At 71.0% G+C, this 57,671-nt stretch carries 50 protein-coding genes, 1 tRNA gene and 2 pseudogenes (2 of these 53 running past the window's edge); 33 read left to right on the plus strand and 20 right to left on the minus strand.

Translation table 11 applies throughout. The features are described 5' to 3' along the window. Both FEF34_RS31310 and FEF34_RS31315 read left to right on the plus strand, forming a co-directional pair. On the plus strand, positions 1-502 hold the 3' portion of the coding sequence (locus FEF34_RS31310) for a molybdopterin-dependent oxidoreductase (protein ID WP_407698366.1). It extends 347 nt beyond the left edge of the window; only the last 502 of its 849 coding nucleotides appear in the window; its start codon lies beyond the left edge, outside the window; its stop codon occupies positions 500-502. Further along, the gene (locus tag FEF34_RS31315; protein WP_138056163.1) at positions 444-1,109 is read left to right on the plus strand and encodes a cytochrome b/b6 domain-containing protein; all 666 of its coding nucleotides are present in this window, start codon (positions 444-446) and stop codon (positions 1,107-1,109) included. Before FEF34_RS31310 ends, FEF34_RS31315 begins: the two co-directional genes overlap by 59 nt. Positions 1,110-1,115: 6 nt before the next feature. On the opposite strand, the pseudogene FEF34_RS31320 reads toward FEF34_RS31315, so the two are convergent. Together FEF34_RS31320 and FEF34_RS31325 are read right to left on the minus strand one after the other, a co-directional pair. Further along, positions 1,116-1,223, minus strand: a pseudogene (locus FEF34_RS31320) (GntT/GntP/DsdX family permease); the annotation flags it as partial. 126 nt (positions 1,224-1,349) lie between these two features. Further along, entirely contained in the window at positions 1,350-1,859 is a 510-nt protein-coding gene (locus tag FEF34_RS31325) for a gluconokinase (protein WP_138056164.1), read from the minus strand. Positions 1,860-1,932: 73 nt separating this feature from the next. Between FEF34_RS31325 and FEF34_RS31330 the strand changes: the two genes are divergently transcribed. From FEF34_RS31330 to FEF34_RS31345, 4 genes are all read left to right on the plus strand, one after another. After that, positions 1,933-2,091: a hypothetical protein gene (locus tag FEF34_RS31330; protein WP_407698376.1), complete on the plus strand. Its 159-nt coding sequence runs from the start codon at positions 1,933-1,935 to the stop codon at positions 2,089-2,091. Between the two features lie 245 nt (positions 2,092-2,336). Beyond that, on the plus strand, positions 2,337-3,800 hold the full coding sequence (locus FEF34_RS31335) for an amino acid permease (RefSeq protein WP_138056165.1): 1,464 nt from the start codon (positions 2,337-2,339) through the stop codon (positions 3,798-3,800). A gap of 260 nt (positions 3,801-4,060) precedes the next feature. Then, entirely contained in the window at positions 4,061-5,146 is a 1,086-nt protein-coding gene (locus tag FEF34_RS31340) for an S-(hydroxymethyl)mycothiol dehydrogenase (RefSeq protein WP_138056166.1), read from the plus strand. Beyond that, entirely contained in the window at positions 5,143-5,772 is a 630-nt protein-coding gene (locus FEF34_RS31345) for an MBL fold metallo-hydrolase (RefSeq protein WP_138056167.1), read from the plus strand. The genes FEF34_RS31340 and FEF34_RS31345 overlap by 4 nt, the downstream gene beginning before the upstream one ends. Here FEF34_RS31345 and FEF34_RS31350 read toward each other — a convergent pair. Together FEF34_RS31350 and FEF34_RS31355 are read right to left on the minus strand one after the other, a co-directional pair. Beyond that, positions 5,745-6,692 (minus strand): pseudouridine synthase, encoded by a 948-nt coding sequence (locus FEF34_RS31350; protein WP_138056168.1) that lies wholly within the window; start codon positions 6,690-6,692, stop codon positions 5,745-5,747. The two genes, FEF34_RS31345 and FEF34_RS31350, sit on opposite strands and share 28 nt — an antisense overlap. An 81-nt stretch (positions 6,693-6,773) precedes the next feature. Next, positions 6,774-6,861 (minus strand) — tRNA-Leu (locus tag FEF34_RS31355). A 208-nt stretch (positions 6,862-7,069) separates the two neighbouring features. Here FEF34_RS31355 and FEF34_RS31360 point away from each other — a divergent pair. From FEF34_RS31360 to FEF34_RS44000, 3 genes are all read left to right on the plus strand, one after another. Then, positions 7,070-8,395, plus strand: coding sequence for a M20/M25/M40 family metallo-hydrolase (locus FEF34_RS31360; RefSeq protein WP_138056169.1), 1,326 nt, complete (start codon positions 7,070-7,072; stop codon positions 8,393-8,395). Positions 8,396-8,638: 243 nt separating this feature from the next. Next, positions 8,639-8,872, plus strand: a complete 234-nt coding sequence (gene chpH, locus FEF34_RS31365) for a chaplin ChpH (protein ID WP_138056170.1) — start codon at positions 8,639-8,641, stop codon at positions 8,870-8,872. A 137-nt stretch (positions 8,873-9,009) separates the two neighbouring features. After that, complete coding sequence (locus FEF34_RS44000) at positions 9,010-9,816, plus strand: chaplin (RefSeq protein WP_199800704.1); 807 nt, start codon at positions 9,010-9,012, stop codon at positions 9,814-9,816. Between the two features lie 67 nt (positions 9,817-9,883). On the opposite strand, the gene FEF34_RS31375 is transcribed toward FEF34_RS44000, so the two are convergent. Continuing rightward, positions 9,884-10,072 carry a DUF5703 family protein gene (locus FEF34_RS31375; protein WP_093657245.1) on the minus strand — a complete coding sequence of 63 codons (189 nt, stop codon included), beginning with the start codon at positions 10,070-10,072 and terminating at the stop codon, positions 9,884-9,886. Between the two features lie 47 nt (positions 10,073-10,119). Here FEF34_RS31375 and FEF34_RS31380 point away from each other — a divergent pair, with 47 nt between their 5' ends. Further along, positions 10,120-10,773 (plus strand): hypothetical protein, encoded by a 654-nt coding sequence (locus FEF34_RS31380; protein ID WP_138056172.1) that lies wholly within the window; start codon positions 10,120-10,122, stop codon positions 10,771-10,773. A gap of 462 nt (positions 10,774-11,235) precedes the next feature. On the opposite strand, the gene FEF34_RS31385 is transcribed toward FEF34_RS31380, so the two are convergent. Next, positions 11,236-13,533: a helix-hairpin-helix domain-containing protein gene (locus FEF34_RS31385; RefSeq protein WP_138056173.1), complete on the minus strand. Its 2,298-nt coding sequence runs from the start codon at positions 13,531-13,533 to the stop codon at positions 11,236-11,238. Continuing rightward, on the minus strand, positions 13,530-14,513 hold the full coding sequence (locus FEF34_RS31390; protein WP_138056174.1) for an aldo/keto reductase: 984 nt from the start codon (positions 14,511-14,513) through the stop codon (positions 13,530-13,532). The genes FEF34_RS31385 and FEF34_RS31390 overlap by 4 nt, the downstream gene beginning before the upstream one ends. A 179-nt stretch (positions 14,514-14,692) precedes the next feature. Here FEF34_RS31390 and FEF34_RS31395 point away from each other — a divergent pair, with 179 nt between their 5' ends. Both FEF34_RS31395 and FEF34_RS31400 read left to right on the plus strand, forming a co-directional pair. Next, on the plus strand, positions 14,693-15,742 hold the full coding sequence (locus FEF34_RS31395; protein ID WP_138056175.1) for an LLM class F420-dependent oxidoreductase: 1,050 nt from the start codon (positions 14,693-14,695) through the stop codon (positions 15,740-15,742). Positions 15,743-16,182: 440 nt separating this feature from the next. After that, complete coding sequence (locus tag FEF34_RS31400) at positions 16,183-16,968, plus strand: ferritin-like domain-containing protein (protein WP_138056176.1); 786 nt, start codon at positions 16,183-16,185, stop codon at positions 16,966-16,968. A 143-nt stretch (positions 16,969-17,111) separates the two neighbouring features. Here the strand turns inward: FEF34_RS31400 and corA are convergent, their stop codons facing one another. Continuing rightward, positions 17,112-18,101, minus strand: a complete 990-nt coding sequence (corA, locus tag FEF34_RS31405) for a magnesium/cobalt transporter CorA (RefSeq protein ID WP_138056177.1) — start codon at positions 18,099-18,101, stop codon at positions 17,112-17,114. Between the two features lie 318 nt (positions 18,102-18,419). Here corA and FEF34_RS31410 point away from each other — a divergent pair, with 318 nt between their 5' ends. From FEF34_RS31410 to mshC, 4 genes are all read left to right on the plus strand, one after another. Further along, positions 18,420-19,127: a histidine phosphatase family protein gene (locus tag FEF34_RS31410; protein WP_138056178.1), complete on the plus strand. Its 708-nt coding sequence runs from the start codon at positions 18,420-18,422 to the stop codon at positions 19,125-19,127. 85 nt (positions 19,128-19,212) lie between these two features. Beyond that, entirely contained in the window at positions 19,213-19,803 is a 591-nt protein-coding gene (locus FEF34_RS31415; protein WP_138056179.1) for a DUF3090 domain-containing protein, read from the plus strand. Continuing rightward, on the plus strand, positions 19,767-20,597 hold the full coding sequence (locus FEF34_RS31420) for an SCO1664 family protein (RefSeq protein WP_171053170.1): 831 nt from the start codon (positions 19,767-19,769) through the stop codon (positions 20,595-20,597). The genes FEF34_RS31415 and FEF34_RS31420 overlap by 37 nt, the downstream gene beginning before the upstream one ends. A 316-nt stretch (positions 20,598-20,913) precedes the next feature. Further along, the gene (gene mshC, locus FEF34_RS31425; RefSeq protein WP_138056181.1) at positions 20,914-22,143 is read left to right on the plus strand and encodes a cysteine--1-D-myo-inosityl 2-amino-2-deoxy-alpha-D-glucopyranoside ligase; all 1,230 of its coding nucleotides are present in this window, start codon (positions 20,914-20,916) and stop codon (positions 22,141-22,143) included. 377 nt (positions 22,144-22,520) lie between these two features. On the opposite strand, the gene FEF34_RS31435 is transcribed toward mshC, so the two are convergent. Then, positions 22,521-23,468 (minus strand): alpha/beta fold hydrolase, encoded by a 948-nt coding sequence (locus tag FEF34_RS31435; protein WP_138056182.1) that lies wholly within the window; start codon positions 23,466-23,468, stop codon positions 22,521-22,523. Positions 23,469-23,650: 182 nt separating this feature from the next. Here FEF34_RS31435 and FEF34_RS31440 point away from each other — a divergent pair, with 182 nt between their 5' ends. Then, on the plus strand, positions 23,651-24,598 hold the full coding sequence (locus tag FEF34_RS31440; RefSeq protein ID WP_138056183.1) for a helix-turn-helix transcriptional regulator: 948 nt from the start codon (positions 23,651-23,653) through the stop codon (positions 24,596-24,598). 61 nt (positions 24,599-24,659) lie between these two features. On the opposite strand, the gene FEF34_RS31445 is transcribed toward FEF34_RS31440, so the two are convergent. From FEF34_RS31445 to FEF34_RS31480, 7 genes and pseudogenes are all read right to left on the minus strand, one after another. Then, positions 24,660-24,893, minus strand: coding sequence for a hypothetical protein (locus FEF34_RS31445; protein WP_138056184.1), 234 nt, complete (start codon positions 24,891-24,893; stop codon positions 24,660-24,662). A gap of 191 nt (positions 24,894-25,084) precedes the next feature. Next, the gene (locus FEF34_RS31450) at positions 25,085-26,164 is read right to left on the minus strand and encodes a PAC2 family protein (protein WP_138056185.1); all 1,080 of its coding nucleotides are present in this window, start codon (positions 26,162-26,164) and stop codon (positions 25,085-25,087) included. A gap of 613 nt (positions 26,165-26,777) precedes the next feature. After that, positions 26,778-27,534, minus strand: a pseudogene (locus tag FEF34_RS44350) (FadR/GntR family transcriptional regulator); the annotation flags it as partial. A 107-nt stretch (positions 27,535-27,641) separates the two neighbouring features. Next, positions 27,642-29,252: a glycerol-3-phosphate dehydrogenase/oxidase gene (locus FEF34_RS31465; protein ID WP_138056186.1), complete on the minus strand. Its 1,611-nt coding sequence runs from the start codon at positions 29,250-29,252 to the stop codon at positions 27,642-27,644. Positions 29,253-29,268: 16 nt separating this feature from the next. Beyond that, a complete protein-coding gene (gene glpK, locus FEF34_RS31470; RefSeq protein WP_138056187.1) occupies positions 29,269-30,798 on the minus strand; it encodes a glycerol kinase GlpK in 1,530 nt (509 codons plus the stop codon). Positions 30,799-30,835: 37 nt separating this feature from the next. Further along, positions 30,836-31,621 carry an MIP/aquaporin family protein gene (locus tag FEF34_RS31475; protein ID WP_138056188.1) on the minus strand — a complete coding sequence of 262 codons (786 nt, stop codon included), beginning with the start codon at positions 31,619-31,621 and terminating at the stop codon, positions 30,836-30,838. Positions 31,622-32,251: 630 nt separating this feature from the next. Next, positions 32,252-33,019: an IclR family transcriptional regulator gene (locus FEF34_RS31480; RefSeq protein ID WP_138056189.1), complete on the minus strand. Its 768-nt coding sequence runs from the start codon at positions 33,017-33,019 to the stop codon at positions 32,252-32,254. 241 nt (positions 33,020-33,260) lie between these two features. On the opposite strand from FEF34_RS31480, the gene metH reads away from it, so the two are divergent. The 4 genes from metH (at position 33,261) to FEF34_RS31500 (ending at position 40,914) form a co-directional block, all read left to right on the plus strand. Next, positions 33,261-36,812: a methionine synthase gene (metH, locus tag FEF34_RS31485; RefSeq protein ID WP_138056190.1), complete on the plus strand. Its 3,552-nt coding sequence runs from the start codon at positions 33,261-33,263 to the stop codon at positions 36,810-36,812. Between the two features lie 104 nt (positions 36,813-36,916). Further along, entirely contained in the window at positions 36,917-37,618 is a 702-nt protein-coding gene (locus FEF34_RS31490; protein WP_138056191.1) for an HAD family hydrolase, read from the plus strand. Positions 37,619-38,089: 471 nt separating this feature from the next. Continuing rightward, entirely contained in the window at positions 38,090-39,268 is a 1,179-nt protein-coding gene (locus tag FEF34_RS31495; RefSeq protein WP_138056192.1) for an ABC transporter substrate-binding protein, read from the plus strand. Positions 39,269-39,327: 59 nt separating this feature from the next. Beyond that, positions 39,328-40,914 carry an ABC transporter substrate-binding protein gene (locus tag FEF34_RS31500; RefSeq protein ID WP_138056193.1) on the plus strand — a complete coding sequence of 529 codons (1,587 nt, stop codon included), beginning with the start codon at positions 39,328-39,330 and terminating at the stop codon, positions 40,912-40,914. A gap of 232 nt (positions 40,915-41,146) precedes the next feature. Here FEF34_RS31500 and FEF34_RS31505 read toward each other — a convergent pair whose 3' ends face one another. Both FEF34_RS31505 and FEF34_RS31510 read right to left on the minus strand, forming a co-directional pair. Next, positions 41,147-41,818 carry a response regulator gene (locus tag FEF34_RS31505; RefSeq protein ID WP_093657207.1) on the minus strand — a complete coding sequence of 224 codons (672 nt, stop codon included), beginning with the start codon at positions 41,816-41,818 and terminating at the stop codon, positions 41,147-41,149. 100 nt (positions 41,819-41,918) lie between these two features. Beyond that, positions 41,919-42,722: a RecB family exonuclease gene (locus FEF34_RS31510; RefSeq protein WP_138056194.1), complete on the minus strand. Its 804-nt coding sequence runs from the start codon at positions 42,720-42,722 to the stop codon at positions 41,919-41,921. A 314-nt stretch (positions 42,723-43,036) separates the two neighbouring features. Here FEF34_RS31510 and FEF34_RS31520 point away from each other — a divergent pair, with 314 nt between their 5' ends. The 3 genes from FEF34_RS31520 to FEF34_RS31530 all read left to right on the plus strand — a co-directional run bounded on the left by FEF34_RS31520 (position 43,037) and on the right by FEF34_RS31530 (position 46,051). Beyond that, positions 43,037-44,281 carry a site-2 protease family protein gene (locus FEF34_RS31520; RefSeq protein ID WP_138056196.1) on the plus strand — a complete coding sequence of 415 codons (1,245 nt, stop codon included), beginning with the start codon at positions 43,037-43,039 and terminating at the stop codon, positions 44,279-44,281. Between the two features lie 44 nt (positions 44,282-44,325). Then, positions 44,326-45,213, plus strand: coding sequence for a tRNA (adenine-N1)-methyltransferase (locus FEF34_RS31525; protein ID WP_138056197.1), 888 nt, complete (start codon positions 44,326-44,328; stop codon positions 45,211-45,213). A gap of 253 nt (positions 45,214-45,466) precedes the next feature. Further along, positions 45,467-46,051, plus strand: a complete 585-nt coding sequence (locus tag FEF34_RS31530; protein ID WP_138056198.1) for a hypothetical protein — start codon at positions 45,467-45,469, stop codon at positions 46,049-46,051. Positions 46,052-46,081: 30 nt separating this feature from the next. On the opposite strand, the gene FEF34_RS31535 is transcribed toward FEF34_RS31530, so the two are convergent. Continuing rightward, on the minus strand, positions 46,082-46,360 hold the full coding sequence (locus FEF34_RS31535) for a ferredoxin (protein ID WP_138056199.1): 279 nt from the start codon (positions 46,358-46,360) through the stop codon (positions 46,082-46,084). A gap of 258 nt (positions 46,361-46,618) precedes the next feature. Here FEF34_RS31535 and arc point away from each other — a divergent pair, with 258 nt between their 5' ends. The 6 genes from arc (at position 46,619) to prcA (ending at position 52,737) form a co-directional block, all read left to right on the plus strand. Beyond that, positions 46,619-48,385 (plus strand): proteasome ATPase, encoded by a 1,767-nt coding sequence (arc, locus tag FEF34_RS31540; protein ID WP_138056200.1) that lies wholly within the window; start codon positions 46,619-46,621, stop codon positions 48,383-48,385. Positions 48,386-48,655: 270 nt separating this feature from the next. Further along, positions 48,656-50,167, plus strand: coding sequence for a depupylase/deamidase Dop (dop, locus tag FEF34_RS31545; RefSeq protein ID WP_407698318.1), 1,512 nt, complete (start codon positions 48,656-48,658; stop codon positions 50,165-50,167). A gap of 132 nt (positions 50,168-50,299) precedes the next feature. After that, positions 50,300-50,518 carry a ubiquitin-like protein Pup gene (locus FEF34_RS31550; protein WP_138056201.1) on the plus strand — a complete coding sequence of 73 codons (219 nt, stop codon included), beginning with the start codon at positions 50,300-50,302 and terminating at the stop codon, positions 50,516-50,518. Between the two features lie 4 nt (positions 50,519-50,522). Beyond that, entirely contained in the window at positions 50,523-51,116 is a 594-nt protein-coding gene (locus tag FEF34_RS31555) for an endonuclease VII domain-containing protein (RefSeq protein ID WP_138056202.1), read from the plus strand. After that, positions 51,068-51,913: a proteasome subunit beta gene (gene prcB / locus FEF34_RS31560; protein WP_138056203.1), complete on the plus strand. Its 846-nt coding sequence runs from the start codon at positions 51,068-51,070 to the stop codon at positions 51,911-51,913. Before FEF34_RS31555 ends, prcB begins: the two co-directional genes overlap by 49 nt. Before the next feature lie 62 nt (positions 51,914-51,975). Continuing rightward, the gene (prcA, locus tag FEF34_RS31565) at positions 51,976-52,737 is read left to right on the plus strand and encodes a proteasome subunit alpha (protein WP_138056204.1); all 762 of its coding nucleotides are present in this window, start codon (positions 51,976-51,978) and stop codon (positions 52,735-52,737) included. Positions 52,738-52,897: 160 nt separating this feature from the next. On the opposite strand, the gene FEF34_RS31570 is transcribed toward prcA, so the two are convergent. Then, complete coding sequence (locus FEF34_RS31570) at positions 52,898-53,929, minus strand: LacI family DNA-binding transcriptional regulator (protein WP_138056205.1); 1,032 nt, start codon at positions 53,927-53,929, stop codon at positions 52,898-52,900. 142 nt (positions 53,930-54,071) lie between these two features. Between FEF34_RS31570 and FEF34_RS31575 the strand changes: the two genes are divergently transcribed. From FEF34_RS31575 to FEF34_RS31585, 3 genes are all read left to right on the plus strand, one after another. Further along, a complete protein-coding gene (locus FEF34_RS31575; protein ID WP_138056206.1) occupies positions 54,072-55,343 on the plus strand; it encodes an MFS transporter in 1,272 nt (423 codons plus the stop codon). A gap of 9 nt (positions 55,344-55,352) precedes the next feature. Next, the gene (pafA, locus tag FEF34_RS31580) at positions 55,353-56,714 is read left to right on the plus strand and encodes a Pup--protein ligase (protein ID WP_138056207.1); all 1,362 of its coding nucleotides are present in this window, start codon (positions 55,353-55,355) and stop codon (positions 56,712-56,714) included. A 136-nt stretch (positions 56,715-56,850) separates the two neighbouring features. After that, positions 56,851-57,671, plus strand: partial view of an FKBP-type peptidyl-prolyl cis-trans isomerase gene (locus FEF34_RS31585; protein ID WP_138056208.1) — the 5' portion only. Its footprint extends 112 nt past the window's final position; the window shows 821 of its 933 coding nt (coding positions 1-821); it begins with the start codon at positions 56,851-56,853; its stop codon lies off the right edge, out of view.

Consider the following 57,671-nt stretch of genomic DNA (forward strand, 5'->3'; position numbering starts at 1 on the left):
CAGGACCGCCGCCGACTACCGGCTCACCGTCGGCGGACTGGTCGAGCGCCCCGCCGGGTTCACCCTCGCCGCCCTGCGCAGACTGCCGCAGACCCGCCTCGTGCGCGACGTCCAGTGCGTGACGGGCTGGCGCGTCCCCGACACCCCGTTCGAGGGCGTCCGGCTGTCGGAGCTGCTGGACGCCGTCGGAGTGCGGCCGGAGGCCCGGGCGGTCCGGTTCACCTGCTTCGACGGCGCGTACAGCGAGAGCCTGACCCTCGACCAGGCCCGCCGCTCCGACGTCCTCGTCTGCCTGCGGATGCAGGACGAACCGCTCTCCCACGCGCACGGCGGCCCGGTACGGCTGTACGTCGCGCCCATGTACTTCTACAAGTCCGCGAAATGGCTCTCCGGGATCTCCCTGACCCGTGACGTGCGCCCCGGGTACTGGGAGGAGCGAGGCTATGACATCGACGCCTGGGTCGGCCGGTCGAACGGCCGAGACGACGCCCCCACCGCCTGAACCCTCTGCCCGCGTCGGGAGGTTCGGCGCCGCCGAGCGCCTGGTGCACCGTGCCACGGCTGCGCTGATGCTGCTGTGCGTCGCCACGGCCGCCTGTCTCTACGTGCCCGCACTCGCCGAACTCGTCGGCAGGCGCGCACTCGTGGTGACCCTGCACGAGTGGTCCGGGCTGCTGCTACCGGTGCCGTTCCTGCTGGGCCTGGCCTCCCGCGCGTTCCGGAAGGACCTGCGGCGGCTGAACCGCTTCGGGCCGCACGACCGCACCTGGCTGCGGGCCGCGCTCCGCCGCCGGCGCGGTCCCGGGGAGCGCCCTGCCGGGAAGTTCAACGCAGGGCAGAAGCTGTACGCGGCGTGGATCGCGGGCGCGGTGCTGGTGATGCTCGGCACGGGGCTGCTGATGTGGTTCACGCATCTCGCCCCGCTGGTCTGGCGCAACGGCGCGACGTTCGTCCACGACTGGCTGGCGCTCACCATCGGAGTCGTACTGATCGGGCACATCAGGATGGCGTTCGCCGACCCGGAGGCGCGCCGTGGCATGCGTTCCGGTTCGGTCGAGCGCCGGTGGGCCCGCCGGGAGCACCCGCTGTGGGATCCCGACCGGGACTGACCGCGGCTACCGCACGAGGGACGGCAGCAGCACGAGGACGGTGCCGACGACCGAGACGACGGTCTCCATCACCGACCAGGTCTTCAGCGTCTGGCCGACGTTCGTCCCGAAGTAGCACGGCGATGACGGCGATGACGGCGAGTACCGCCATGCCGAGCTGTGCGTCGCCCGCCGCGGATACCCTGTTCGGCGGCGTCCGCTTGCCGGCATCTCGACGCTGAGACGGGTCACGGTGGTTCCTCAGTCCTCGAGCCGGCGCAGCGCGGCGACGGCCCGCTCGGTGATTTCCTGGGGGGAGCCGGAGACGTCGACGGCGACGCCGGCCTCGTCGCCCCGCAGGGGCTGCAGGGTGGCGAACTGCGAGTCGAGCAGCGCGGTGGGCATGAAGTGGCCCGTGCGCTCGGCCATCCGGCGTTCGATCAGCGCGCGGTCGCCGGTCAGATGGAGGAACTCGACGTCCGGTGCCGCGGCCCGCAGCCGGTCCCGGTAGTTCCGCTTGAGCGCGGAGCAACTGACGACACCGCCGAGCCCGGCCCTGCCGTGCGCCCAGCGGCCGATGGCGTCCAGCCAGGGCCCGCGGTCGGCGTCGTCCAGCGCGACGCCGGCGGACATCTTGGCGATGTTGCCCGCGGGAAGGAAGTCGTCGCCCTCGGCGTAGGGAACGCCCAGTGCCTCGGCGAGCAGGGGACCGATGGTGGTCTTGCCGGTCCCTGCCACGCCCATCACCACAACGACGTGGGGGGTGCTCATAGGTGCCTCGCTGTCCTCGTCGGCATCGGCCCGGACGTCGGTCGGACGCCGGGCCGTGCGCTACTGAAACCTCTTGGGTACGACGTTGGCCGCCGTCACCCTCCATGTCCATGTCCATGTCCATGTCCAGGTCGCCGAAGCCGTTCGCGAAGGCGACGCCGAGCGTGCCGAGGGGCTGACTCGGCAGATCGTCGCCGGGGCCCTCCAGGAGCTGGACGTACTCGCTCCGTGAGGCGGTCCGCCACGCCTCGATGAGACGGCGCGCTCTTGCTTTTCCTTGCCGAAACCTCTGAAATTCCTCAGATTTGTGCCTGAGTGAGGTTCGCCACTACCAAGATCCCAAGGTTTCCATGATCATGTGGTGTCGGGCCGTCTGCGCCCGCCCTGTCTTGCCGCGGTGAGCCACCTCCGCACCGCGGCAAGGCCGCCGGAGTAGTTCCGGTACCGCACACCCCCCTCACGAAGGCGAACACCTATATGAGTGACCGCACCATGACTGCGGCCGATACGCCTGTCGCCGGCCCCCCGGCCACCGCCGCCCCCCACGTGGACGCCGGAGACGCCGGGTACCGCAAGGACCTCAAGTCGCGACACATCAACATGATCGCCATCGGCGGTGCCATCGGTACGGGCCTCTTCCTCGGTGCGGGTGGCCGGATGGCCAGCGCCGGCCCGTCGCTCTTCATCGCGTACGCACTCTGCGGCGTCTTCGCGTTCTTCGTCGTCCGCGCGCTCGGCGAGCTGGTCCTCTACCGGCCCTCTTCCGGGGCCTTCGTCTCCTACGCCCGTGAGTTCATGGGCGAGAAGGGCGCCTACACCGCCGGCTGGCTGTACTTCCTCAACTGGTCGACCACCGCCATAGCGGACATCACCGCGGCCGCGGTGTTCGCCCACTACTGGTCGGCGTTCAGCGACGTCCCGCAGTGGGTGCTCGCGCTGATCGCCCTCGCCGTCGTCCTCACCGCCAACCTGATCTCGGTGAAGTACTTCGGCGAGATGGAGTTCTGGTTCGCGATCATCAAGGTCGGCGCACTGGTGCTCTTCATGCTCATCGGCATCTTCCTCGTCGTCACCCAGCACGACGTCGGCGGCCACACCCCTGGCCTGTCCACCATCACGGACAACGGCGGCGTCTTCCCGAGCGGCGTCATGCCCATGCTCCTGCTCATCCAGGGCGTCGTCTTCGCCTACGCCTCCGTCGAGCTGTGCGGCGTCGCCGCCGGTGAGACCGAGAACCCCGAGAAGATCATGCCGAAGGCGATCAACTCGATCATGTGGCGCGTCGCCCTGTTCTACGTCGGCTCCGTGGTGCTGCTCTCCCTGCTGCTGCCGTACACGGCTTTCACCGGCGACCAGAGCCCCTTCGTCACGGTCTTCAACAAGCTCGGCATCCCGGGCGCCGCGAGCATCATGAACCTCGTCGTGCTCACCGCCGCGCTGTCCAGCCTGAACTCCGGCCTCTACTCCACCGGCCGGATCCTCCGTTCGATGTCGATCTCGGGTTCCGCGCCGAGGTTCACCGGCGTGATGAACAAGGGCGGCGTCCCCTACGGCGGCATCCTGCTCACCGCGGGCTTCGGCATCCTCGGCGTCTTCCTGAACTACGTGATGCCGGGCGACGCCTTCGAACTGGTGCTGAACTTCGCCTCGATCGGCATCATCGGCACCTGGGGCATGATCATGGTCTGTTCGCTGCTGTTCGTGAACCGCTCCAGGGAAGGCCGGCTCACCCGCCCGGCATACCGGCTGCCCTGGGCCCCCTGGACCCAGATCGTCACGCTGGTCTTCCTCGCCTCCGTCCTGGTCCTGATGTGGATGGACGGCGGGATCAGCCGCACCACCGTCAACTGCCTGCCGCTGATCGCGCTCGCCCTCGTCGGCGGCTGGTTCACGGTCCGCGACCGGGTCCGGCGCATCGCCGCCGAGCGCCGGTCCGACTGAGCCCCCCGGCCGCCGCGCCGCACCACCAGGACGAGGTCCCCCGCCCGAACCGGCGGGGGACCTCGCCGTCGCCCGGGAGCGCGCCGGTGGCGGTCCGGGTCCCCGGGTCTCTCCCCCCCCGCCGGCCGGACCGCCCCGAGTGCCGGTCACCCGCGTTCCTCACGAGCAGGTGCCTTTCGACGCCCGGCGCGCACGGACCAACCCCTGCGCACGCCATAGTGGGTGGTGACGTCAGTGCGCGACGAAGGGCAGGTCCAGCAATGCCGCAGCAGGTGCAAGGTGTGGTCGCACCCGGGAAGAACGAACCGGTGCGGGTCGAGGCGATCGTCGTCCCCGACCCGGGACCCGGGGAAGCCGTGGTGAAGGTGCAGGCCTGCGGGGTCTGCCACACCGATCTGCACTACAAGCAGGGCGGGATCAACGACGACTTCCCGTTCCTCCTCGGCCACGAGGCGGCCGGCGTCGTCGAGTCGGTCGGCGACGGCGTGACCGAGGTCGAACCGGGCGACTACGTGATCCTCAACTGGCGGGCCGTGTGCGGCCACTGCCGCGCCTGTCGGCGAGGACGCCCCTGGTACTGCTTCGACACCCACAACGCCCGGCAGAGGGTGACCCTCACGGACGGCACTGAACTGTCGCCCGCCCTGGGTATCGGCGCGTTCGCCGAGAAGACCCTCGTCGCCGCCGGCCAGTGCACCAAGGTGGACCCGGCGATCTCCCCGGCCGCCGCGGGCCTGCTCGGCTGCGGCGTGATGGCCGGCATCGGCGCCGCCGTCAACACCGGCCAGGTGGGCCGGGGGGACTCCGTGGCGGTCATCGGTTGCGGCGGTGTCGGCGACGGGGCCGTCGTGGGCGCACGACTGGCCGGGGCGACCCGGATCATCGCCGTCGACGTCGACGACCGGAAGCTGGAGACCGCCAGGACGATGGGCGCCACCCACACCGTCAACTCCCGTGGCGGGGACCCCGTGGAGGCCATCCGCGAGCTGACGGACGGCTTCGGCGCGGACGTCGTGATCGACGCAGTCGGCCGGCCCGAGACGTACCGGCAGGCGTTCTACGCCCGCGACCTCGCCGGCACCGTGGTCCTCGTCGGCGTCCCCACTCCCGACATGAAGCTGGAACTGCCGCTCCTCGACGTCTTCGGCCGGGGCGGCGCGCTCAAGTCCTCCTGGTACGGGGACTGTCTGCCCTCCCGCGACTTCCCCACGCTCGTCGACCTGCACCTCCAGGGCCGGATCGACCTCGACGCGTTCGTCACCGAGACCATCGGACTCGGCGACGTGGAGAAGGCCTTCGCCCGGATGCACGCGGGCGACGTGCTGCGCTCGGTGGTGGTCCTGTGACCGCCCGCATCGACCACCTGGTCACCTCCGGCACCTTCTCCCTCGACGGCGGCACCTGGGAGGTCGACAACAACGTCTGGATCGTCGGCGACGACGAGGAGGCGATCGTCGTCGACGCGGCCCACGACGCCGACGCGATCCTCGCCGCCCTCGGCGGCCGGACGCTGCGCGCCGTCGTCTGCACCCACGCGCACAACGACCACATCGACGCGGCTCCGGCGCTCGCCGAGGCCACCGGCGCGCCGGTCCTGCTGCACCCGGACGACCTTCCCCTGTGGAAGCAGACCCATCCCGGCCGGGCTCCCGACGGCGAACTCGCCGACGGGCAGACCCTGACCGTCGCCGGCACCGCACTGACCGTCCTGCACACCCCCGGCCACGCGCCCGGCGCGATCTGCCTCCACGCTCCCGAACTGGCCACCGTCCTCACCGGCGACACCCTGTTCCAGGGCGGCCCGGGAGCGACGGGCCGGTCGTTCTCCGACTTCCCGACGATCATCGACTCGGTCCGGGACCGGCTCCTCACGCTTCCACCGGAGACACTGGTCCGCCCCGGCCACGGAGAGACGACCACGATCGGCGTCGAGGCGCCGCACCTTCAGGAGTGGATCGACCGCGGCCACTGAGCGAGCCGCCGGCGGCTGGTGAACCGGCGCGGCTCCCCGGTGATGGGGTCGGTGAACTCCAGTGTCCGTGCGAGCAGTTGCAGCGGACGCGAGAAGTCCTCCGGCGCCTCGGCCGGGAGCGCCGCGGGATACAGCGGGTCGTTCAGGATCGGCAGCCCCAGACCGCTCATGTGCACCCGCAGCTGATGGGTGCGGCCGGTGGCCGGCAGCAGCCGGTACCGGCCCAGCCCGCCCCTCCGCTCCAGCAGCTCGATCCGGCTCTCGCTGTCGGGCTCGCCCGGCACCTCCCGCGCCGCGGGCACCCCGCGTTCCTTCTCGATGCGGCTCCGTACGGTCACGGGCAGTGCCACCGCCGGGTCGTACGGAGCCACCGCCTCGTACTCCTTGCGCACCCGGCGGTCGCGGAAGAGCGTCTGGTAGGCGCCGCGGTCACCGGGCCGCACGACGAACAGCACGAGCCCCGCGGTGAGCCGGTCCAGCCGGTGCGCAGGCTGGAGCCCGGGCAGCCCCAGATCGCGCCGCAGCCGAGCCAGCGCGGTCTCCGTGACGTGGCTGCCACGCGGTGTCGTCGCCAGGAAGTGCGGCTTGTCGGCGATCACCATCCGTTCGTCGCGGTGGGCGATCCCGATCTCGAACGGCACCGGCGTCTCGGGCGCGAAGTCGCGGTGGAACCACACGTACCGCCCGGCGGTGTACGGCTCGTCCGTGGCGACGGGACCGTCCGTGCCGACGAAGCGTCCGTCCCGCAGCATCGCGTCCACCCGCCCGGCGCCGACCGCCCCGGCGAACCGGTGGACGAGATGGTCCCGCACCGTGGGCCAGGCGCCGTCCGGGTCCTCGGGAAGCCGCAGCCGCACCGGGTCGATCCCGTCCCGCTGCGGCAGCGGGGCCGCCGGAGCCGCCCGCCGTCCGCGTCCCACAGCTCCTCACCTCATCCCCGCACCGACCGGTGCGCCAGCCCGGCACAAACAAAGAACCCCAGCTCAGCTGGGGTTCTCTGGTGGTGTCCGAGGGGGGACTTGAACCCCCACGCCCGATAAAGGGCACTAGCACCTCAAGCTAGCGCGTCTGCCATTCCGCCACCCGGACAAGGTGTCTGTCTCCCGGCCCTGGGCCGTTCCGACGTGGAAAACCATAGCAAACATTCGGGGGTGCTCGATCACGCGCCCGTCCCCGGCACCCGGGGCCGGCCCGCCGCCGGCGACGGGCGTGTGTCGGCGGGCGGCCGCCCTTGGGGTGCGGCCCCGGGAGGGGGAGGATGTGGGGGACCACCAGAGCGACAGCGGGAGGAATCAGCGTGAGCGAGACGGACACCGCCCGGAAGGTCTCCGGCGAGGACGAGGTCGTCGACCTCTGTCGCGATCTGATCCGGATCGACACCAGCAACTACGGCGACCACTCGGGCCCGGGCGAGCGGGCGGCCGCCGAGTACGTGGCGGAGAAGCTCGCCGAGGTCGGTCTGGAACCCAGGATCATCGAGTCGCACCCGGGCAGGGCCTCCACAGTGGCTCGGATCGAGGGCGAGGACCCCTCCCGCCCGGCACTGCTCATCCACGGCCACACCGACGTCGTTCCGGCCAGCGCCGACGACTGGACCCACCACCCCTTCTCCGGGGAGATCGCCGACGGCTGCGTCTGGGGCCGGGGTGCGGTGGACATGAAGGACATGGACGCGATGACCCTCGCCGTCGTGCGCGACCGGCTGCGCAGCGGCCGCCGGCCTCCGCGCGACGTGGTGCTGGCGTTCCTCGCGGACGAGGAGGCGGGCGGTACGTACGGCGCCCGGCACCTCGTCGACCGCCACCCCGATCTCTTCGAGGGGGTCACCGAGGCGATCGGCGAGGTCGGCGGCTTCTCCTTCACCGTCAACGAGAACCTGCGGCTCTACCTCGTCGAGACGGCCCAGAAGGGCATGCACTGGATGCGGCTCACGGTCGAGGGCACCGCCGGGCACGGCTCCATGACGAACCACGACAACGCCATCACCGAGCTCTGCGAGGCCGTCGGCCGGCTCGGCCGCCACACCTGGCCGGTGCGGGTGACCAAGACCGTGCGGTCCTTCCTGGACGAACTGTCGGACGCGCTCGGCACCCCGCTCGACCCGGAGGACATGGAGGCGACCCTCGCCAAGCTCGGCGGCATCGCCAAGATGATCGGGGCCACGCTCCGCAACTCCGCCGCGCCCACCATGCTGGGCGCCGGCTACAAGGTGAACGTCATCCCGGGGCAGGCGACCGCTCACGTGGACGGACGCTTCCTGCCCGGCTACGAGGAGGAGTTCCTCGCCGACCTCGACCGGCTCCTCGGCCCCCGGGTCCGCCGCGAGGACGTCCACGCCGACAAGGCGCTGGAGACGAGCTTCGACGGCGACCTCGTGGACGCCATGCAGTCGGCGCTGCGCGCCGAGGACCCGATCGCCCGGGCCGTGCCGTACATGCTCTCCGGCGGCACCGACGCCAAGTCCTTCGACGACCTCGGCATCCGCTGCTTCGGTTTCGCGCCGCTGAAGCTGCCGCCGGAGCTGGACTTCGCCGGGATGTTCCACGGGGTGGACGAGCGCGTGCCGGTGGACGGCCTGAAGTTCGGCGTACGGGTGCTGGACCGCTTCCTCGACGAGAGCTGAGCCGGCCGGGAGCAGCCCCCCGAGGACGGAGGCCAGGGGCCCCGCGGCAATCGGAGCCGCGGGGCGTCCCTCGCTGCGGGCGGGGTGGTCCCGTCGGGCGGAGGCGGAGCGGCAACATTCGTCCGCGCGTGCGCATTTGACTGAGAAGGGTGAATGGGCTCATACGCTAGTAGCCCCATTAGCCCCTCCTCGTTACAGGTGTGCGGTCCGCAGTTGGGATCGCATTGCCAACTAGGAGGAATAATGATCAAGAAGGTCGTCGCCGCTGCGGCTGCCACTGGTGGTCTGGTTCTCGCGGGTGCGGGCATGGCCGTCGCCGACTCGGGTGCCCAGGGTGCCGCCGTGAACTCCCCCGGCGTGCTTTCGGGCAACGTCGTGCAGGCGCCCGTCCACGTGCCGGTGAACGTCTGTGGCAACACGATCTCCGTGATCGGTCTGCTGAACCCGGCCTTCGGCAACGTCTGCGTCAACGACTGACGTTGCGTCTCGCTCCTGTGAGGGATTGACCCGGCGGCCCCGGAGTGCACGCCGTGCACTCCGGGGCCGCCCGCATTCACCCCGCTCCCGGGCACGGTGCCCGGGGCAGTCCGGACGTCAGAAGGCAGGAACCAGCTATGCGACAGGTCACGCGCAAGGGCCTGATCACCGTGGCGGCCGCGGGCGGCGTGCTCGTCCTCGGCAGCGGCTACGCACACGCGCACGGCGGCGCGGGGGCCCACGGCGGCGCCTCCGACTCCCCGGGCGTGCTCTCCGGGAACACGGTCCAGGTGCCGGTCCACGTCCCGGTCAACGTCTGCGGCAACACCGTCAACATCATCGGCGCGCTGAACCCCGCGTTCGGCAACGGCTGCGCCAACACCTCGGCGGACGGCGGCGAGGGCGGCGCCCACGCCGAGGGCGTCTCGTCGAACTCTCCCGGCGTCGGCTCCGGCAACGTCGTGCAGGCGCCCGTCCATGTGCCCGTGAACGCCTGCGGCAACAGCGTGACGATCGGCGGGCTCGGCAACGGCGCGCTCGGCAACGACTGCGGCAACGCCGACGGCGGGAACCCCGGTGAGCCCGGTGAGCCGGGGGAGCCGAACGAGCCGAACGAGCCGAACGAGCCCGGTGAGCCCGGTGAGCCCGGTGAGCCCGGTGAGCCCGGTGAGCCGGGGGAGCCGGGGGAGCCGGGGGAGCCGAACGAGCCCGGTGAGCCGGGGGAGCCGAACGAGCCCGGGACGCCCGTCCAGCCCGGCGTGCCGGGTACGCCGGTCGAGCCCACCACGCCGAACACGCCGGGGGCCAACACCGTCACACCGCCCGAGGCCACCGAGGAGCTCGCCCGGACCGGCGCCGGCTCGCTCGGCCTGGGGGCATCCTCGGCCGCCGGCCTGCTGCTCGGCGGAGCGCTCCTCTACCGCAAGGCCCGTGCCTCCGTGTGATGGTGCGATGACACAACGGAGCGGGTCCGCAACCGCGGGCCCGCTCCGTCCTTCGTGCAGCAGACGCTCACCAAGTGGCGCGCACCTGACGGATGATGCGACGGCGGAGCCGTACGCGGCGGCTGCCGTCACGGAGGAGAGTCAGCCTGTCCAACTCCCAGTGTCCGTATTCGGCATGGTCGGTCAGCAGACGGGTGGCCTCCTTGCGGGAGACCCCGCGAGGCACGTACACGTCGACAAATTCGTATTCCGGCATCGCATCTATTGTGCGGGCACGGGCCGACTACGGATAGCGTCTGCACTATGTCTGATGCATCCGCTCCTGCGCAGCCCACGGCTGCCGAGGTCCGCGCCGCCGCCGAGGCGGTCAAAGCAGCGCTGGACCGCCACCTCGAAGCGGTCGAACGCCGCACGGGAGAGGACGACCCGGCGGTGTACGCGGCCTTCAACGCCCTTGCCGCCGCGGCCGAGGCGTACGACGAGCGGCTGTACGACCGCTATGACGAGGTCACCCCCTTCGAGATCCCCGGCGCGGACGACTCGATGCCGCCGTACACGGGACCGGACGAACCGAACGCGCTGAGTGTTCTCATCCGACGCGACTACGCCGTCGTGGAGCCTCAGCGTCTGCTCGCACAGGCCCAGCGGGTCGCGGATCTCGACCGGGACGAGAACGCGGACGACACCTCCGCGGCGGTCGTGGGGGCGAGTGTGCACGCCGCGCTGGGGGTGCTGTTCGGCGAGTTCGAGCCGGACGAGATCGCGTCCCGGCACAAGGAGTTCGGCCTGGAGGAGGGCGACTCCACCCTGTGGGTCGCCGCCGCCGATGAACTCCCCGAGCCTGGCGAATGGCTCAGCACCCCCTTCGACCAGGCGGACCCGGAGCGTGTCGTCTGCCGCTTCGACGTCAGCTCCGTCTTCGACGAGGAGGACCTGGACGACCTCCACTCCGCGTGAGCGGAACCGCTTGGTGCGTCGCGCGAGACCCCCGCGGCGACCGCCCGTCTCCACGCCGGGCCTCGCCGCGCCGTGCCGCGTGGGCGGAAGCCGGCCCGGCGGCCCGCCCGTCCGCGTCCGCAGCAACGGGCGGCCACGCCCACCCTCGGACCTGGGCGCCGCGTCCCCTTACGGCTTCCCGGGCGAGGCCGTGCACGGCCGCTGGCTGAGGCTCACCCGGGCACCGTCATACCGTGCCCGGCCGCGAGCGGAACGCCGTGCACGGGCCGTGGTGGGTGCCGTTCACTCCCGGTCGGGGCCTCGTGGCGCCGTGCGCGGCGGTGGCGCCCGGGGTGGGGGCACGCCCGGGGTGCGGGTGGGCGGGGGCGGCGCTGCCCGGCAGAGAGGCCGCTCACACCCAAGGGTGAGGGCCCTCACCGGGGCGCCACCTCGTATCGCGCTGCGCCGGAGCGTCGCATCCGCTCAGGCGCCGGCGGCCTCGGCGCCCGGCGCGAGCAGGCTTTCCAGAAGCGGGCGCAGCCGGGTCGTCCGGTCCTCGGACGGGATCTCGGCCACCGCGCGCGCCAGAGCCTGCTCCACTCCGTGGACCACGGACAGATGGCGCTCCCCGCGACTGAACGCCGTGTAGACCCAGGGGCGGCTGAGGCCCTGTGCCGCGTCCCCCGGCAGCACCACGACGACCGCGGGCCAGCGCATCCCGGCCGCCTGGTGTGCCGTGAGCGCCCAGCCGTGCCGGAGCGTCGACTCCACCAGGTCCTTCGGGACGAGGACGGCCCTGCCCTCGCAGTCGACGCGCAGCCCTTCCGCGTCGGCCGAGACCACCGTGCCGGTCAGGGTCCGCCCGGGAGCCGGGGTGTAGGCGACACGGTCGGCAGGGTCGAAGCCGCCGAATCGGCCGGGACCGGGGTTGAACCGCTCCTTGAGGGCGGCGTTGAGCGCCCTCGTGCCCGCGGAGCCTCCATGGCCGACCGTGATGACCTGGGTGTCGGCCGACGGCACCCCGATCGCCCTCGGGACAGAGTCGGCGACCAACTGGACCGTACGGTGCACGGCCTCGCCCGCGTCCCGCACCGGAACGATCACGACCTCCTTGCCGGGGGCCTCGACCCGGTTGAGTTCGCCGACGCCGATCCCGGAGACCAACTCGCCCAGTGGCCCGGGATCGGGCGTGCGGGAGGCGACGACCGGGCACACCCGGGCGGCCAGCACATCGGCGAACACCCGACCCGCGCCGGCCGACCACAGCACACCCGGGTCCCCGCTCAGCACCAGCCGGCAACCGTCCGGCAGGGACTCCACCAGCACGGCCGCGGTCTCGACGTCGAGCTGCGGCGCGTCGAGGACCGCGAGCAGATCCACGGCCAGCGTCCCGTCCTCCTCCCGGCCGGGGCCCTCGGCGCCGGAGAGCAGCCCCTCCACCGTGACCGCGCCGGCACCCAGCCCGCGCCGGCCGTTCTCGCTGTGCGCGACGGCGACCGCCCGCAGGCCGAGGGCGCGGGCGGCCTCCACAAGGGCGGCCGGCTCGGCGCGGGCCGCCCCACCGCCCGTGTGCGCGACCATGCCGTGCCCGGCGGCGGCGCGGACCAGCTCCGAGGCCGACGGTGACCCCGCGGCCCCGGCGGCCTCCTCCCAGGACGCCGGCTGCGCGGTCTTGACCAGCCGGGCCAGACCGTCGGCGAGGCTCTCCTCCGCCAGGGCGTACCGGTCCAGGCCCAGCAGGACCGGGACCGTGGCCTGCGGCCCGGAGTCCTCCCCGGCCTCCGGCGCCCCGTGCTCATCAGGCCCTTCGGGACCCTCGGCCTCCTCCGGTTCCACGGCGTCGGCGCCGTCCTGGAAGACCAGCACGACCCCCTCGGCGATGGCGTGCTGCAACGCCTCGTCCGGGTCCGGCACCGAGTGTCCGGCGAGCGCCGTACGCACCGCCGCGGAGTCCAGAGCCGTGTGCCCCCGGAGCGCGGCACGCTCCAGCAGCCAGCCGACCAGTGCCGCGGCCCGCCGGCCGTCGTCCGGCCGGCACTCCGCGCCCAGCAGGGCCCGGGCGAAACCGTCCGCCTGCTCCGGCTGCACCCCGGGCACCGCCAGCAGCCGCCAGGGATCCTCCCGGAGCGCGTCGGCCGCCTGCTCACCGAGCACTCCGGCGACCCGGGCGGCCAGGCCCTCCGGCGCACCGCCCGACACCAGGACCTCCAGAACGGCCGCCACCGTGCCCGGATCGGCCTGCTGCCGTGCGGGCTCGGGCGCCGGCACCCTCGGCCGCCCGGGCCCGGCCACCGACGTCGGAGCCGGCCTCCTCGGCGCGGCGGAGGCGTCGAAGAACGTGCCCGACGGCTTGGCGCCGCTCTCCACGGCCCGCACCGCCGCCAGCAGATCGGCCGCGGTGCCGCTCAGCTTCCCGCCGGCCGCGACCGGCCCGGCCTTCTCGGCCTTGCGCTTCTCGATCCGTGACCGCAGCTCCCGCTGCGCGGCCAGCTCCGCCTGGGCCTCGGACACCCCGGCGTCCCCGGCGGCCTCGCCGTCGACCGCGCTCGCGGCCTCTGAGGGATCCTCGGCGGAGGGATCCTCCGCGACTCCTCCGCCGTCCGCTGCCCGCGGCTCCGCTCCGCCGGCCGGTGCGGCACCGGGCACCTGGTCCGGCTCCGTCCCGGCACTTCGCCGTTCCGCGGTGACGGGCGTGCCCGGACCGGAGTCCGCGGGCGCGGAGCCCTCGGACGCGGGATCCTCGGCGGGGGTGCCGGGGCTCGCCCCGGGAAGCGCAGTCACAGCGTGCTCCAGTCCTGATCGGGATAGCGGTGCACGGGCGCCGACACGTCGTCCAGCGCCCGGCAGATCTCGTCAGGAAGACTAAGACCCTCCACTGACAACGCCTGCGTGAGCTGCTGCGCGTTGCGGGCGCCGACGATCGGCGCCACTACGCCCGGCCGGTCGCGGACCCAGGCGAGCGCCACTTCGAGCGGGGTCGTCGCCAGCCCGTCCGCGGCCGTGGCGACCGCGTCCACGATGCGCGTCGCCGACTCGTCCAGGTACGGCTCCACGAAGGCGGCCAGCTGCTCCGACGCCCCGCGCGAGTCCGCGGGCGTCGCAAGCCGGTACTTGCCCGTGAGCACACCGCGGCCCAGCGGGGACGCCGGCAGCAGCCCCACGCCGAGGTCCCGCGCCGCGGGCAGTACCTCCCGCTCGACGCCGCGCTGCAGCAGCGAGTACTCCATCTGCGTGCCGGCGAGACGGGTCCGTGTGCCCGGCACGGCGAGCTGCCACGCGGCGGCCTTCGCGAGCTGCCAGCCGCAGAAGCCCGACACCCCCGCGTAGCGCGCGCGGCCGCTGCTCACCGCGATGTCGAGCGCCTGGAGCGTCTCCTCCAGCGGTGTGTGCGGGTCGAAGCCGTGGAGCTGCCACAGGTCCACGTGGTCGGTGCCCAGCCGCTCCAGCGAGGCGTCCAGGGCCGTCAGCAGATGACCGCGCGAGCCGTCGAACCGCCGCATGGGGTCGAGCACGCTGCCGGCCTTCGTGGCGATGACCAGATCGCGCCGCGGAACCAGTCGTTCCACCAGCCGGCCGAGCAGGTACTCCGCCTCGCCGCCGCCGTACACGTCCGCCGTGTCGACCAGCGTGCCGCCCGCGTCCCAGAAGGCCTTCAACTGGTCGGCAGCGTCGTGCTCGCCGGTGTCCCGCCCCCAGGTGAGGGTGCCGAGCCCGATCCGGGACACGCGCAGGCCGGTACGGCCGAGTTGCCTCTGCTCCATGGGCGCGAGATTACTGGCCACGGCTCCACCCGGAGCGACCCTGTGGACAACTCGCCAGCCAAGCGGTCGCCGGGCCACCCCTGACGTGACGCCGTTCCCCGCGCTAGAGTCCGCGACAAGGACGTTACTCATCGGTAAATCGGTACATCCGAAGCACACGGAGCGATAAGGGGAGCGGTATGCGGCTGGGCATCAACCTCGGCTACTGGGGCGCGGGCATGGACGGCGACAACCTCGCCGTCGCCCAGGAGGCGGACCGTCTCGGCTACGACGTCTGCTGGGCCGCCGAAGCGTACGGCTCCGACGCGCCGACGGTCCTCTCCTGGGTCGCCGCCCAGACCGAGAGCATCGACGTGGGCTCCGCGATCCTCCAGATCCCCGCCCGCCAGCCGGCGATGACGGCGATGACCGCCGCCACCCTGGACTCGCTCTCCGGCGGCAGGTTCCGCCTCGGCCTCGGCGTCTCGGGACCGCAGGTGTCGGAGGGCTGGTACGGCGTCAGGTTCGACAAGCCCCTCGCCCGCACCCGCGAGTACGTGGAGATCGTCCGCAAGGCGATGACCCGCGAGCGTCTGACGTACGAGGGCGAGCACTGGACGCTCCCGCTCCCCGGCGGTCCGGGCAAGCCCATCAAGCTGACCGTCCACCCCGAGCGCGAGCGCATCCCGCTGTACATCGCCGCCATCGGCCCCAAGAACCTGGAGCAGACCGGCGAGATCGCCGACGGTGCGCTGCTGATCTTCCCCTCCGCCGAGCACCTCGAGGACACCGCGATCCGGTACATCCGCGCGGGCCGCGAGAAGGCGGGTAAGACGATGGACGGCTTCGACGTCTGCCCCACGGTGCCGCTCGCGGTCGGCGACGACGTCCGGGCCCTCGCCGACATGTTCCGCCCGTACACCGCGCTGTACGTCGGCGGGATGGGCAGCCGCAAGCAGAACTTCTACAACCAGCTGGCCCAGCGCATGGGCTACGAGAAGGAAGCCGCGGAGATCCAGGACAAGTACCTCGCCGGGGACAAGGCCGGCGCGGCGGCGGCCGTGCCGCACGAGCTGATCGACTCCACCGCCCTGCTGGGCACCGTCGACCGGATCGCGGACCGCATGCGGTCCTACGCCGCCGCCGGCGTGACCACCCTGACCCTCGCCCCGGCCGGCTTCACCCTGGACGAGAGGCTGACCGCCCTGCGGGCCGGCACCGAGGCCCTGGAGCGCGCCGGACTCGCATAACGCCTGCCGGAGGACCGGACCCCCGCCCGGCGGTCGGTGTACGGCCCGAACGCGGGGCGGGCTCTCCCGCCGGGCGGGCCCCGGCCGCCGGTCACCAGCCGTCCGCCGCGGACGGCGCCAGACATGCCTGCGGCCGTGGTGGGGGCTCGGGGTCATCCCCGCCACGGCCGTCACGAGGTCTAACGCCTCACCCCGTCCTCGGTCACGCCCCGGACGCGGGCATCGTCGACATGCCGGCGCCGGGCATCGTCGCCACCGGTCCGCGCCCGCCGTCCGCCTCCGACGGGGGCGCCCGTCCGTCCGCCGGGGGCCGGTATGCCCTTGTGATCCTTCTTTCGGCGGAGTCGCCACGCTCACCTGTTGCCTGTCCGTCCGGTCCGCATTTGACTCGTTCTCTGCGGACGCCCGTCGCCCACGGGTGCCTCACGGAGGTGGCAGTGATGCTCTCGGCCCGAAGCCTTTTCCAGGAAATCCTCGAGAACGACGATTCCTACCAGCTCTTCTGTTCGATCGCGGCCAGCGGCGAGGCCCAGGGCGGCTGGGAGAACGGCCGTATCGCCGCGCTCGTGCCCGACACCATGCGGGCGCTCGCGCCGAAGATCACCCGGCACGGCGCGGACGAGGACAAGCACGGCCGGATCTTCAACGCCCTGCTGAGGAAGCGGGGTCTGGACCCGGTCGGAGTCCCGCCCGAGACCGACTACACGATGCTCCTGGAGCGGCAGGGGATCGGACTGGCGCACGAGAAGCTGCGCCGTGACGAACGGCTCACCGAGCGGGACATCGTCGTCTACCTCTCGCACAGCCGGGTCACGGAGCAGCGCGCCGCCGACCAGATGGACATGCTGGTGCGGTTCTTCGGCGACCACCCCGAGGTCGGCAGGGCCGTCAGGCAGATCTGCAACGACGAGGACAACCACCTCTCCTACTGCCACGAGGAACTGCTCCGCCTCGCCCGCGCCGGGCACGGACGCGCCATCCAGGGCACCCTGCGCGAGTGCGCCCTCACCGAGATCGCCGTCTACCGGGACGTCAGCCTCGCGGTCATGTCCCACATGGGGCGGATCCTCAACTGGCCCAGATCCAAGTCGGCGGTGCTCGCCGGTGGTATCCACGCCCTGTACGCCTTCGAACGCGCCGGTGGCTGGCGGCGCATGGTCACCCTCAGGATGCCCGAGCGCCGCGACGCCCTCGGCGGCCCCGCGACCACGGCCCCCGTCGTCTGAGGCCCGGCAGGGCCTGGAGCCGATGCCGGTGACGACGCGGCGCCCCGGCGCCGGCCGCCCGCACTTCCTTGCAGGCCCTCACCCGTTCAAGATCCCTCAACCGAGATCTGCCTCACCGTCCACAACCTCCCGGGACAGAACACCTAGAGCCAGCCGCGGCGCTTGAACAGCCGGTACAGCCCGTACACCACGAGGACCATCAGGGCGATCGCGGCCGGATAGCCCCACTTCCAGGTCAGCTCAGGCATGTGCTCGAAGTTCATGCCGTAGACGCCGGCGACCAGCGTCGGTACCGCCGCCATGGCGGCCCAGGCGGAGATCTTGCGCATGTCGTCGTTCTGCCGCACGCCCGTCTGTGCGAGGTGGGCGGACAGCACGTCGGACAGCAGCCGGTCCAGTCCGTCCACCTGCTCGTTGGCACGCGTCAGATGGTCGTTGACGTCGCGGAAGAACGGCTGGGAATGCTCGTCCACGAAGGGCACCGACGCACCGGCGAGCTTGGCCATCGGTGCGGCCAGCGGCCCGGTCGCCCGCCGGAACTCGAGCACCTGCCGCTTGAAGCCGTAGATCTTGGCAGCCGTGTGCCGGGTGTCGCCGGCGGGTGCGAAGACGGCGGCCTCCAGCTCCTCCAGATCCACCTGGAGCTCGGCGGCCACCTCGATGTAGCGGTCCACGACGGCGTCGCTGACGGCGTACAGCACGGTCGTCGGACCGTGGCGCAGGACGTCCGGGTCGGCCTCCAGCCGCCGTCGCACCGCCCCGAGGGGCGCGGCCTCGCCGTGCCGCACCGTCACGACGAAGCAGTCGCCGACGAAGACCATCACCTCGCCGGCGCTGACAGTGTCCGACTCCGGCTCGTACACGACGGGTTTGAGGACCACGAAGAGCGAGTCGTCGTAGACCTCCAGCTTCGGCCGCTGATGGGCCTTGAGGGCGTCCTCGACGGCCAGCGGGTGCAGCCCGAACTCACTGCTGACGCGGTCGAACTCCTCCTCGTTCGGCTCGTGCAGCCCGATCCACAGGAACGTGTTCCTGGACGTACGGGCCAGTGCGAGCGCGTCGGAGAGATCCTCCGGGCCCTCGGCCCGGCGGCCGTCCCGGTAGATGGCGCAGTCCACGATCACGGCGCGCATTCTTCCGCCCCCGCGCCCCGGGCGCACCTCGGCGGTGCGAACCGCCGGGGCGCACCGCCCAGTTCCTGCCGGAGGGAGGGGCGGACGAGCCGCCCGGTGTGCGGGTCACCGCCAGGTCCCCCGGACACGTCCTGACTTGGCTGAGGGCTGTCCCGTCATCACCGGTGGATCAGCGTGCGGCGTCAGACGCGGTACGTCGCAACGCGGAGGGTGGTCCTCATACTGGGCGTATTCGGGCGATCCGGCAACGCAGAGAGGTGCCGCAGCTGTCGTCGTGCGCCCGCTGGGGATTACGGGACAGCCCGTAGGCTGGCCGCCATGGCCACGTTGATCCTCGTACGCCACGGACGGTCCACCGCCAACACCGCGGGGGTGCTCGCGGGCTGGACGCCGGGCATCGCGCTCGACGAGCACGGCACCGCGCAGGCGGCCGCCCTGCCCGCGCGGCTCGCCGGGCTGTCACTCGCGGCCGCCGTCACCAGTCCGCTGCAGCGCTGCCGGGAGACCCTGCAGCCGCTGCTCGACGCACGGCCGGGCCTTCCGCTCCACGGCGACGCGCGGATCGGCGAGTGCCACTACGGCGAGTGGTCCGGCCGCAAGCTGACGGAACTCGCCGGCGAGCCGTTGATGGAGGTCGTCCAGCGGCACCCGTCCGCCGCGGCGTTCCCCGGCGGCGAGTCGATGCGGGCCATGCAGGGCCGGGCCGTCGACGCCGTGCGCGACTGGAACGCCCGGATCGAGCGGGACCACGGCGAGGACGCCGTGTACGTGATGTGCTCCCACGGCGACGTCATCAAGTCCGTCGTGGCGGACGCCCTCGGCATGCACCTCGACCTCTTCCAGCGGGTCCACGTCGAACCGTGCTCCGTGACGGCGATCCGCTACACCCGTCTGCGGCCCTTCCTGCTGAGGCTCGGCGACACGGGTGACCTGGACTCCCTCCGGCCGCGCGAGAACGTGAACGAGCCCCGTGAGGGCGGGACGGACGGGTCGGCGGTGGTCGGCGGCGGCGCGGGCGCACCGTGATCGCCGGGCGCAGTAGGGTGGACGGGCCGAACCCCGGAAGCCCGCTTCCGGCACCGAAGATCCTCTGAATCCAAGGGAGCAGGACGTGACCCGTCAGGTGTTCCTGTACGACCCGCCGGAGCGTTTCGTGGCCGGCACGGTCGGGCTGCCTGGACGTCGTACGTTCTTCCTGCAGGCTTCCGCAGGGGGGCGGGTGACCAGCGTCGCTCTGGAGAAGACCCAGGTGGCCGCGCTCGCCGAGCGGATCGACGAGCTGCTCGACGAGGTGGTGCGGCGCACCGGGGGCAACGCCCCCGTCCCGGCCGTCGCCCCCACGGACATCGCCGACACCGCACCGCTCGACGCGCCGGTCGAGGAGGAGTTCCGGGTCGGGACCATGGCGCTGGCCTGGGACGGCGAGGAACAGCGCATGATCGTCGAGGCCCAGGCCCTGGTGGAGCTGGACGCGGACTCCGAGGAGGACCTCGCGGAGGCCGAGGAACGGCTGTTGCAGGACGAGGAGAACGGTCCGCCGATGCTGCGCGTGCGGCTGAGCGGCGCCCAGGCGAGGGCCTTCGCCAAGCGCGCGCTGGACGTCGTCAACGCGGGTCGGCCGCCGTGCCCGCTGTGCAGCCTGCCGCTCGACCCGGAGGGACACGTATGCCCGCGCCAGAACGGATACCGCCGCGGAGCGTGACCGCGCACGACGGGCACCTGGAACTCCTCGCCCGGGGCGAGATCACCGTGCGCGGCCGTATCCGCGAGGCGTCCAACGCCGCGCTGTACTGCGCCGTCGTCCTCGACGGCCGGGAGGCGCACTGCGTCTACAAGCCCGTCGCCGGCGAGCGCCCGCTGTGGGACTTCCCCGACGGCACGCTGGCCCAGCGCGAGGTGGCCGCGTACGAGCTGTCCGAGGCCACCGGATGGGGGCTGGTGCCGCCTACCGTGCTCCGTGACGGTCCGTACGGCGAGGGCATGTGCCAGCTGTGGATCGAGGCCGATCCGGAGCAGTCCCTCCTCGCCCTCGTCGACGGAGACGAACCGGAGGACGGCTGGAAGGCGGTCGGCCTCGCGGAGGTGGGGGAGGGGCGCACAGCGCTCCTGGTGCACGCGGACGACGCCCGGCTGCGCCGGCTCGCCGTGCTCGACGCGGTGATCAACAACGGCGACCGCAAGGGCGGGCATCTGCTTCCCGCTGCGGACGGCCGCCTGTACGCGATCGACCACGGTGTCACCTTCAACGTGGAAGACCGCCTGAGGACCCTGCTGTGGGGCTGGGCGGGAGAGCCGCTGACGGAGGAGGCCCTGGCCGTCCTGGAGGTCCTGGACGCATCCCTGGGCGACGGGGCACCGCTGGCCGGGCGGCTGTCCGAGCTGATCACCCGGGACGAGACGGCAGCTGTGCGGGGCCGGGTACGGGCGCTGCGCACGAGCGCCCGCCACCCGCAGCCGGCGGGGCACTGGCCCGCGATTCCCTGGCCGCCGGTGTAGGACCCACGGGGCGTGCCGGGACCTCACGGGTGGGACCAGGACCCTCCGCCCGGTCCGCCCGGTCCGCCCGGGTGCCGTGTCGCGCGTCCGGTCGAGTGCACGACGTGGCGCGGGCGGCCGAGTGGCCGATCCCATGCGTCGGGCCGGGCGCCGGTGTGTCCCTGGCCCGTCCGAGTGCCGGTCCGCCCGGGCCGGCCGGAGCACCGGCCCACAGCTGCCATTACCCCCACAGCAGGAGCAGGCGCAAGAGCGCCTAACCGGCCAAGAGAGGGCGTCCGGTTCGTATCCGGAACATGCATCCGGTTACGCTCATGACATGCATGCCTGGCCCGCTTCCGAGGTCCCCGCCCTGCCCGGCAAGGGCCGCGACCTCCGGATCCACGACACCGCGACCGGCGGCCGTGTCACCCTCGCCCCCGGTCCCGTCGCCCGTATCTACGTCTGCGGCATCACCCCGTACGACGCGACCCACATCGGTCACGCGGCGACCTACAACGCGTTCGACCTCGTCCAGCGCGTGTGGCTCGACACCAAGCGGCAGGTTCACTACGTCCAGAACGTCACCGATGTGGACGACCCGCTGCTGGAGCGCGCCCGGCGCGACGGCCAGGACTGGACCGAGCTCGCGGAGCGCGAGACCGCCCTCTTCCGCGAGGACATGACCGCGCTGCGGATGCTGCCCCCGCGGCACTACATCGGCGCCGTCGAGGCCATCCCGGGAATCGTTCCGCTCGTCGAGCGGCTCCGGGACGCGGGTGCCGCGTACGAACTCGACGGCGACGTCTACTTCTCCGTCGAGTCCGACCCCCGCTTCGGCGAGGTGTCGCACTACGACGCGGAGGCGATGCGCGCGCTGTCCGCGGAGCGCGGCGGCGACCCCGACCGCGCCGGCAAGAAGAACCCGCTCGACCCGATGCTGTGGATGGCCGCCCGGGACGGGGAGCCGAGCTGGGACGGCGGCAGCCTCGGGCGCGGCCGGCCCGGGTGGCACATCGAGTGCGTGGCCATCGCCCTCGACCACCTCGGCATGGGCTTCGACGTGCAGGGCGGCGGCTCCGATCTCGCGTTCCCGCACCACGAGATGGGCGCCTCGCACGCCCAGGTCCTCACCGGTGAGCACCCGTTCGCCCAGGCCTATGTGCACGCCGGCATGGTCGCCCTGGGCGGCGAGAAGATGTCCAAGTCCAAGGGCAATCTCGTCTTCGTCTCCGCGCTGCGCCGTGGCGGCGTGGACCCGGCCGCCATCCGGCTGGCGCTGCTGGCGCACCACTACCGTGCCGACTGGGAGTGGACCGACGAGGTCCTCCAGGAGGCCGTGGACCGCCTCGGCCGGTGGCGTGCGGCGGTCTCCCGGCCCGACGGGCCCGCCGCCGACGCGCTCGTCGAGGAGATCCGCGCCGCCCTGGCCGACGACCTGGACGCGCCGGCGGCGCTCGCCGCCGTGGACCGCTGGGCCGAGGCCCAGCGCGCCGAGGGCGGTACGGACGAGGGCGCGCCCGGCCTGGTGTCGCGCGCCGTGGACGCCCTGCTGGGTGTCGCCCTGTAATTCCGGACACGAGCCGGGGAACCGCCCCCGGGTGTACCGGCCGCCTCCCGGACCCTCGCGGGTCCTGGAGGCGGCCGTTTGTTTCGTCCATGGCGCCGACTCTGCTGGGCCATTCGGTCATGCGGTGAGTCGGTGGCTGAGTCGACTGGTGCGTGACAGGGCGGGTGGGCGTCTTCGGCGCTCCAGTGGGCGTCGAGACGGATGACCAGCCGGTTCCAAGTGCTGTCCCGCCGAGACCGCTCGGCCGCCTCCATCCTCAACTCCTCGCGGAAGGCCCGCCGCTCGTCGGTCGGACCACCCCCTTGCGCATACCGCACGCACTCGGCATACCGCAGCGATCATGAACCGTCAGCCCCACCTACATCAGGCTTCGAAGGTCAGTAGGTGGCACCCTGCTGTTCCAGCCATTTCAGAATCGCTTGGTTTGTTTCTTCCGGCTTCTCTTGCTGGATCCAGTGACCGCAATCCAGATTGACCACTTCCACATTGGGCACGAGCTCTGCCAGTTTTTCAGACCTGGCGACCCCATCCCTGTCGCCGTAGATCATGAGTGCGGGCTGTTGGATGACCGGTTCCACGTCCGCCAGCAGGTGCCAGTTGCGGTCAACGTTTCTGTACCAATTTATACTGCCCGTGAACCCCGATGACTCGAAGGCGGAGACGAAAACGGCCAGTTCGCTGTCGCTCATTACGGGTTCGCCGAGTGGCGTTTCGGCCCTGGCGAGATCGATCAACGCCATACCTGGCTGAGGCTCTCTGGGAGGCTCGTTCTTCCGGTACAAGTTGCGAAGGAACTGGAATGTATTTTCTTCGAGTACGGCGTCTGCGACGCCTGGCTGTCGATTGAAGTGGACGAAATAGAAGTCGCTGCCAAGCATGTCTTCCATGAACTCGACCGGGGGTTTTTCTCCGCGCTCGAAGTAGGGCAGACTCAGGTTGATCACCCTGTTTACACGGTTGGGATGCAATAGGGTCAGCCCCCAGACGACATTTGCACCCCAATCATGGCCGACAAAGGTGGCGTCTTCGTATTCGTAGTGATCGAGAAGTGCGATGAGATCACCCGACAGGTGTTCAATGCCGTAGTCGGCTACTTCGGTCGGGCGGGATGAGTTGCCATAGCCCCGTTGGTTTGGGGCGATGACGTGGTAGCCCGCTGCGGCAAGGGCGGGCATCTGGTGGCGCCAAGAAAAGGCATGCTCTGGCCAGCCGTGGCAGAGCACGATGGGCTTTCCTCCATTCTGTCGGCCCGCTTCGAAGACTTCGAGTTCCACGCCGTTGACTGAAATGAGAGCGGGCTTGGGGAAATCGGTTGGATTGAACATGGAATTTCCTCTTTGTCTTTTCAGGATGATCAGGCGACGAAGGTGCCCGGAGACAGCGTCGGCGCACCCCTGACGGGCCGAGGGTCGATACGGTCGTGGGGCTCGTCGGTGAGGTCGTGTCGCCATCTTGCCGACCGAAACCGGTCACCCCATGACCGGTTTTATGTGAAAGTGTTGTCGGCGTGCGAACCGACCGGCTGGTGGCCGTCCTCCTCTTGCTGCAACGGCGCGAGCAGGTGACAGCAGCAGAGGTCGCCCGAGAGCTTGAGGTCTCCGAGCGCACCGCCCGCCGCGACCTCGACGCCCTGGCCATGGCAGGGGTACCCGTGTACTCCATGCAGGGCCGAGGCGGCGGCTGGCGCCTCGTGGGCGGCGCCCGCACCGACCTGTCCGGGTTGACCGCGAGTGAGGCCCGCGCCCTGTTCCTGGTCGCCGGCCCGGCCTCGGCTGCGACGCCGGCCGTGAAAGCGGCTCTGCGCAAGCTCGTCCATGCCTTGCCGGAGCCCTTCCGGGTGCAGGCCGAGGCAGCGGCGTCGTCGTTGGTCATGGACCCGCAACGATGGGGGTCGAGTCCGGTCGAGCGACGACCACCCTTCTTCCTCGACGAACTCCAGGACGCGGTGATCCGCGGCGTCCAGGTGCGGCTCGGCTACGTCGACCGCAAAGGCGCCGAGACCGTGAGAACCGTCCACCCGCTGGGCATCGTCGCCAAAGGTCCGTCGTGGTACCTCGTCTCCCACACCGAGGCCGGCCGGCGGGTCTTCCGGATCGACCGCGTGTCGTCCGCCGACCCGACCGGCGATCCCGTGCACCGACCCGAGGACTTCGACCTTGCCCAGAGCTGGCGCGAGATCGCCGACGAGGTCGACCGCAAGCGAACGCCCCTCGAGATCCAGGCGGTATGCGCGCCCCACGGGATAGGCCTGCTCCGGATGGTGCTCGGCGGTCGGCTCGAGGTGGGAGGTTCCACGACCGACGGCCGCATCGAGGTCGTGATCCGCGGCCACAACGAGTACGCGCTCGCCGGCGAGCTCGCCGGGCTGGTCGAATGGCTCGAGGTGACTGGTCCCCCGGGAGTGCGAGACCACCTGGCCTCGATCGGCAACGCGCTCGTCGAGCGATACGGCTGAGACCGTTCCATGGGCCGGGCTGGTCCGTCGCGAAGCCGCACCGGCACAGCGAATAGCCCACTCAGCCATGAGGGGGAGGAGTCACGCTGTTGAAGTCGGTGCTGAAGTCGGTGTTGAAGTCGGTGTTGAAGCCCGAGGCTCTCTTCACGGGCTGATGGTCGTCGCCAGGCGGCGTGCACGGGAGGGTGAACATTCCGACACGGCGGCGGTCGGCGGGGCCGTCCGTCCCCGGTGCCGGCGCCGTGTCCTCCGCACCGGCGGGGTTGGAACCGGGCGCCGGCACAGCGGGGAACACCGACGGCTCCGAGTCCGGTGACCACGCGGACCGGGCGGCGGCGGCCCGCTTCCGCTGGGGCTGACGGATCCTCGAGGGGCCGGCGGTCCCGGCGGGACCGCCGCCGGACCGGAACGGGAACGCGTGAGCGGGTGGTGCCGGCTCTTCCGGCACCACCCGCTCACCTGCGCTGCCTACGTCGCTCCGGGGAGTCAGTCCTCCGAGGACTCGGGAGACTCGGGGGAGTCGGGCGATTCGGAGGACTCGGGAGGACCCGACGGCCCGGTGGACCCGGACGACTCAGTCGTCGCGGAGTCGTCGTCCTCGGCCCCGTCCGACCCGTGCTCGGCGCGCTGCGGCTTCGGCGGCTTCGTCCGTCCGCCCGAGGTGTCCCGCAGGTACGAGCCGTCCCCGCCCTCCGTGGCATGACCGCCCGGCCCCTGCCCGGGGCCGCCGTCACGACGGCGCAGGTACCGCTCGAACTCCCGGGCGATGGCCTCGCCGGACGCCTCGGGCAGTTCGGCGGTGTCCCTGGCCTCCTCCAGCGTCTGCACGTACTCCGCCACCTCGCTGTCCTCGGAGGCGAGTTGGTCCACGCCGAGCTGCCAGGCCCGTGCGTCCTCGGCCAGTTCGCCGAGCGGGATGCGGAGGTCGATGAGGTCCTCCAGCCGATTCAGCAGCGCCAGTGTCGCCTTCGGGTTCGGCGGCTGGGAGACGTAGTGCGGTACGGCGGCCCACAGTGACACCGCCGGTACCCCGGCGTGGGTGCAGGCCTCCTGGAGGATGCCGACGATGCCGGTCGGGCCCTCGTAGCGGGTCTCCTCCAGATCCATCGTCCTGGCCAGATCCGGATCCGAGGTGACACCGCTCACCGGCACGGGCCGCGTGTGCGGGGTGTCTCCGAGCAGCGCGCCCAGGATCACCACCATCTCGACGCCCAGCTCGTGGGCGAAGCCCAGCAGCTCGTTGCAGAACGAGCGCCAGCGCATCGACGGCTCGATGCCGCGGACCAGCACCAGATCGCGGGGCTTCTCCCCGCCGACCCGCACCACGGAGAGCCGTGTCGTGGGCCAGGTGATCTTCCGTACCCCGCCGTCCAGCCACACCGTGGGCCGGTTGACCTGGAAGTCGTAGTAGTCCTCGGCGTCGAGCGCCGCGAACACCTCGCCCTTCCACTCGCGGTCCAGGTGCGCGACCGCGGTTGACGCGGCGTCGCCGGCGTCGTTCCAGCCCTCGAACGCGGCCACCATGACCGGGTCGATCAGCTCGGGAACCCCCTCGAGCTCGATCACCCAGGCCTCCTTCCGACGTTCCCTCTCGTACGCCCCAACCTTACGGCTTCGGGGGCGCGCGCCCGCAGTCCCCGTGCACGGCAGGGTGAACTTCCGTACGGCAGCGGTGCGGGCCGGGGGACGCCCGTTTCGGCCCCAGACCCATCCGAGCCGCCACCCCGATCCGCCAGGGCGGATCCGGACCTCCGGCCTGCGGCGACGCTTTCCACCGGATGACCAAGAAGCCCGGTGTCCGACGGTGTGCGGCGCCGTGAAAGCGGAAGGGGCCTTCGCTCGCGGATCGGGCCGGCGGCCGGCGCGGACCTCGTCGAGCACGTCATACGACGGCTGGAACTCGCCTGTGGGACGGCCGGACCGGCCGTCCTGCCGTTCGCCCCCATCGCGTCGAGTACGTCGACCACCTCCATGAGCACGTCACCGGACCGCCGTGGTCCACCGCGACACCACGTGGCACCAGGAGTACCCGGCTTCTCCCCCCGTACGCGGGTCCGGACCACCCGCCGCGCGGTGCGAAGCGGTACGACGGCTCCGGACCGGCCCGGGTGTCCCACCCAGCGCGCCGGAACCCGGGACGCCCGCCGCGTCCGGTGCGGTCCGGTCGGAGCGCGGACCCGAGCCACCGCTCCGCGCCCGCGATGTGCACCGTCGCCCAGGATCGGGCCGCCTCGACGTCCCGGTCGCGCAGCGCCGCCGGGATCGCCCGGTGTCCGTGGAGCGTACGGCCGGCCGCGTCCTGCCGGGTGACGGCCCGCCACATCCGGGCCCGGGCGGCCGGCCCGGAGAGCCCGTCGGGCAGGGAGCTGAGCACGGTGTTGCCGGAGGCCCGCACGATCCCGCGGTGGAACTCCAGGTCGGCGCGGACCAGTTCCTCCACCGAGGGCTCCGCGCGGCCGAATGGCACCGGCCCCGCATCGACTTCGCCGAACCGCAGAGCCGGGTGTTCGGGCACGGCGGTCCCGGTCGATCCGCCGCACGGTCATCGGGACGATTCGAGGGCGTCGAGCTGCCCGGTGAGTCGGTCGGGCTCGTCGTCGCCCATCGCGGACGCCGCCATCGCCGTGGCGGCCGGCTCCAGGATCCGGCGCGCGGCCAGGAACTCCAGGACGGTGTCGGCGCGGTGGAGGTCCACGACGAAACCCAGCGCCTCCAGCAGCAGTTGGGGGTCCAGGCCGGTCAGGTAGGTGCCGTCGCCCCGGCGCACGTCGAGGACGCGCATCAGCGACAGCCCGCGGACCGCCTCGCGGAGCGAGTTCCTACAGGCCCGGTCCGGCGGCGAGTTCACTCTCCCTGGGCAGCCGGTCGCCGGGCCGCAGCGCACCGGAGACGATCGTCCCCTTCATCTTCTCGATGACCTCGTCGGTGACGGACACGGCCTCTCCCTCGCGCCTTCGGGCCGTCCGGTGCCCGAGTGTGCGACGGGGGCGGCTCCGCAAGGAGCCGCCCCCGTCGCACGGACCGCGCCCGCTGCGGTCCCGTCTCAGGCCCGCTTGTGCAGCAGGTTCTCGACCTTCCCCCGGATCTCGTCGGTGGCGAGGCCGCGGATCGTCAGCGTGGTGCGGCGGCGCAGCACGTCGTCCGCCGTCTCGGCCCACTCGTGGTCGCGCGCCCACACGACCTGGGCCCAGATCTCCGGGGCGTCCGGGTGGATCCGCTGTGCCAGGTCGGGGTTCTCGTTCGCCAGCCGGGCGATGTCGAAGGACAGCGATCCGTAGTGCGTGGCGAGGTGGCGCGCGGTGTCCGCCGACATTCGGGGCCCGGGCGCCGGGGCGTCCACCAGCAGCCGGTGCGCGACGGCGCGCGGGTTGGCGATACCGGGCAGCGGGAGCTTCTTCGGCAGGTGCGAGATCGGCTCCATGTCGTCGGCGAGCGGTCGCCCCGGAAGCTCGGCGAGCTTGTTCAGCACCGTGCGGCCGATGTGGCGGAACGTCGTCCACTTGCCGCCGGCCACCGACAGCATGCCTCCGCGGCCCTCGGTGACCACGGTCTCCCGCTTGGCCTTGGAGGTGTCGCCGGGGCCGCCCGGCAGCACCCGGAGGCCGGCGAAGGAGTAGGTGATCAGATCGCGCGACAGCTGCTGGTCGCGGATGGAGAAGGCGGCCTCGTCGAGGATCTGGGCGATGTCCTTCTCGTTGACCGAGACGTCCGCCGGGTCGCCCTCGAACTCCTCGTCCGTCGTGCCGAGCAGCAGCATGTCCTCCCAGGGGAGGGCGAAGGTGATGCGGTACTTGTCGATCGGGGTGGCCAGCGCGGCCTTCCAGGGGGAGGTGCGCTTGAGGACCAGGTGCGCGCCCTTGGAGAGCCGGATCGAGGGCGCCGCGTCCGGGTCCTCCATCCTGCGCAGGTGGTCCACCCACGGGCCGGTCGCGTTGAGGACCAGCCGGGCGGTGACACCGAACTCGGTGCCGTCCGTGCGGTCCCTGAGCTCGGCGCCGGTGACCCGGCCCTTGGTGAAGCGGAGTCCGGTGACCTCGGCGTGGTTGAGGACGACCGTACCCGACTCGGCGGCCGCGCGGACCGCCATGAGCGCCATGCGGGCGTCGTTCATCTGGTCGTCGCCGTAGACGGCCACGGCCTTGAGGTTCTCCGTGCGCAGCTCGGGCACGTCACGCTGGGCCTTCGCGGGCGAGATGACGTGGCCGACGCCGTCGCCGAACGCGGAGAGCGCCGAGTAGGCGAAGACTCCCGCGCCGAGCTTGGCCGCGCCGTGCGGTCCGCCCTTGTAGACGGGCAGGTAGAAGGTGAGTGGGTTGGAGAGGTGGGGCGCCACCTCCCGGGAGAGGGCGCGGCGCTCGAAGTGGTTCTCCGCCACCAGCTTCACGGCGCCGGTCTGCAGATAGCGCAGACCGCCGTGGAGCAGCTTGGAGGAGGCGGAGGAGGTGGCGCCGGCGAAGTCGCCGGCCTCCACCAGCGCCACCCGCAGCCCGGCCTGCGCGGCGTGCCAGGCCGTGGAGATGCCCAGGATGCCGCCGCCTATCACCAGGAGGTCGTAGGTCGCCTTCGCAAGCTGCTCCCTCGTCTCGGCGCGGCTCGGGAGGGAACCGGAGGCCGGGTGCGTCCCCAGCGAGGGGACGCTCTGCAGGGTGGTCATTCTCGATTGCTCCTCGTCAGCTCTCGTCGTGCTCGAGCCAGCCCATGGTCCGCTCGACGGCCTTGAGCCAGTACTTGTACTCGTGATCACGCTTGGCAGCGTCCATGTGGGGGGTCCACTCGGCGGCCCGGCGCCAGTTGGCGCGGAGCGCGTCGGTGTCGGGCCAGAAGCCGACGGCCAGGCCGGCGGCGTAGGCGGCGCCGAGGCAGGTGGTCTCGGCCACCATCGGACGCACCACCGGCACGTCCAGGAAGTCCGAGAGGGTCTGCATCAGCAGGTTGTTGGAGGTCATTCCGCCGTCGACCTTCAGGGAGGTCAGCTCGACACCGGAGTCCTTGGTCATGGCGTCCGTGATCTCGCGCGTCTGCCAGGCCGTGGCCTCGAGCACGGCGCGCGCGATGTGCGCCTTGGTGACGTACCGGGTGAGGCCGGCGATCACACCGCGGGCGTCCGAGCGCCAGTACGGGGCGAACAGACCGGAGAACGCCGGGACGACGTAGGCGCCGCCGTTGTCCTCGACGGACGCGGCGAGCGTCTCGATCTCGGGCGCGGTGTTGATGAGGCCCATCTGGTCGCGCATCCACTGCACGAGGGCGCCGGTGACGGCGATGGAGCCCTCGAGCGAGTACACGGGGGCCTCGTCGCCGATCTTGTAACCGACGGTCGTGACCAGACCGGAGTAGGAGTTGATGATCTTGCTGCCGGTGTTCATCAGCAGGAACGTGCCGGTGCCGTAGGTGGACTTCGCCTCACCCTCGGAGAAGCACGTCTGGCCGAAGAGCGCGGCCTGCTGGTCGCCCAGCGCCGAGGCGACCGGGACGCCCGCCAGGACGCCCTCCTTGACCTCTCCGTACACCTCGGCGGAGGAGCGGATCTCCGGAAGGACCTCCATCGGCACCTGCATGGACTGGGCGATCTTCTCGTCCCACTCCATGGTGTGGAGGTTCATCAGCATGGTGCGGGAGGCGTTGGTGACGTCGGTGACGTGGTGGCCGCCGTTGACGCCCCCGGTCAGGTTCCAGATGACCCAGGAGTCCATGGTCCCGAAGAGGATGTCGCCCCGCTCGGCGCGCTCGCGCAGGCCGTCGATGTTGTCGAGCATCCAGCGGACCTTCGGGCCGGAGAAGTAGCTCGCCAGCGGCAGGCCGGTCTCACGGCGGAACCGGTCCTGGCCGACGTTGCGCCCGAGCTCCCTGCAGAGCGCGTCGGTGCGGGTGTCCTGCCAGACGATGGCGTTGTGGACGGGCTCACCGGTGTTCTTGTCCCAGAGAAGCGTGGTCTCGCGCTGGTTGGTGATGCCGATGGCCTTGACGTCGGCGGCGGTGATGCCGCCCTTCTCGATGGCCCCGGCGACGACCTCCTGGACGTTGTTCCAGATCTCGGTCGCGTTGTGCTCGACCCAGCCCGGCTTCGGGAAGATCTGCTCGTGCTCCTTCTGGTCGACGGAGACGATCCGTCCGTCCTTGTCGAAGACGATGCAGCGGGACGAGGTGGTGCCCTGGTCGATGGCCGCGATGAAGGGGCCGGCGGTGTGTGCGTCGGTCACGGTGTACTCCTGGAAGTCTGATGAAGGGGCGTACGGCTCAGGCGAAGGCGATCTGGTAGATGCCCGCGGCGATGGCGGCACCGATCAGGGGGCCCACCACGGGGATCCATGCGTAGCCCCAGTCGGAGCCGCCCTTGTTCCGCATCGGGAGCAGGGCGTGCACGATGCGCGGGCCGAGGTCGCGGGCCGGGTTGATGGCGTAGCCGGTGGGGCCTCCGAGGGAGAAGCCGATGCTGACGACCACGAGGGCGACGATCAGTCCGCCGAGGACGCCGAGGCCCTTTCCACTGTCGTTGAGGCCCATGGTGAGTACGGCCAGTACCAGTACGAGCGTGCCGATGATCTCGGTGGCCAGGTTCTGCCAGACGTTCCGGATCTCCGGACCGGTGCAGAAGATGCCGAGCACGGGGCCGGCCTTCGGGGCGGACCTCTCGTCGACCAGGCCCTCCTCGAGCGGCGGAGGCACGAGCTCCGGGTCTTCCAGATGGGACTTGAAGTGGCCGTAGTACGTGACCCAGGCCAGGAAGGCGCCGACCATGGCGCCTATGAGCTCGCCCGCCATCTGCACGGGGACGTTGCTCCAGTCACCGCTGGTGAACGCGATACCCAGCGTGACTGCGGGGTTGAGGTGCGCACCGGACAGGGGGCCCGCGATGTAGACCGCGGTCATGACCGCGAAGCCCCACCCGAAGGCGATGGCGACCCAGCCGGCGCCCTGTGCCTTTGAGCGCTTCAGTACGACTGCGGCGACCACGCCGGCGCCGAGCAGGATGAGTACGGCGGTACCAATGATCTCGCCGATGAAGATGTCGGAGCTGGACACCCGCGACTCCTTTGTCCTTCGTCCAGGGGAAGGCGAACCAACGGGTCCCTCCGTGGTTCGCGCCCTCGGGGTGAGAGCGATACCGGCCCTTGGCGTTGCCACACTCTAGCGCGTATTGCCGGTAGGTGTTCGACAATGCCGACCGATGCACGGCAGTTTTGTCCTCTGGTTAACACGACGTCAAGGGTTGTGTGGCCGAAAACCGTTTCGTTATCGATGGTGCGCCCGGAAGGGCGAAATCGCCCGCTGTGAGGGATCTCGGCCGGTCGGGAACCCGGCACCGGGGCGTCGCTGCGCAACGGTGTGGGACGGGTGCGGGCCGTGTTTGCCGGCCTGCCCGGCCGTGTCCGGCCGACCGCGGCGGGCGGCTTGTCGTGGGCGTGCGGGGGAGTGGCGGGGCGCCGGAGGGTGGGGAGGCGGGCCGGCGACGGCCGGGTCGTGCCGGGCGGGGAAGCGCGCCCTGCGGCTCGGTGCGGGGTGGCGCCCTGTGCGGCGGCGACGGCTATCGCGGCGGGCGGTGCGGGGTGGTGCCCTGTGTGGCGACGGCTACCGCGCCCTGCGGCTCGGTGCGGGCGGGAGCGCCGGCCGGGGTCGAGGGGCGTCCGCCGTGGGGCGGGCCGGGCCGGCGGATCAGAAGCGGCCGGCGCCCAGGTCCCGGGAGACGGCGCGGGCGCAGTCCCGTACCGCGGCGATCAGCTCGGCCCGCAGCTCCTTGCCGTCGTCACACACACGTTCCACCGCGCCCGTGATGGCGATCGCGCCGACCGGCATCCGCCGGCGGTCGTGGATGGGCGCGGCCACAGCCGCGACGCCCTCCCAGGTCTCCTCCACGTCGGAGGCCCAGCCCCGTGCCCGGGTCCGGTCGAGCTCGCCCTCGAAGGCCCGCAGGGCGGTCACGGTGCGCGGGGTGAACGCCTCCCGGTCGATCTCCAGGGCCTCGCTGTGGGCGACGGGGTCGTACGCGGAGAGCACCTTGCCCAGGGCCGTGGAGTGCAGCGGCTGCATCGCGCCCACCTCCAGGACCTGACGGCTGTCGTCCGGGCGGAAGACGTGGTGGACGATCAGGACGCCCTGCTGGTGCAGTACGCCCAGATGGACGCTCTCGCCGCTGGAGCGGGCCAGGTCGTCCGTCCAGACCAGCGCGCGGGCCCGCAGCTCGTGGACGTCCAGGTAGCTGTTGCCGAGCCGCAGCAGCTCCGCGCCGAGCTGGTAGCGCCCAGACGCCGGATCCTGCTCGACGAACCCCTCCGCCTGGAGGGTGCGCAGGATGCCGTGGGCGGTGCCCTTGGCCAGATCCAGAGAAGAGGCGATGTCCGAAAGGCCGAGACGGCGCTCGCCACCCGCGAGCAGGCGCAGCATCGCCGCCGCCCGTTCCAGTGACTGGATGTTCTTCGCCATCGTTCCGGCCCTTCTACCCAACCTCGTTCGACAATGCTGAACACTATCGGCCGATGCCGAATCGGTGTTACTGCCGGAACAGTGTGGCAAGTCCATGCTCACCCGGTCATCACCAGGGACACGCGGAGTCCACCCCCTGGACCACTCCACCGTGCCGCGCCGGGCACGGCTACGCTGGCCGGGTGCGCCTTCCGAGGGAAGCCGCAAAGCCGACAGCCGTCGCACTTCAGGGAGTACCTTCATGGCCTCGTTGCCGACCCCTTCCGCCGACAGCCCGACTTCCGCAGGCAGCGGTGTGTCCCACGACAGCCGTACCCGAGCCGACGCCCTGCGCCGCGCGCTGGCGACCCGTGTGGTGGTCGCCGACGGCGCGATGGGCACGATGCTCCAGGCGCAGGACCCCACCCTCGACGACTTCCAGAATCTCGAGGGCTGCAATGAGATTCTCAACGTGACCCGTCCGGACATCGTCCGTTCGGTCCATTCCGCCTATTTCGAGGTGGGTGTGGACTGTGTGGAGACGAACACGTTCGGCGCGAACTTCGCCGCGCTGGGTGAGTACGACATCCCCGAGCGTGTGTTCGAGCTGTCCGAGGCCGGTGCCCGGATCGCCCGCGAGGTCGCGGACGAGTTCACCGCGTCCTCGGGGCGGCAGCGGTGGGTGCTGGGATCGATGGGTCCGGGGACGAAACTGCCGACGCTGGGCCACGCCCCGTACGTCGCCCTGCGCGACGCCTACCAGCGGAACGCCGAGGGTCTGATCGCGGGCGGGGCGGATGCGCTGCTGGTGGAGACGACGCAGGACCTGCTGCAGACGAAGGCGTCCGTCCTGGGCGCTCGCCGGGCGATGGACGCGGCCGGCTTCACGGTGCCGTTGATCTGTTCGGTCACGGTCGAGACGACGGGCACGATGCTGCTCGGCTCGGAGATCGGCGCGGCGCTGACCGCACTGGAGCCGCTGGGCATCGACATGATCGGTCTGAACTGCGCCACCGGCCCCGCGGAGATGAGCGAGCACCTCCGCTACCTCGCCCGGCATGCGCGCGTCCCGCTGTCCTGCATGCCGAACGCGGGTCTGCCGGTCCTGGGCAAGGACGGCGCGCACTACCCGCTGACAGCCCCGGAGCTGGCGGACGCACAGGAGACGTTCGTGCGCGAGTACGGGCTCTCCCTGGTGGGTGGCTGCTGCGGGACGACGCCGGAACACCTGCGCCAGGTCGTGGAGCGGGTCCGCGGCCTGGAGCCCGCCGAGCGCACTCCGCGCCCCGAGCCGGGCGCCGCGTCGCTGTACCAGACGGTGCCGTTCCGCCAGGACACCTCGTACCTGGCGATCGGGGAGCGGACGAACGCCAACGGGTCGAAGAAGTTCCGCGAGGCCATGCTGGAGGGCCGCTGGGACGACTGTGTGGAGATGGCCCGGGACCAGATCCGCGAGGGCGCGCACATGCTCGACCTGTGCGTCGACTACGTCGGCCGGGACGGCGTGGCGGACATGGAGGAGCTGGCGGGCCGGTTCGCCACGGCCTCGACACTGCCGATCGTGCTCGACTCCACCGAGGTGGAGGTGATCCGCGCCGGACTGGAGAAGCTGGGCGGCCGTGCGGTGATCAACTCGGTGAACTACGAGGACGGTGACGGGCCCGAGTCGCGGTTCGCCAAGGTCACCGCGCTGGCCCGGGAGCACGGCGCCGCGCTGATCGCGCTGACGATCGACGAGGAGGGACAGGCCCGTACGGCGGAGAAGAAGGTGGAGATCGCCGAGCGGCTGATCGAGGACCTCACCTCGAACTGGGGGATCCTCGAGTCGGACATTCTCGTCGACACCCTGACGTTCACCATCTGCACCGGTCAGGAGGAGTCCCGAAAGGACGGCGTCGCCACCATCGAGGCGATCCGGGAACTCAAACGCCGGCACCCCGACGTGCAGACGACGCTCGGCCTGTCGAACATCTCCTTCGGCCTGAACCCGGCCGCGCGGATCCTGCTCAACTCGGTCTTCCTCGACGAGTGCGTCAGGGCCGGCCTGGACTCGGCGATCGTCCACGCGAGCAAGATCCTGCCGATCGCCCGATTCGAGGAGGAGCAGGTCGCCACGGCCCTGGATCTGATCCACGACCGCCGCGCCGAGGGATACGACCCCCTGCAGAAGCTGATGGAGCTGTTCGAGGGGGCGACGGCGAAGTCCCTGAAGGCGGGCAAGGCCGAGGAACTGGCCGCCCTCCCGCTGGAGGAGCGTCTGAAGCGGCGCATCATCGACGGTGAGAAGAACGGCCTGGAGCCGGATCTCGACGAGGCGCTCCGGGACCGCCCGGCGCTCGACATCGTCAACGACACGCTGCTGGACGGCATGAAGGTCGTCGGGGAGCTGTTCGGCTCCGGGCAGATGCAGCTGCCGTTCGTGCTGCAGTCGGCCGAGGTGATGAAGTCGGCGGTGGCCTATCTGGAACCGCACATGGAGAAGTCGGACGCCGAGGGCAAGGGCACGATCGTGCTGGCCACCGTCCGCGGCGACGTCCACGACATCGGCAAGAACCTGGTGGACATCATCCTCTCCAACAACGGCTACAACGTCGTCAACCTGGGCATCAAGCAGCCGGTCTCGGCGATCCTGGAGGCCGCCGAGGAGCACCGGGCCGATGTGATCGGCATGTCCGGACTCCTGGTGAAGTCCACGGTGATCATGAAGGAGAACCTGGAGGAGCTGAACCAGCGCAAGCTGGCGGCCGACTACCCCGTCATCCTCGGCGGCGCCGCGCTCACCCGCGCCTACGTCGAACAGGACCTCCACGAGGTCTACGAAGGCGAGGTCCGCTACGCCCGCGACGCCTTCGAGGGCCTACGCCTGATGGACGCCCTCATCGCGGTCAAGCGCGGCGTCCCCGGCGCCACGCTGCCCGAGCTGAAGCAGCGCCGGGTACGGAGCACCGCCACCGCGGTCGTCGAGGAGCGGCCGGAGGAGCAGGGCGCCGTGCGCTCCGACGTGGCGACCGACAACCGGGTGCCGGAGCCCCCGTTCTGGGGCACGCGGGTCGTCAAGGGCATCCAGCTCAAGGAGTACGCCTCCTGGCTGGACGAGGGGGCGCTGTTCAAGGGCCAGTGGGGCCTCAAGCAGGCCCGCACCGGCGACGGACCGTCCTACGAGGAACTGGTGGAGACCGAGGGCCGCCCGCGGCTGCGGGGCTGGCTCGACCGGTTGCAGACGCAGAACCTGCTGGAGGCGGCCGTGGTCCACGGCTACTTCCCCTGTGTGTCCAAGGGCGACGACCTGATCCTGCTGGGCGAGGACGGCTCGGAGCGCACCCGCTTCACGTTCCCGCGCCAGCGCCGCGGCCGCCGGCTGTGCCTCGCCGACTTCTTCCGCCCCGAGGAGTCCGGCGAGACCGATGTCGTCGGCCTCCAGGTCGTCACCGTCGGCTCGAGGATCGGCGACGCAACCGCCAAGCTCTTCGCCTCCGACTCGTACCGCGACTACCTCGAACTCCACGGCCTGTCCGTCCAGCTCGCCGAGGCCCTCGCCGAGTACTGGCACGCCCGGGTCCGCGCCGAGCTCGGGTTCGCGGGCGAGGACCCGGCGGAGATCGAGGACATGTTCGCCCTGAAGTACCGCGGCGCGCGGTTCTCCCTCGGCTACGGAGCCTGTCCCGACCTCGAGGACCGCGCCAAGATCGCCGAGCTGCTGGAGCCGGAGCGTATCGGCGTCAAGCTCTCGGAGGAGTTCCAGCTCCACCCCGAGCAGTCCACCGACGCCATCGTGATCCATCACCCGGAGGCGAAGTACTTCAACGCGCGGTGACGTAGCGCGCGCTTCGATCGCGGGAGTCGTACACTGGTCGGTCCCATACAGGCCGGTCGCCCGATTTGGCGGCCGGCCTGTGCGTCCCCGATGGAGGTGTCCGGATGACCAGTACGGTCCCCGCGTCCCTGGCCCGCGCGGCGGGCGGCTCCGCCCTGCAGGCCGTCTTCCTCGACATGGACGGCACCCTCGTGGACACCGAGGGCTTCTGGTGGGACGCGGAGCGCGAGGTCTTCGCCGACCTCGGCCACGAACTGGACGAGGCATGGCGTGACGTGGTCGTCGGCGGTCCCATGACCCGGAGTGCGGGCTACCTCATCCAGGCGACCGGTGCCGACATCACCCTCGCCGAGCTGACCGTGCTGCTCAACGAACGCTTCGAGGCCCGCATCACCCGCGGCGTGCCGCTGATGCCCGGGGCCGAGCGCCTGCTCACCGAGTTGGCCGCGCACAGCGTGCCCACTGCCCTGGTCTCCGCCTCCCACCGGCGCATCATCGACCGGGTGCTCGCCTCTCTGGGCCGCGACCGCTTCGCGCTGAGCGTGGCGGGGGACGAGGTGCCACGTACCAAGCCCCACCCCGACCCGTATCTGCACGCGGCCCGGGGACTGGGTGCCGATCCCACCCGTTGCGCGGTCATCGAGGACACCTCCACGGGTGTGGCCTCCGCCGAGGCCGCGGGCTGCCGGGTCGTGGCGGTCCCGTCCGTGACTCCGATCGCTCCGGCCGACGGGCGCATCGTGGTGGGCTCGCTCGAGGAGGTGGATCTGTCATTTCTGCGCACCCTGATTACCCGGATGAACTGAATCATTCACCGAGAGTGCAGAGGAATATCCACGGAAACCAAGGGCTGTTGACCGTGTATTTTCCGTGACCATCCATCGTGCGTGACGTTCATCACGCGCGATGCTGCATAAATAGCGCGGCCATGGCGGGCGAGGTCCGATCTGCGGCGATTCGGGTATGCCCATGTGTCCGGATTGATGGTGCGGTGCGCGAATCATTCCGGCGCGTGAATATCGACTCCTTGCCATGCCCCCTCATCGCGGCGCAGTCCCCAACTCGGGCCCGGTCCAGCGCTCCTGGCGCAGCCACTAATCTCATCGCGAGAGCTTCGCCGCACCACCGGCGTGTCACGGGGACCACCCTCTTCGCCGTGTCCGCAGGACCGATCGCCCCCGCATCCCGGCCCGATCGCACCGCCCCGAACGGGCGGCCGCGGCGGAGTATCCCGCAACCGCTGCATCCCAGTGAGGGATCGAGGGAGAAAGTCCAGGATGAACCGCAAGACTCTGGCGCTGCCGGCCCTGATGGGCCTGCTCGCCCCCGTACTCGCCGCCTGTGGCACCACGCCCGGGGCGCGGGACGGAGGCAGTGCCACAGTCGTCGGGACCACCGACCGGTTCGTCGTCGACAGCGGGACCCCGGCGCCCTTCGACCCCGCCTTCGCCTACGACACCGGTGCCCGGAACGTCCTGCGGCAGACCGTGCAGACGCTGACGCACGTGCCGCGCGGCGGCGGGCGGCCGGTCCCCGAGGCCGCCTCCCGCTGCGAGTTCACCGACTCCCGGAGCGAGGGCTACCGCTGCGTCCTCCGCGACGGACTCACCTTCGCCGGGGGCAGGCCCGTCACCGCCGAGGACGTCACCTTCTCCATCGAGCGCGTGCCGGACATCACGTCCGACAGCGGAACGGCCGCGCTGCTCTCCACCGTCGACACCGTCGAGGCCAGGAGTGAGAAGGAGATCGTCTTCCATCTCAGCGCGCCGGACGCGGCCTTCCCCTACGAGCTCTCCACGCCGGTCGCCGGCATCCTCAGCCGCGACGCCTGCGAAGTGGACAGGCTGCGCGAGGGCTTCCAGGTCGACGGCTCCGGCCCGTACACGATGGCGGCCGAGACCGACGGCGGCAGGCTCGTCCGGGCCGTCTTCACCGAGAACGAGGCCGGCGTCGCCACCCCGGTGAAGCTCACCCTCCACCACACCACCGACCACTACGGCTCCGGCACGGCGAAGGAGTTCGCGGCCCTGCGCGACCAGCTCAACGCCACGGACCTGTTCAGCATGGCGGTCAAGGGCGCGGAGTGGCCCGAGTACCGTCCCGCTCAGAAGCGAGGCGACTGCGCCGTCTACGGCCTGGGCTGGTTCCTCGACTTCCCGGACCCGGACGACTACCTCGCCCCGCTCCTGGACGAGGACGACTTCCTCAACACCCCCTATGTGAGCGCCGCCGCGCGCAATCAGCTCATCCCTGAGTCCCGCCGCAAGGCTGACCGCAGTGCCGCCGCCCTCCCCTTCGCCAGGTTCCGGGACATCGTCGCCACCGATGTCCCGGTGCTGCCGCTGTGGCAGGGCAAGCGGTACGTCGCCGCCCGGTCGGACGTCAACGGAGTCGAGTGGACGCTGAACGCCTCCTCCGACCTCCAGTTGCGGGAACTCGAGCGCGGCACCGCCTGACCCTTCATGACCCGGTCGCGAAGGGCGCGGCCGGAAACGAGAGCAAGAGGCAAGGTTCTGTGAAGGCACGATTCAAGCGCACGACGGCGCCGCTGGCCGCGGGGCTGTCCGCCGTACTGCTGGCGGGCTGCGGCTCGGAGCACGGCGACGGGTCCGACGGCGAAGGCGTCCGCGTCGCCGTCGGCATCTCCGACGACGTCCTCGCCACGGACCCCGCGGACGGTTACGACCCCGGCTCCTGGCTGCTGTTCAACAACGTCTTCCAGTCCCTGATGGCCTTCCCGAAGGGCAGCTCCACCCCGCAGCCGGAGGCCGCCGAGGAGTGCGGCTTCGAGAGCGGCAGCACGGTCTACCGCTGCACGCTCCGCGAGGGCCTCAAGTTCAGCAACGGCAACGACCTGACCTCGAAGGACGTGAAGTTCTCCTTCGAGCGCGCGCTGAAGATCGCCAGCGACTCCGGTCCCGGCCCGCTGCTCTCGACCATCGACGGCATCGAGACGCCCGACGAGCGCACCGTCGTCTTCAAGCTGAAGGTCCCCGACGCCACCTTCCCGAGCAAGATCGCCTCCGGTGCGGGCTCGATCGTGGACCACCGCGAGTACGAGGCGGGCTCCCTGCGGACGGACGGCAAGGCGGTCGGCTCCGGCCCGTACAAGCTCGACTCCTTCAGCGACGAGGAGGCCGTCTTCTCGGTCAACCCCGAGTACAAGGGCAACGCCGAGGTCCGGAACACCGGCGTCACCCTGACGTTCTTCCGGGGCGACCAGAAGGGCCTCGGCTCGGCCCTGAAGCAGGGCGACGTCGACGTGGCCTACCGCGGCCTCACCGCCCAGGACATCGACGGCCTCCAGGCCTCAGTGGAGGCGGGCAAGCAGGGCATCGCGGTCGTCGAGGGCAACAGCGCCGAGGTCCAGCACCTGGTCTTCAACATAAACCACCCGGTCACCGGCAAGCTCGCCGTGCGCCAGGCCTTCGCCTACCTCGTCGACCGGGACGCCCTCGTCCGCGACGTCTACAAGGGCACCGCCGAGCCGCTGCACTCGATCGTCCCGGCCGGCATCGCCGGTCACAACACCGCCTTCTTCGACCGCTACGGGGGCCACCCGCAGCCGGACAAGGCCCGCAAGGCCCTGCGCGACGCGGGCATCGACGAGAAGGTGAAACTCACCCTCTGGTCCACCCCGAGCCGTTACGGCCCGGCCACCGACCTGGAGATGGCCGCGATCGCGCAGCAGCTCAACAAGAGCGGTCTGTTCCAGGCGGACGTCAAGTCGGTCGAGTTCGAGAAGTACGAGAAGGACGTCCAGGCCGGCAAGTACGGCGTCTACGTCAAGGGCTGGGTCCCCGACTACCCGGATGCCGACAACTTCACCCAGCCGTTCTTCGGCGACGGCAACGTCCTCGGCAACAACTACGAGAACACGCAGATCACCGGCAAGATCATCCCGGAGACCGCGGCCGTGGCGGACCGGGCCTCCACCGGTGACAAGTTCGCCCAGCTGCAGAACATCGTCGCCGACGAACTGCCGATCCTCCCGCTGTGGCAGGGCAAGCAGTACGCCGTCTACAACGGCAACATCACCGGCCTGGAGTGGACGCTCGACGCCTCCACGGTCTTCCGCTTCTGGGAGATCAAGAAGGGCTGACACCCGTCCCACGGCCGGCCCCGGTCCGGCGTACGCGGAGGACCCCGGTGGCCGACGGCCACCGGGGTCCTCCGCGGGTGCGGCAGCGGCGGCCGGCCTACACGGAGGCGCGGCCGCCGTGGACCCCTCACGGCTCACCACCGGACGCCCGGCCGATTCCCGCGGCCGGGGGCGCCGCCGCCCCGCCGGGTCCCGCCGTTCACCGGGTACCGCAGGCCGCCGCCCGCGCCGGTCACTGCGCTCCCGGCCGCACCAGTCCGCTCTCGTAGGCGTACACCGCCGCCTGGACCCGGTCGCGCAGGCCCAGCTTCGTCAGGACGTGGCCCACGTGCGTCTTCACCGTCGTCTCGCTGACGAAGAGGTCCGCCGCGATCTCGGCGTTCGACAGCCCCCGGGCCACCAGCTTCAGGACCTCGACCTCGCGCTCGGTCAGGGTGTGCAGTGTGTTCGGCGCCGGTTCCTCGCCCGACGGCAGATGCCCCGCGTACTTGTCGAGCAGCCGCCGCGTGATGCTCGGCGCCAGCATCGCCTCGCCGGCCGCGACCACCCGGATCGCCTGCACCAGCTCGTTCGCCGGGGCGTCCTTCAGCAGGAAGCCGCTCGCACCCGCCCGCAGCGCCTCGACGACGTACTCGTCGAGGTCGAACGTGGTCAGCACCAGCACCTTCGCCGGGCCGTCCCGCTCGGGGCCGGTGATCTGGCGGGTCGCCTCGACGCCGTCCATCCGCGGCATCCGGATGTCCATCAGCACCACGTCGGGTTGCAGCGCCCGCACCTGGTCCAGGGCCTGCAGGCCGTCCCCGGCCTCACCGACCACGGCGATGTCCTGCTCGGCCTCCAGGATCATCCGGAAGCCCGTGCGCAGAAGCGGTTGGTCGTCGACGAGTAGGACGCGGATAGCCACGGAATCTCCTCAGGAATACGGGACCGCCCCATTCTGCCCTGCCCGCCGGAGGCCGACCTCGCCGGGCGACCCCGCCCCGGGGCACCGGGCGCGCCGTGCGTCAGCCCGCCGGGACCACGGGCAGCGGGTACACCGGCGGTGTTCCGCCGAACTCCGGGCACCGGGCCCGGTGGTCGCACCAGCCGCAGAGCCTGGTCGGACGCGGCCGCCAGTCGCCCGTCTCCGTGGCCCGCATGATCGCGTCCCACAGGGCCAGCAGCTTGCGCTCCACCCGCTCCAGATCCGCCGGGACCGGGTCGTACGTGAGCACCTCCCCGCTGCCCAGGTACACCAGCTGCAGCCGCCGCGGCACCACGCCCTTCAGCCGCCAGACCACCAGGGCGTAGAACTTCATCTGGAACAGCGCGCCCTCGCTGTACTCGGGGCGGGGCGCCTTGCCCGTCTTGTAGTCGACGATCCGCACCTCGCCCGTGGGCGCCACGTCCACCCGGTCGATCACCCCGCGCAGCCGCAGCCCCGACTCCAGCTCCGTCTCCACGAACAGCTCGCGCTCGGCCGGCTCCAGCCGCGTCGGGTCCTCCAGCGAGAACCAGCGCTCGACCAGCGCCTCCGCCTCGGACATCCAGCGCGCCAGCCGCTCGCCGTCCTCGTCCTGGGCGAACAGCTCGCCCAGCTCCGGCCGCGACTCCAGCAGCCTGTCCCACTGACCGGGGACGAGCGCCTTCGCACGCGGCGGCGTGCGCTCCACGGCCGGCGCGTCGAAGAGCCGTTCCAGGACCGCGTGCACCAGCGTGCCCCTGGTGGCCGCCTCGCTCGGCTTCTCCGGCAGCCGGTCGATCACCCGGAAGCGGTAGAGCAGCGGGCACTGCATGAAGTCGCTCGCCCGGGAGGGCGACAGCGACATCGGCGGCCGTCCCTCCGGCGGGGAGACGGGAGAACCCTCCGGCGGGACCGGATGCCCGTCGGCCGCGCCGGACTCGACCACCGGAAGGGGCTGCGGCGGCACCGCGGCGGCGGGCGGCGGCACCCCGGCCGAGGCCTCCGCGGCGGGCGGCGGCACCTCCACGGGGTGCGGCGGGCCTTCCGGAACGGGCGGCTGACTCGTACTCATGACTCAGACCCTACGGCCCGCCACCGACAGCGAGCGGCATACCATCGACGTCAGACCCTCTCGCACTGCATGATCGAGCGAGCCCCGCCTCGCGACGAAGGGAACCCGTGAAGAAGGACGAGGAGAGCGGCGAGCGTACGCGCGCGCGGTCCGGCACGGGGGAAGCGGACCCCGGCGGCGGACACGACCGCTCCGCGGAGCCCGGCGGCGGCATCCTCATGGGCCGCCCCTTCGGCGTGCCCGTGTACGTCGCCCCCAGCTGGTTCGTGGTCGCGGCCCTCATCACCTGGGTCTTCGGCGGCCAGCTGGACCGGGTCCTGCCGGAGCTCGGTGGCGCCCGCTATCTCGTGTCGCTGTTCTTCGCGGTGGCCTTCTACGCGTCCGTGCTGGTCCACGAACTGGCCCACACCGTCGTGGCGCTGCGCTACAAGCTGCCCGTGCGGCGGATCCAGCTCCAGTTCTTCGGGGGAGTCTCGGAGATCGAGAAGGAGTCGGAGACCCCGGGCCGGGAGTTCGTCCTCGCCTTCGTCGGGCCGTTGCTGTCGCTCGTCCTCGCCGCCGTCTTCTACGCCGGCATGCAGGCAGTCGAGCCCGGTACGGTACCGGGCGTGCTGCTGGCGGGGCTGATGATCTCCAACCTCATCGTCGCCGCCTTCAACCTTCTCCCCGGACTGCCGCTGGACGGCGGCCGGATGCTGCGCGCGGTCGTCTGGAAGATCACGGGCAGGGCGATGAGCGGGACCGTCGCCGCCGCCTGGGTCGGCCGCGCCCTCGCCGTCGCCGTACTGATCGGACTGCCCCTCCTCACCCACACCGGCGCCCTCGGCAACCCCACCGAGGACATCGGCGGCATGGAGACCGTCACCGACGCCCTGCTCGCCGCCATCCTCGCCGCGATCATCTGGACCGGCGCGGGCAACAGCCTGCGCATGGCCCGCCTGCGGGAGCACCTGCCCGAACTGCGTGCCCGGGCCCTCACCCGGCGGGCCGTCCCCGTAGGCTCGGACACCCCGCTGTCCGAGGCGCTGCGGCGCGCCAACGAGGCCGGCGCCCGCGCCCTCGTCGTGGTCGACGGGCACGGCGATCCGACCGCCCTCGTCCGCGAGGCCGCGATCGTCGGCGTCCCCGAGCACCGCCGTCCCTGGGTCGCCGTAGGCGGTCTCGCCCAGGACCTCACGGACGGCATGAAGGTCCCCGCCGAACTCGCCGGCGAGGCACTGCTGGACCGGCTGCGCGCGAATCCGGCCACCGAGTACCTGGTGGTGGAGGAGAACGGGGAGATCTACGGAGTGCTCTCCACGGCGGACGTCGAGCGGGCCTTCGTGGCCGCGATGGCCCGCCCCGGCTCCTGAACCTCGTGGCACGGGCGGCTTCCCGCACCCCATACACTGGTCACATGTCCGAACCGACCGGTGCCGCCCGCCGTCGCGGGCCCTTCAAGGTCGGGGACCAGGTCCAGCTCACCGATCCCAAGGGACGCCACTACACGTTCACGCTCGAGGCCGGGAAGAACTTCCACACCCACAAGGGTTCCTTCCCGCACGACGAGCTGATCGGCGCCCCCGAGGGCAGTGTTGTCCGTACCACGGGAAACGTCGCCTACCTCGCGCTGCGCCCCCTGCTCCCCGACTACGTCCTGTCCATGCCCCGCGGCGCAGCCGTGGTCTACCCCAAGGACGCGGGGCAGATCCTGGCCTTCGCCGACATCTTCTCCGGGGCCCGCGTCGTGGAGGCGGGTGTCGGCTCCGGCTCGCTGAGCGCCTTCCTGCTGCGCGCGATCGGCGACGAGGGCATGCTGCACTCCTACGAGCGCCGTGAGGACTTCGCGGAGATCGCCAAGGGCAACGTCGAGCGCTACTTCGGCGGACCGCACCCGGCCTGGACGCTGACCGTCGGGGACCTGCAGGACAACCTCTCGGACGCCGACGTCGACCGCGTCATCCTGGACATGCTCGCGCCCTGGGAGTGCCTGGAGGCCGTCTCCAAGGCGCTCGTCCCCGGCGGCATCCTGTGCTGCTACGTGGCGACCACCACGCAGCTCGCCCGGACCGTCGAGTCCATCCGCGAGATCGGCTGCTACGCCGAGCCGCAGCCGTGGGAGTCCATGATCCGCAACTGGCACGTCGAGGGGCTGGCCGTGCGGCCGGACCATCGGATGATCGGCCACACCGGCTTCCTGGTCACCGCCCGTCGGCTCGCGGACGGCGTGGAGCCGCCGATGCGCCGCCGCAGGCCCGCCAAGGGCGCCTACGGCGAGGACTACGAGGGCCCGAACAAGGGCTGAGCACCCGTCAGCGACCGCCCCGCGCCCGGATCCGGGCGCGGGGCGGAGGCGTTGTCACAACACTCCCGCTCCCAAGCCGACTTCCGGTCGCCGCGGGAGAACTCGACGGTGGCCCCGGCGCGTTGGATCGTGCCGGGCGGATTGCACCGGTTTTTCGCCACGGCGGTTTCGCACCCCGCCGTTCCCGTGCCCTGTGACGTGTGGCACGATGCGGGCACCCCACCGGAACCGCTGCTCAACAGGAGACGCCTCGGTGCAGACCTCCGCCGTCCCGGATCTCGCGCACACCCACGCCCGCCCGGTGCACTGGCTGGCCACCGCGACGGCGATGTCCGCGGTCGTCGCCCTGGCGGGCCTGCTGCAGCCGGACCATGCCCGAGCGGGCCAGCCCGGGAGCCGGGAAACCACCGCGGCGGCCCCCGCTCCGGTGCCCGCCCCCGACGCAGACGGCGTCGCGCTGCCCCTGGAGTGCGGCGGGGCGCCGACCGTGGTGGTCGGGCGGGCCACCGGAGACCTGGACGGCGACGGCGGCCGGGAGACGGTCGTGGCGGCGCGCTGCGAGGCCGGTTCCGGCACCCCGCCCAGCGGGGTCTACGTACTGGCCCGGTCCCGCACCGGGGAGCCCCGCGTCGTCGCCACCCTGCTGGAGCCCGCGCGACGGCAGAGCGTCGGCGAGCTCGCCGTCCGTGACGGAGTCGTCACGGCCGAGCTCCTCGGGTATTCGTCGCCGGACGTGCCGCGCTGCTGCCCGGACGAGCGGGAGACGGTCAACTGGCGGTGGAGCGGGGGGAAGTTCGTCGAGTCCGGCGTGGACGGGGACGCCACCGGGAGTGTGTGAGAGGTCACCCACGGTCCGTGGGGACAGCCCCTACTCGGCGTCGGGCCCGTACACCTCGGTCTTGTCCGAGACGCGGCGTACATGGATGCAGTCGCCGGGGCACTCCTTGGCCGAATCGATGACGTCGGTCAGCAGCGGCAGCGGTACGGGCGTTGTGGCGCCCGGGTCCTGCAGCAGCTCGTCGTCGGCGCTCTTCACGTACGCCAGGCCGTCGATGTCCAGCTCGAAGACCTCGGGCGCGTACTGGGCGCAGATGCCGTCGCCGGTGCACAGCTCCTGGTCGATCCAGACTTCGAGAGCCTCGTTCATGTCGCCTGCCGTTCCTGCGCGGTGTGCATCAAGCCGTGTGTGTATCAATACGGGCCAGCCCTGACGGGTGTTGACCGTTCCGACCATACAACCGCCCGCTTTCCGATGTTGATGGGTGGGTATTCCCCTGGCGTGAGGGGCAGCGCAAGGGTGAAGATCGGACACACCCCTTCCGTCTTTGTGATCTAGGGGTTTCAATCACCACCCACCCAGGTAGGGTCAGGAAGCGTCCAGCTCCCCTTGGAGGAGGTGAGGACCGTGGCAGCCCACGACGACGACAACAACCGCGGCTTCCGGCCGGGGCGGGGGTCTGAAGACCCCGCCGGCCAGGTCGCCTATCTCGAGCAGGAAATCGCCGTCCTGCGCCGCAAGCTCGCCGACTCTCCGCGTCATACGAGGATTCTCGAGGAGCGGATCGTCGAGCTGCAGACGAACCTGGCCGGCGTGTCCGCGCAGAACGAACGACTGGCGAACACGCTCCGTGAGGCCCGAGACCAGATCGTGGCCCTCAAGGAAGAGGTCGACCGGCTCGCGCAGCCGCCGGCCGGCTTCGGTGTCTTCCTGCAGGCCAACGAGGACGGCACCGCCGACATCTTCACCGGCGGCCGGAAGCTCCGGGTCAACGTCAGCCCCGGCGTCGAAGCCGAAGAGCTCCGGCGCGGCCAGGAGGTCATGCTCAACGAGGCGCTCAACGTGGTCGAGGCCATGGAGTTCGAGCGCACCGGGGACATCGTCACCCTCAAGGAGATCCTCGAGGACGGCGAGCGGGCCCTGGTGATCGGGCACACCGACGAGGAACGGGTGGTGCGGCTCGCCGAGCCACTGCTGGCCGTCACCATCCGCCCCGGCGACGCCCTGCTGCTCGAGCCCAGGTCCGGGTACGTGTACGAGGTCGTGCCCAAGAGCGAGGTCGAGGAGCTGGTCCTCGAAGAGGTCCCGGACGTCGACTACGACAAGATCGGCGGCCTCGGCGGTCAGATCGAGATGATCCGGGACGCCGTCGAGCTCCCGTACCTCCACCCCGACCTCTTCAAGGAGCACGAACTGCGGCCGCCGAAGGGCATCCTGCTCTACGGCCCGCCCGGATGCGGCAAGACGCTGATCGCGAAGGCCGTCGCCAACTCCCTTGCCAAGAAGGTCGCCGAGGTGACCGGCCAGCCCGCGGGGAAGAGCTACTTCCTCAACATCAAGGGCCCCGAGCTCCTCAACAAGTACGTCGGCGAGACCGAGCGGCACATCCGCCTGGTCTTCCAGCGCGCCCGTGAGAAGGCCGGTGAGGGCACGCCCGTCATCGTCTTCTTCGACGAGATGGAGTCCCTCTTCCGCACCCGCGGCTCCGGTGTCAGCTCGGACGTCGAGAACACGATCGTTCCCCAGCTGCTCGCCGAGATCGACGGTGTGGAGGGCCTGGAGAACGTGATCGTGATCGGCGCCTCCAACCGCGAGGACATGATCGACCCCGCGATCCTGCGGCCCGGCCGGCTCGACGTCAAGATCAAGATCGAGCGCCCGGACGCGGAGGCGGCGAAGGACATCTTCGCGAAGTACCTCACGCCGTCGCTGCCGCTGCACGCGGACGACCTCTCCGAGCACACCGGTTCCAAGGAAGCGGCCGTCCAGGGCATGATCCAGTCGGTCGTGGAGCAGATGTACGCGGAATCCGAGGAGAACCGCTTCCTCGAGGTCACCTACGCCAACGGGGACAAGGAAGTCCTTTACTTCAAGGACTTCAATTCCGGCGCCATGATCCAGAACATCGTGGACCGGGCGAAGAAGATGGCCATCAAGGCCTTCCTCGATCACAACCAGAAGGGTCTCCGCGTCGCGCACCTGCTCCAGGCCTGCGTCGACGAATTCAAGGAGAACGAGGACCTGCCGAACACCACAAACCCGGACGACTGGGCCCGGATCTCCGGAAAGAAGGGCGAGCGGATCGTGTTCATCCGCACCCTCGTCACCGGAAAGCAGGGCGCGGACACCGGACGCTCCATCGACACGGTGGCGAACACCGGTCAGTACCTGTAGATCGCAGCCCGGCTGCGGATGTCCTGGGGCTCCCCTTGGAAAACGGGGGAGGGCATCCGCAGCCGGCTGCTTTCCGAAGGGTTCCGGACGGGTAATCGCACCACACAGGGCAATGACCGAATTGATCTCCCCACCAGCGCAGAGGCGTTCTAGGCTCGTCCGTACCGCCGCGTCGCGCCGTGCGGGGACGGGCACCGCACACGCAACGGAGAACGAGCGGTACTTGAGCGCCGCTCCCGGACGGGAGCGCCGCCGGGCAAGGAGGGCCGCATGACCGTACGGCGAGTAATGGGCATCGAGACGGAGTACGGGATCTCCGTCCCCGGCCACCCGAACGCCAATGCCATGCTCACCTCGTCCCAGATCGTCAACGCCTATGCGGCGGCGATGCACCGGGCGCGCCGCGCCCGCTGGGACTTCGAGGAGGAGAATCCCCTGCGCGACGCCCGGGGCTTCGACCTGGCCCGTGAGGCGGCCGACTCCAGCCAGCTCACCGACGAGGACATCGGCCTGGCCAACGTGATCCTCACCAACGGCGCCCGGCTCTACGTGGACCACGCCCATCCCGAGTACAGCGCCCCCGAGGTCACCAACCCCCGCGACGCCGTGCTCTGGGACAAGGCCGGCGAGCGGATCATGGCGGAGGCGGCCGAGCGCGCCGCCCAGCTGCCCGGCGCCCAGCCCATCCACCTGTACAAGAACAACACCGACAACAAGGGCGCGTCCTACGGCACGCACGAGAACTACCTGATGAAGCGGGAGACCGCCTTCTCGGACATCGTGCGGCACCTGACGCCGTTCTTCGTGTCCCGCCAGGTGGTGACCGGAGCCGGCCGGGTCGGGATCGGCCAGGACGGTCACGAGCACGGCTTCCAGATCAGCCAGCGGGCCGACTACTTCGAGGTGGAGGTGGGCCTGGAGACCACCCTGAAGCGGCCCATCATCAACACCCGGGACGAGCCGCACGCCGACGCGGAGAAGTACCGCCGGCTCCATGTGATCATCGGCGACGCGAACCTGTCCGAGATCTCGACCTACCTCAAGCTCGGTACGACCGCGCTGGTGCTGTCGATGATCGAGGACGGTTTCATCAACGTCGACCTGGCCGTCGACCAGCCCGTGCGCACGCTGCACCAGGTCTCCCACGACCCGACGCTGCGGCGGCTGGTCACGCTGCGCAGCGGCCGGACACTCACCGCGGTCCAGCTGCAGATGGAGTACTTCGAACTGGCGCGCAAGTACGTCGAGGACCGCTTCGGCGTGGACGCGGACGAGCAGACCAAGGACGTCCTGGTGCGCTGGGAGGACACGCTCAACCGGCTCGAGAACGACCCGATGAGCCTGTCCGGGGAGCTGGACTGGGTCGCCAAGCGGGAGATCCTGGAGGGCTACCGCAGGCGCGACGACCTCGACTGGGACGCGGCCCGGCTGCACCTGGTGGACCTGCAGTACGCGGACGTACGCCCCGAGAAGGGGCTCTACAACCGTCTGGCGGCCCGCGGCAAGATGAAGCGGCTCCTGGACGAGCCCGACGTCGAGCGGGCCGAGAGCAAGCCCCCTGAGGACACCAGGGCGTACTTCCGCGGCCGCTGCCTGGAGCAGTACGCGGACGACGTGGCCGCCGCCTCCTGGGACTCGGTGATCTTCGATCTGCCGGGTCGGGACTCCCTGCAGCGCGTACCGACGCTGGAACCGTTGCGTGGTACACGTAACCATGTCAAGGAGCTCCTTGACCGGTGCCGGACGGCGGAAGACCTGGTCCGTGTCCTCTCCGGGGGCTGAAACGGCCCGCGTCCGGGAATCATGGAGGTGGGCCCCGGACGTTGAGGAAAGTGCGGGGCCGATGTCGGACCCTCCTTGTAGGGTCTGATCTTGAGTCCGAACCAAGCGGGCGAACCGAGCGGGGTGAGGGATATGGCGACCAAGGACACCGGCGGCGGGCAGCAGCGGGCCACGCGCTCCACCGAGGAGGTCGAGGAGCAGGCGCAGGACGCGCAGGCCTCCGAGGATCTCAAGGAGCGCCAGGAGAAGCTGTCCGACGACGTCGACTCCGTGCTCGACGAGATCGACGACGTCTTGGAAGAAAATGCAGAGGACTTCGTTCGGAGTTTTGTGCAAAAGGGCGGTCAGTAGGTAAATGTCCAAAGTGGACATTGAGGAAAAATGCTCAACCCGCCAGAAGGTACTTCCGGCCAGCGCATTCGCGTCGAACAAGTCGCGGCCCGACGGGCTGCAGACCACTCGCCGCGAATGCGCTGCCGAGTACCACCGACGCCGTCAGAGGGCTCAGGGTAAGACGGTCCGAATCAAGGTCGATGTCCCTGCTGGGTACAAGGAGTGCCGGACCTGCGGCGAGGTGAAGCCCCACAGCGAATGGCATCGCCACGCGACCGCATCCGATGGCCTCTCGACGCGCTGCAAAGCGTGCAGGGCCATCCAGGGCCGTCAGGGGCATCTGAAGCGTCAGTACGGCATCACCGAGGCCGAGCGCAACGACATGGTCTCGTTGCAGATGGGTGTCTGCGTGATCTCCCTGTCCGCTCCTGCAGCGCATGTGGATCACTGTCATGAGACGGGTAGGGTCCGTGGCGTACTGTGCTTCAACTGCAATTCGGCCATCGGCAAGTTGGGAGACGATCCCGACACCGTCCGGCGGGCTGCCGCCTACTTGGAAGGAACCTCGTGGAAGCCAACCCTCGTAGCACCGGGCGTCTACCGGCTGCCTTCCTGACGCCTGGCTCCTCGTCCTTCATGGACTTCCTCGGCGAGCACTCTCCCGAGCTGCTCCCGGGCAAGCGTGTCCTGCCTCCGGTGCAGGGCGTGATCCAGGCACCCCACGGCACGACGATCGTCGCCGCGTCCTTCCCCGGCGGCGTGGTGCTCGCCGGTGACCGGCGGGCCACCATGGGCAACATGATCGCCCAGCGTGACATCGAGAAGGTCTTCCCGGCCGACGAGTACTCCGCCGTCGGCATCGCCGGCACCGCAGGCCTGGCGGTGGAGATGGTCAAGCTGTTCCAGCTCGAGCTGGAGCACTTCGAGAAGGTGGAGGGGGCCCAGCTCTCCCTCGAGGGCAAGGCGAACCGTCTGTCCACGATGATCCGCAGCAATCTCGGCATGGCCATGCAGGGCCTCGCGGTGGTCCCGCTCTTCGCAGGCTGGGATGTCGACCGGGAGAAGGGCCGGATCTTCTCGTACGACGTCACCGGCGGCCGTTCCGAGGAGCACGGCTACGCCGCGACGGGTTCCGGGTCGATCTTCGCCCGCGGGTCGATGAAGAAGCTCTTCCGCGAGGACCTGGCCGAGGAGCAGGCGCTCACGCTGGTCATCCAGGCGCTCTACGACGCGGCCGACGAGGACTCCGCCACGGGCGGGCCCGACGTGGGCCGCCGTATCTACCCGATCGTCACCGTCATCACCGACGAGGGTTTCCGCAAGCTGACCGAGGCCGAGACCTCCGAGATCGCCCACGCGGTCCTGGAGCGCCGGAGGGAGCAGCCCGACGGCCCGAGGGCCGCGCTGCTCTGATGTTCCCCAGGACACCGCTGGGCGGTGCCTCCTCGCCACTGACAGAAAGGGACGGATAGCCGGTGTCGACGCCGTTCTATGTCTCACCACAGCAGGCGATGGCCGACCGGGCGGAATACGCCCGCAAGGGCATCGCGCGCGGCCGCAGCCTGGTCGTGATGCAATACGCCGACGGCATCGTCTTCGTCGGCGAGAACCCGTCCCGCGCGCTGCACAAGTTCAGCGAGATCTACGACCGGATCGGCTTTGCCGCGGCCGGCAAGTACAACGAGTACGAGAACCTGCGCATCGGCGGCGTCCGCTACGCCGACCTGCGCGGCTACACCTACGACCGCGACGACGTGACGGCCCGCGGCCTCGCGAACGTCTACGCGCAGACGCTGGGCACGATCTTCTCCAGCGCCGGCGAGAAGCCGTACGAGGTCGAACTGGTCGTCGCCGAGGTGGGCACGTCGCCGGAGGGCGACCAGATCTACCGGCTGCCGCACGACGGCTCGATCGTGGACGAGCACGGCTCGGTCGCGGTCGGCGGCAACGCCGAGCAGATCAGCTCGTTCCTCGACCAGCGGCACCGTGACGGGATGTCCCTCGCGGAGGCGCTGAAGCTCGCGGTGCAGGCCTTGTCCCGCGACACCAACGGCGGCGAACGGGAGATCCCCGCGGAGCGCCTGGAGGTCGCGGTCCTGGACCGCACCCGTCCTCAGCAGCGCAAGTTCAAGCGGATCGTGGGCCGCCAGCTCTCCCGCCTGCTGGGAGCCGACGACGCCGCCGCAGCTCCGACGGAGGCCCCGTCGGACGAGGAGGCCCCGGAGGACGAGGCGTAGTCCGCGGCTCCGTCCGTTCTCTTCTCCGCGCCCCGCCCGAGACCCACGGGCGGGGCGCGGGCGTGTGCGGGCGGGGACACGGCACGGCCAGCGGCCGCTGACGCGTCTCCGCGGCCCCTGTGCGCGAGTCCCACCTCCGGGCAGGGGTGCGGGCGCGCCCTCAGGCCGCCGGTGCGGGGCCCGTGGAGCCCCGGGGGACGAGGGTGACCGGGAGGGCAGCGGACGCCGGGGGGCGGGACGAGAGGACGTCGAGGAGCGCGGTCATGCCGGCCTGGCCGATCCGTTCGGCCGGGAGGCGGACTGTGGTCAGCTCCGGCTCCACCGCCGTCGCCAGGGCCAGATCGTCGAAACCGGTCACCGAGACGTCCTCCGGTACCCGCAGCCCCAGGCGGCGGACCGCCTTGCAGGCGCCGGCCGCGAGGATGTCGTCGTCGCAGACCAGGGCGGTGGGCCGCGGTCCCGGACCGGTCAGCGTCCGCCCCGCCGCCGCCAGCGCACCGGACACGTCGAGCGGCGACGGGACCGTCCGAATCTCCGCCTCCGGCACCGTCCGCAGGGCCGCCTCCAGGGCCCGGGCCCGTACCTCGAAGGTCCAGGACGGCACCGCGGAGGCGAGATGGACGAAACGACGGTGCCCGAGGCCGAGCAGATGGTCCGTCACCTGGCGCATGCCGTCCGCGACGTCCAGGTTCACGTGGGCCGCGGACCCCTGGTCCGAAGGGTCGCTGTCCAGCATCACCAGCGGCAGGTCGGATCCGCGGATCGCGTCCAGCGCCCCGACCGCCATCGAGGAGGCGATCACTCCGTCCAGGGCGGCACGCGCGGACGCGAAGGGGTCCCGGGCGGGTCCCACGCCCTCGGGGGAGGGGTACAGCACCACACCGAAGCCGTGCTCGGCGGCCACCGCGGCGGCGCCCCCGTACACGCGTGCGAAGAACTCGTTGGTCAGGGCGGGCACCACCAGCAGCGCCGTCCGCGTCCGGCCGAGTCGCAGATTGCGCGCGGCGAGATTCGGCCGGTAGCCGAGGTCGGACGCCGCGTCGCGCACCAGCCCGGCGGTGCGCTCGGAGACCCGGCCGCGCCACTTCCCGCCCAGCACCAGCGACACCGTGGCCTGGGACACCCCGGCCGCGCGCGCCACGTCCCTGCTGGTCGGCCGCGCTCCGCCGGCGGCGGGCTCCCGGGTCTGCACACTCGCCTCCGCGCTCGGTCCCCTGCGCCGCGGGAGTGGACTCGCGGCATCTGACATGATACGTATGACGCATCAAGTTATACGTAAAACTTCCCTGGTTCGGACGAGAGCCGGCCGGGGCGGGAGCAAAGAGGCGGAAGCGATGGGCGCCGGAGCATCCGGGTACATGGACATCCTCAAGGCCCCCCACGCGGCACGCCTGCTCGCAGGCACGCTCGTGGGCCGGCTGCCGAACGGAGTCGCGCACATAGCGATCGTGCTCTTCACCCGGGCCGAGGGCGGGAGCTACACCCTCGCCGGTGCCCTCGCGGCCGTCTACGGACTGACCACCGCCGCAGGCCAGCCGCTCCTAGGCCGCATGGTCGACCTGCACGGGCAGCCCCGTGTCCAGCTCCCCGCCGCCGTCCTGTCCGGTCTCGGCATGGCCGCGCTCGCCGTGGCGGGCATCGGCTCGCTCCCCGTGGCCTACGCCGCCGTCGCCGTCGCCGGGTTCTTCACCCCGCCGCTCGAAGGCGGGCTCCGCGCCCTCTGGCCGGACGTCCTCGGCCACCGGGAGGACCGGGTGCACCGTGCCTACGCCATGGACGCGATAGCCCAGGAAGTCATGTTCACGGTCGGTCCGCTGCTGGTCACCCTGCTGGTCTGGCTGATGTCGCCGGCCGCCTCGCTGCTGGTCGTCAACGCACTGGGCGTGCTCGGCGCACTCTCCGTGGTGGTCTCCGGGCCCTCCCGAGCCTGGCGCTCCGCGCCCCGCGAGGCCCACTGGCTCGGCGCTCTGCGCTCACCGGGGCTGCTCGCCCTGCTCGGCTCCTTCTTCTTCGTCGGCCTGGCCCTCGGTTCGATCACGGTCGCCGCGTTCGCCTACGCCGACGACCGCGGTGGTGACGCGGTGTACGGCTGGTTCATGGCGGCCCTCGGTCTCGGCGCCCTGGTCGGCGGCGTCGCCTACGGCGCGCGCGACTGGGCGGGCGCGCCCGAGCGGCGGCTGCGGGTCGTCATCGGGCTGCTGGCGCTGGGCTACATGCCGCTGATGCTCACCCCGGGCGTTCCAGCGATGACCGCGCTCGGCGTCGTCTCGGGGTTGTTCCTCGCACCCGCGATCGCCTGCGCCTTCATCGTCGTCGACCGGCACGCGCCCCGCGGGACCGTCACCGAGGCGTTCTCCTGGCTGGTGACCACCTTCGGCGTCGGTGCGGCCGTCGGCACGGCGGCCGCCGGCCCGGCCGTGGAATTCGGCGGGACCACCGCGGGTTTCGCCGTCGCCGGCTGCGGCGGGATCACCGCACTGGTCGTTCTGCTGGCCACCGGACGGTTCCTCGCAGCTCCCGGCCGCGGCGCGGTCGCGGCGTCCGCGGACGAAAATGATCGAAGCGGTGCCGTCGAACCCGGTTTCAGCTCAGGCCATCGGGCGTAATGTTCCCTCATGGACCGCCGCATTTTCGGGCTGGAGAACGAGTACGGCGTCACGTGCACGTTCAGGGGACAGCGCCGACTGTCACCTGACGAAGTGGCGCGCTACCTCTTCCGCCGAGTCGTGTCATGGGGCCGCAGCAGCAACGTCTTCCTGCGCAACGGGGCCCGCCTCTACCTCGACGTGGGTTCGCATCCGGAATACGCAACTCCCGAATGCGACAACGTGACCGAACTCGTCACCCACGACAAGGCCGGGGAGCGCATCCTCGAAGGCCTGCTCGTCGACGCCGAACGCCGCCTGCACGAGGAGGGAATCGCGGGCGACGTCTATCTCTTCAAGAACAACACCGATTCGGCCGGAAACTCCTACGGATGCCACGAGAACTACCTCGTGGCACGGCACGGAGAGTTCTCCCGGCTCGCGGACATCCTGATTCCGTTCCTCGTCACCCGCCAGCTGCTCTGCGGGGCGGGAAAGGTCCTCCAGACCCCGCGCGGCGCGGTGTACTGCGTCAGCCAGCGCGCCGAGCACATCTGGGAGGGCGTCAGCTCCGCGACCACCCGCTCCCGGCCCATCATCAACACCCGGGACGAGCCGCACGCGGACGCCGAGCGCTACCGCCGCCTGCACGTCATCGTCGGCGACTCCAACATGTCGGAGACGACGATGCTGCTCAAGGTCGGCGCCACCGACCTGGTACTGCGCATGATCGAGGCGGGCACGGTCATGCGCGACCTGACGCTCGAGAACCCGATCCGCGCCATCCGCGAGGTGAGCCACGACATCACCGGCCGCCGCAAGGTGCGTCTGGCCAGCGGCCGCGAGGCCTCCGCCCTGGAGGTCCAGCGCGAGTACTACGAGAAGGCCGTGGACTTCGTGGACCGCCGGGGCATCCGCACCGGCACGGTGGCGCAGGTCCTGGAGCTCTGGGGCCGCACCCTCGACGCCATCGAGCAGGAGGACCTCGACAGGATCGGCACCGAGATCGACTGGGTGATGAAGTACAAGCTCATCGAGCGGTACCGGGCCAAGCACAACATGACGATGTCCCACCCGAGGGTCGCTCAGATAGACCTCGCCTACCACGACATCCACCGCAGGCGCGGGCTCTACTACCTCCTGGAGAAGAAGGGCCAGGCCACCCGGATCTGCAACGACCTCAAGATCTTCGAGGGCAAGTCCGTGCCCCCGCAGACCACGAGAGCGCGGCTGCGCGGCGACTTCATCCGCCGGGCCCAGGAGCAGCGGCGCGACTTCACCGTCGACTGGGTGCACCTCAAGCTCAACGATCAGGCGCAGCGCACCGTGTTGTGCAAGGACCCGTTCCGTTCCGTCGACGACCGGGTGGAGAAGCTGATCGCCGGTATGTAGCGGCCGGTCCCGCCCCGCCGCAGGCGGCGGTGCGGGTCGGGAACGTCACCCGGGCCCCGTACGTTTCGCGTACGGGGCCCGCGGCACGGCCTAGAGTGTCGACCGACCGATGTGCCGTCTGAGATCTGAGGAACACGTGCGCCGACTTGCCGGCCTGCTCGTCGTGCCCCTGCTGCTGCTCTCCACAGCGGCCTGCGGCGACGACAAGGGCTCCACTTCCGCCCAGCCGTCGAACGGGCTGCCCGCCATCACCGCGGGTGCCGAGTTCGGCGAGAAGCCCACGCTCGCCAAGGGCGAGGGCGAGCCGCCCAAGGACCTCAAGGTCGAGGTCCTCAGCGAGGGCAAGGGCCAGGTCCTCAAGAAGGGCGACCAGGCCCAGGTCGACTACCTCGGCCAGGTGTGGGACGGCGACAAGCCGTTCGACAACAGCTTCGACCGGGGCGAGCCCTACGCCGTGACGATCGGTGGCGGCGGTGTCATCGAGGGCTGGCAGAAGGCCCTCGACGGCAAGAAGGTCGGCAGCCGTCTCGAGGTGTCCATCCCGCCGTCGCTCGCCTACGGCAGCAGCGGTCAGGGCGACATCCCGCCGAACGCCACGCTGGTGTTCGTCATGGACATCGTCAAGGGCACGACACTCCCCGTGTCCGCCAAGGGCACCGAGGTCGCCCAGGACAACATCGACCTGCCCAAGGTCGGGACGAACACCGACGGCAAGGCGCCCTCGATCACCGTGCCGAAGAAGCCCGCCCCGACCAAGCTGGTCTCCAACTACGTCATCGAGGGCAGCGGTCCCGCGGTCAAGGCCGACGACACGGTGGCCGTCCAGTACAAGGGCGTCCTGTGGAAGGACGGCAAGGAGTTCGACAGCAGCTACTCCAAGGGTGCTCCCGTCACCTTCCCGCTCTCCGGCGTGATCCCGGGCTGGTCGAAGGGCCTGGAGGGCAAGAAGGTCGGCAG

The sequence above is a fragment of the Streptomyces marianii genome (assembly GCF_005795905.1).
In the GTDB taxonomy this organism is placed as follows: domain Bacteria; phylum Actinomycetota; class Actinomycetes; order Streptomycetales; family Streptomycetaceae; genus Streptomyces; species Streptomyces marianii.

Coding starts and splice junctions, on each gene's coding strand:
- FEF34_RS31525 (WP_138056197.1), top strand. CDS start 44,326: ATGTCCGAACCGACCGGTGCCGCCCGCCGTCGCGGGCCCTTCAAGGTC.
- FEF34_RS31410 (WP_138056178.1), top strand. CDS start 18,420: ATGGCCACGTTGATCCTCGTACGCCACGGACGGTCCACCGCCAACACC.
- chpH (WP_138056170.1), top strand. CDS start 8,639: ATGATCAAGAAGGTCGTCGCCGCTGCGGCTGCCACTGGTGGTCTGGTT.
- FEF34_RS31495 (WP_138056192.1), top strand. CDS start 38,090: ATGAACCGCAAGACTCTGGCGCTGCCGGCCCTGATGGGCCTGCTCGCC.
- FEF34_RS31550 (WP_138056201.1), top strand. CDS start 50,300: ATGGCGACCAAGGACACCGGCGGCGGGCAGCAGCGGGCCACGCGCTCC.
- FEF34_RS31465 (WP_138056186.1), bottom strand. CDS start 29,252: ATGACCACCCTGCAGAGCGTCCCCTCGCTGGGGACGCACCCGGCCTCC.
- dop (WP_407698318.1), top strand. CDS start 48,656: ATGACCGTACGGCGAGTAATGGGCATCGAGACGGAGTACGGGATCTCC.
- FEF34_RS44000 (WP_199800704.1), top strand. CDS start 9,010: ATGCGACAGGTCACGCGCAAGGGCCTGATCACCGTGGCGGCCGCGGGC.
- FEF34_RS31555 (WP_138056202.1), top strand. CDS start 50,523: ATGTCCAAAGTGGACATTGAGGAAAAATGCTCAACCCGCCAGAAGGTA.
- FEF34_RS31380 (WP_138056172.1), top strand. CDS start 10,120: ATGTCTGATGCATCCGCTCCTGCGCAGCCCACGGCTGCCGAGGTCCGC.
- metH (WP_138056190.1), top strand. CDS start 33,261: ATGGCCTCGTTGCCGACCCCTTCCGCCGACAGCCCGACTTCCGCAGGC.
- FEF34_RS31335 (WP_138056165.1), top strand. CDS start 2,337: ATGAGTGACCGCACCATGACTGCGGCCGATACGCCTGTCGCCGGCCCC.
- FEF34_RS31575 (WP_138056206.1), top strand. CDS start 54,072: ATGGGCGCCGGAGCATCCGGGTACATGGACATCCTCAAGGCCCCCCAC.
- FEF34_RS31490 (WP_138056191.1), top strand. CDS start 36,917: ATGACCAGTACGGTCCCCGCGTCCCTGGCCCGCGCGGCGGGCGGCTCC.
- FEF34_RS31340 (WP_138056166.1), top strand. CDS start 4,061: ATGCCGCAGCAGGTGCAAGGTGTGGTCGCACCCGGGAAGAACGAACCG.
- FEF34_RS31390 (WP_138056174.1), bottom strand. CDS start 14,513: ATGGAGCAGAGGCAACTCGGCCGTACCGGCCTGCGCGTGTCCCGGATC.
- FEF34_RS31325 (WP_138056164.1), bottom strand. CDS start 1,859: ATGAGCACCCCCCACGTCGTTGTGGTGATGGGCGTGGCAGGGACCGGC.
- FEF34_RS31400 (WP_138056176.1), top strand. CDS start 16,183: ATGCTCTCGGCCCGAAGCCTTTTCCAGGAAATCCTCGAGAACGACGAT.
- FEF34_RS31420 (WP_171053170.1), top strand. CDS start 19,767: ATGCCCGCGCCAGAACGGATACCGCCGCGGAGCGTGACCGCGCACGAC.
- mshC (WP_138056181.1), top strand. CDS start 20,914: ATGCATGCCTGGCCCGCTTCCGAGGTCCCCGCCCTGCCCGGCAAGGGC.
- FEF34_RS31375 (WP_093657245.1), bottom strand. CDS start 10,072: ATGCCGGAATACGAATTTGTCGACGTGTACGTGCCTCGCGGGGTCTCC.
- FEF34_RS31435 (WP_138056182.1), bottom strand. CDS start 23,468: ATGTTCAATCCAACCGATTTCCCCAAGCCCGCTCTCATTTCAGTCAAC.
- FEF34_RS31395 (WP_138056175.1), top strand. CDS start 14,693: ATGCGGCTGGGCATCAACCTCGGCTACTGGGGCGCGGGCATGGACGGC.
- corA (WP_138056177.1), bottom strand. CDS start 18,101: ATGCGCGCCGTGATCGTGGACTGCGCCATCTACCGGGACGGCCGCCGG.
- pafA (WP_138056207.1), top strand. CDS start 55,353: ATGGACCGCCGCATTTTCGGGCTGGAGAACGAGTACGGCGTCACGTGC.
- FEF34_RS31480 (WP_138056189.1), bottom strand. CDS start 33,019: ATGGCGAAGAACATCCAGTCACTGGAACGGGCGGCGGCGATGCTGCGC.
- FEF34_RS31535 (WP_138056199.1), bottom strand. CDS start 46,360: ATGAACGAGGCTCTCGAAGTCTGGATCGACCAGGAGCTGTGCACCGGC.
- FEF34_RS31510 (WP_138056194.1), bottom strand. CDS start 42,722: ATGTCGCTGTCGCCCTCCCGGGCGAGCGACTTCATGCAGTGCCCGCTG.
- FEF34_RS31315 (WP_138056163.1), top strand. CDS start 444: ATGACATCGACGCCTGGGTCGGCCGGTCGAACGGCCGAGACGACGCCC.